This is a genomic window from Streptomyces sp. NPDC013317 (assembly GCF_055563155.1).
In genome coordinates, this window is record NZ_JBVHDX010000001.1 from 229,037 (window position 1) to 285,255 (window position 56,219).

Sequence of the window (56,219 nt, forward strand, 5' to 3'; positions counted from 1 at the left end):
GTGGTGTCCAGCGGCGCCGAGTAGACCGCCGAGCCGTCCACCGCGCCGCTGAGCGTCCCGATCGGGTTCGCTTCGAGCGTGGGGCGGTTGTTGTACGTCAGCGTGTCCTCGGCCCACGAGCCCGTGATCGGCACGACCGACTGGGAGTCGGCCGAGCCCGCGCCGGTCATCGTGGTGGTCTTCACCGCGAGCCGGGCGCTCTTCAGGACCGTGCCGGCCGGAGCGGCCGGCAGCGCGAACCGGAGGTAGGACGCGTACGGCGAGGTGCCGCGGACCGCCAGCGAGCTGGACGTGCCGTAGTTGGTGCTCGGCGCTCCCGCGTTGGCGTAGGTGTCCTCGGACGCCGTGACGGTGGTGACCGTGTCGGCCGGGGCCTTCGCCAGGTTGTAGTGCTGGGAGACCTGAGACCCGGTGAGCGCCGACGGGTAGACGGCGACCTCGTCGATCTGGCCGGCGAAGAAGGTGCTGGTCGGCCGCAGCGGCCAGCTGGACAGGTTGTCCGCGCCGACGTGCCAGTATCCGTCGTACTGCTGGTTGGTGGTGACGTTGTTGGAGCCGACCAGCTGTCCGTCGATGTACAGCCTCATCCCCTCGGGGCCCTGGGTGCCCACGGCGTGGTGCCACTGGCCGTTGTTGTACGAGCCGAGAGAGGTGAGCGTCCGGGTGGACCCGGTGTACACGCCGAACACCACGTTGCCGAAGTTCGTCATGTACAGGTGCTTGTCGTAACTGCCGCTGTTCCGCGTCGTGTTGTTGCCGAAGCCGATCAGCTTGCCGCCGCGGTTCGTGGTGGTCTTGAACCACGTCTCGACGGTGAAGGCGCCGGTGACGCTCTGCCGCCGGTCGCTGTGGATCTGCTCGTCCGTGCCGTTCAGCGCGACGGCCGTGGAGGCGCCGGAGACGGCCCCCGGAGTCTGGCGCAGCGCGGGAGCGTTGACGTACAGACCGCTGTTGTCGCCGCCGTCGGAGGAGTCGGCCGCGTACGGCGTGGTCGACTCGTCGAAGCGCCAGTAGAGTCCGGCGCCGTCGGCGATCACCTTGGAGGCGTACGGCTCCGGCGAGGTCGGCACGGTCACCGTCGAGGTGGCGGAGAGGGCGCTGGTGTTGCCGTCCGCGTCACCCGCGGTCACGCGGTAGCTGTAGGTCTGGCCCGGGGTCACGCCGGTGTCCTTGAAGGAGACCTGGGGGCGGGACCAGTGCAGCGAGTCGCCCTGGACGGTCGCGATCGGCGTCGCGGCTCCGTTGCGGTAGACCTTGTACGTCAGCTTCGAGTCGTCCAGGTCGAGGCTGGAGCGCCAGCGGATCTGGACCGCGTTCGGGCCGACGGCGGCGGCGCTGGCGACCGGTACGGTCGGCGCTCCGGTGTCGGGTCCGGACGCGAAGCGGGTCAGCCCCTGGGCCGGTGCGCCGTTGGTGGTGGTGAACTCGCCGCCCACCCACATGTACTTGGTGGTGCCGGTGCCCGAGATGGCGAAGGCGCGGGGACCGATGCCCTCGCCTATGCCGTCGTTGGTATCGGGGAACCAGCCGAGCTTGCCGGTCGACGTGGTCGGCTGGGCGAGCAGGTGGTAGCGGCGCCCGTCCGGGAACTCGCCGACGCTGGAGCAGTCGTGCGCGTGCGAGGCGCTGTAGAGCACGCCCTCGTAGGAGCGGACGGCCTGGGTGGCGCCCAGGCAGGTGTCACGCCAGCGCTGCTCGAAGTTCGAGAGGTTCAGGGCGATCCGGCCGTCGAAGACACCGCCGCCGGTGCCCTCGTTGCCGGTGTAGAAGCCCGTTGCGTCCGTCTCGATGTCCTTGACGACGGAGTTCTGCGGGATCCAGCCGTTGGGGTACGCCTTGGTGACGGCGCCGCTCGTGGCGTTCACCACGGCCAGCGCGTGCGAGTTGGCGCCGTTGACGCTGAAGAAGTCGCCGCCGAGAAGGACGCTCTGTCCGTCCGGGGTGACCTCGATGGCCCGGCCCGGTTCGTCGGCGTTCGCCGTGAACGGCAGCAGCGCACCGGCGGTGGTGATCGCGGCGAATCGCTCGCGCGTCTGCCCCTCGACGGTCCCGAAGTCACCGGCCGCGTAGATCGTGGTGTCGGTGACGGCGAGCGCCCGCACGGTGGCGGGGAAGCTCGGGGTGAAGGACGCCCTCGGTGTGCAGGTGGCGATGTCGATCGCGGCGAGGCTGGAGACCGGGGTGCCGTTGACGGCGCCGAAGTATCCACCCGCGTACAGCGTCTTCTTGTCCGGCGAGACCACGAGGGTCCGCACGGTCGCGGTGCCGCTGCCGACGGTGAAGGAGAGGGCGCAGCCGGTGGGCGCGCCCGTGGCCGCGTCCATCGCGGCGAAGTTGACGGCGTTCCTCGGAGTGCCGGTGCCGCCGTCGGGCGGACGCACCTCGGAGAAGGTGCCGCCGACGAAGACGGTGTCGTTCGCCTCGGCGAGCGCCCAGACGACACCGTTGGTCTGCCAGGTCGGCAGATCGTCCGCGGTGAAGGCCACCGGCGGCGTCAGTGCCGCGGCCGTCGGGGCCAGAGAGCCTCCGGCTCCGGCCGCGACGGTCAGGACGAGGGCAGCGGTAAGCCCCCAGGATCTACGCATGTTCCCCCCAGGCGTCATAGCCCAGTCAATGTGGCGTGAAGTGGTGCAACTGCCATCTGATGAATGCGAACTGTATGACGAAGTGGCAGTCGGATAAGCCAACTTGACCAATTCCGTAGCTTCCGGCCCCGCGGAACCCCGGGGCGCAGCCGCCCCTCGGGTACCCGGAAGGACCGGAAGCCGCAGCTCAGCGGTCGATGCGTACCGTCACGCCGGCCAACTGGTCCTCGACGAGACGGACATCGGCGTCGACCATGATCCGCGCCAGTTCGTCCACCTGTACGGAGGGCTTCCAGCCAAGGAGGTCCCGGGCCTTGCTCGCGTCGCCGATCAGCGCGTCCACCTCGCTGGGGCGCTCGTACTTGGGGTCGTAGCGGACGTGCTCGGCCCAGTCGAGCCCCACGTGGGTGAAGGCCGTCTCCACGAACTGCCGTACGGTCGCGGCGACTCCGGTGGCCACGACGTAGTCGGTCGGCTCGTCCTGCTGGAGCATCCGCCACATCGCGTCGACGTACTCGGGGGCGTACCCCCAGTCGCGTACGGCATCGAGGTTCCCGAGGTAGAGCCGGTCCTGGAGCCCGGCCTTGATCCGGGCGACGGCCCGGGTCACCTTGCGTGTCACGAACGTCTCGCCCCGGCGGGGCGACTCGTGGTTGAACAGGACGCCGTTCACGGCGAACATGCCGTACGCCTCACGGTAGTTGACCGTCGTCCAGTAGGCGAAGACCTTGGCCGCGCCGTACGGACTGCGCGGGTGGAACGGGGTCTGCTCGTTCTGGGGCGGCGGGGTGGCGCCGAACATCTCGGAGGAGGACGCCTGGTAGATCCGGGTGTCGACGCCGCTGGCCCGGATCGCCTCCAGGAGCCGAAGAGCGCCGAGCCCGGTGACGTCACCGGTGTACAGCGGGGCGTCGAAGGAGACCCGCACATGGGACTGGGCGCCGAGGTTGTAGACCTCGTCGGGGCGTATGTCGCGGAGCAGGTTCACCAGGGCGACACCGTCCGAGAGGTCCGCGTGATGCAGCACGAAGGAACGGTTCGCCTGCTGCGGATCCTGGTAGATGTGGTCGATCCGCTCGGTGTTGAAGCTGGACGAGCGGCGGACGAGGCCGTGCACGGTGTAGCCCTTGGACAGCAGCAGTTCGGCCAGGTAGGAGCCGTCCTGCCCGGTGACGCCGCTGATCAGTGCGGTCTTGCTCATGCGTCGTGCCCCTCCTTGACGGGCCGGCCCCCAGCCGGTCCGTATCTTGCGGATATGGTCTGATCCAGGCAGAAAATCCGGATCTGGTGTACTGCGGTCCCGCTCGGCCTGGCATGATCCGGGCCATGACTGAACCGACGAGCGTCTCCCCGAGCGCATCGACGTCGTACCTGCCCGAGCGAGCCCGGATATTCGTCGCGGGACACCGCGGCCTCGTCGGCTCCGCGATCACCCGCCGGCTCACGGCCGACGGCCACGAGGTGATCACCCGGACCCGTGCCGAGCTCGACCTGAGGGACTCGGCGCGGACCGCCGCCTTCCTCGCCGAGGCCCGGCCCGACGCCGTGGTGCTCGCCGCCGCCAAGGTCGGCGGGATCATGGCGAACAGCACCTATCCGGTGCAGTTCCTGGAGGAGAACCTCCAGATCCAGCTGGCCGTCGTCGCCGGTGCCCACGCCGCCGGGGTCCGGCGCCTGCTCTTCCTCGGCTCGTCCTGCATCTACCCCCGGCTCGCGCCCCAGCCCATCAGCGAGGACGCGCTCCTGACCGGGCCGCTCGAACCCACCAACGAGGCCTACGCGCTGGCCAAGATCGCCGGAATCGTGCAGATCCAGGCGTACCGGAAGCAGTACGGCGCGCAGTACATCTCGGCGATGCCGACGAACCTCTACGGCCCCGGCGACAACTTCGACCTGGAGACCTCGCACGTCCTGCCCGCGCTGATCCGCCGCTTCCACGAGGCCCGCGAGGAGGGGCGGGAGGAGATCACGCTCTGGGGCTCCGGCACCCCTCGCCGTGAGTTCCTGCACGTCGACGACCTCGCCGCCGCCTGCGCCGTCCTGCTCCGCGGCTACGACGGCGACGAGCCGGTCAACATCGGGTGCGGCGAGGACCTCACGATCCGGGAACTGGCCGAGACCGTCGCCGGGGCGACGGGCTACCGGGGCCGGATCGCCTGGGACACGAGCAGGCCCGACGGCACCCCGCGCAAGCTCCTCGACGTGTCCCGGCTGACCGGACTCGGTTGGAAGCCCGCCGTCGCCCTGCCGGACGGGATCGCCGCCACCTACGCCTGGTGGCGGGAACAGCACTGATCTCATGCGGCGGCCGGCCCGTCAGTACGCTCCGCGACCGTCGACGACGGCGCGGAACGTACGGGCCATGACATCCACGTCACTCGTGAACGACCAGTTGTCGACGTAGTGCAGATCGAGCTCGACCGTCTCGTCCCACGACAGGTCCGAGCGGCCGCTGATCTGCCACAGCCCCGTCATCCCCGGCCGCACCGCGAGGCGGCGCAGCTCCACGTCCCCGTACCGCGCGACCTCCTCCGGCAGCGGAGGGCGCGGACCGACCAGGGACATCGAACCCAGCAACACGTTGATCAGCTGCGGCAGTTCGTCGAGCGAGGTACGGCGAAGCAGCCGGCCCACGCGGGTCACGCGCGGATCGCGGCGCATCTTGAACATCAGCCCGTCGTGCTCGTTGGAGCGCTCCAGCTCCGCCTTGCGGGCGTCGGCGTCCAGGAACATCGTGCGGAACTTCCACATCACGAACGGCGCCCGGCCCTGGCCTATCCGCACCTGCCGGTAGAAGACCGGGCCGGCCGAGCCGAGCCGGACCGCGGCGCCTATCGCCAGGAACACCGGCGACAGCAGGAGCAGGCCGAGCCCGGCGCCGGCCCGGTCCATCACGGACTTCAGGACCGGCTGCACCCCGCTGCGCAGCGGCGGTGCGACCCGGAGCAGCGCCAGACCGGCGGCCGACGTGGTCTCGAGCCGCTTGACCGCGCACTCCACCAGCCCTGGGGCCAGGGCGAGTTCGGTTCCGGCGTCGTGCAGCCCCCAGGAGAGCCTGCGCAGCCGCTCGCCCGCCATCAGGGGGCCGGCCGCGACCAGGACCACATCGGCCTCCAGCTCGCGGGCGGCGGCGAGCACCTGCCGGGTGTCGCCGTCCGCGGCCTCCGGCGCCGGCACGCCGAGCCGCGCCGCGACGGGCGCGCCGGTACGGACGACGCCCTCGCCGATGGCGACGACACCGACCACCACGTACGGGTGCTCGGTCCGTCCGGCGAGATGTTCGGCGACGTCACCGGCCGCGGTGGGCTCGCCGAGGACCAGCACACGGGTGACCACCTGCGCCTCCCGGCGCGCCGCCACCAGGTGATGCCACGTCAGCTTCGAGCAGACCAGGGTGAGTACCGGCGCCGGGAGCAGCACGAGGAGACAGAGCAGTGCCGGGTGGTGCAGATCGGCGGCGGCCCGCAGCACGGCGAGGACCCCGAGCAGGATCAGCCAGTCGTGCAGGACGGGCAGACTGCCCCGTGACTCGCCGAGTTCGCGCCGCGCGTACCGCCGGCGCAGCGACCGCACCGCCGCCCACGCGAGCGCGGCCACGAGGGCGCTGGCATGGGCGTACGGCTGGCGCTCGACGTGAAGGGTCAGCGCGACCGGCAGTCCCACGCCGAGCACGTCGACGGTCAGCGCGGCGACGGGATACCAGCGCGCCTTCGCGCGAGGACGCGTCGTCGTAACGCTCGAACCAGCCGTTGTTCCGGTGGAGTTGGTCTCAGATGTGCGCGCATGCCACATGTACCCCCCAGGCACGTGTCGACGTTCGCCACCTTGTTCGTCGACCCCCTGATCGACGAACAAGCGTCGCAACGCCGGAACAGTACGACATACACGCGCACGTCCGCTGCAGTTCACGCGAACGACCTCAGAGGGTGATGGCGTATTCATCTCGTGACATGGGTGCCGGTGTGGACACGGCAGGGCGCATGATACGTCTGTTCAAAGGGAGTTGACGCACGTAGGACGTGGAGAACAGGGGTGGGGACGTGTCGGAGGGAGAAGAGATCGCGGTGGGGGAGAGAGCCGATACTGTGGCGGAAAGCACACCCTCCGTCACGCCCCGGAAGCGCCGAGTGAGCCCGAAGCGGGTCCTGTTGGCGGCACTGGCCCTGCTCGGCATCGGGGTTCTGATGGTCGGCGGCGCCGGCTGGTGGGCCGTCGAGCACTACACCGGGAAGGTCGACCGCATCGCGGGCGCGTTCCCGACCCACGTCCCGCCGGCCCAGCAGCCCGCACCGTCCAAGGGCGGGCAGACCTTCCTCCTCGTCGGGGTCGACAGCCGCTCCGACCTGCCGACCACCGGGCGGGACGCCAAGGCGCCGTCCTGGCGGTACGGAGCCCAGCGCAGCGACACGATGATGCTGGTCCACCTCCCCGCCGACCACTCCAACGCCTACGTCGTCTCGCTGCCCCGCGACTCGTGGGTCGACATCCCCGGGCACGGCACGGCCAAGCTCAACGCCGCCTTCTCGTGGGGCGGTCCGCCGCTGCTCATCGACACCGTCCAGCGTCTCACCGACGTCCGCGTCGACCACCTCGCGATCATCGACTGGGAGGGGTTCAAGGAACTCACCGACGCGGTCGGCGGGGTCGACCTCCGCGTGGACGGCACGGTCCGCCACATGAACGGCACCGAAGCGCTCGTCTACGTCCGCGAGCGCAAGAACCTTCCCCGCGGCGACTTCGACCGCACCCACCGCCAGCAGAACTTCCTGCGCGCCGTCCTCACCAGGACGATGACCACGCGCAACCTCACCAACCCCGTCCGGGCCGCGGAACTGCTCGACACCCTCACCGCGAGCGTCAGCGTCGACGACCGGCTCAGCGACGGCGACCTGCGCGAACTGCTCTGGGACAACCGGTCGGTGAGACCCGGCGACATGGTCTTCATGAACGCGCCCGTCGCCCGCACCGACACCGTCAAGGGCCAGTCCGTCGTCCTCCTCGACCGGGCGAAATCCGACGCGTTGTGGGCGGCGATGCGGAACGACACCCTGGCGGACTACGTGGCAAGTCATCGCACCGACCGCCTCGGAAGCGGTACGCGATAGCACCGGGCGACCGGCACGCCACCGGGCCGACGGTGGTTGTTCCGCCGTCCGCCATCGGCTGTACTACAGCCAGCCCGCGGCCCCGCGAAAGCCGCGACCGACCCTAAGGACGCCCATGGCGGACAGGTCCTCGGCCCGGACCCACCGGGCGCCGGGGAGGCGTCGCCTCGCCCCGGCCATCGCCCTGGGCGTACTCCTCGCCGCGACCCTCGCGGGCATCGGCGCGGCGAACTCGCTCCGCGCGAGCGCCCCCGCCGAGACGGCCGGCGCAGCGCCCGAGGCGTACAGCACCGCCCTCCCCTTCGACCTGCCGGCGACCGCCGAGCTCCGCCGCTCGGACAAGCTGGTCTTCGCCCACTACTTCACCCCGTACCCCCTCTCCCTGGACAACGAGCCGGCCGACCGCGACTACTACGCGCGCAACTACCTGACCCCGGACGGCGAGAAGGGCCGACACCAGGCGTACGGAGGGTTGCTGCGCGACCGTCCGCTCCCGGCCGCGCCCGAGACCGGGGACTGGGAACTGGCCCATCTGCGCCAGGAGGTCCGCACCGCCCGCGACGCCGGACTCGACGGCTTCACCCTCGATCTGCTCTCCGAGACCGGACGCAACCGGGACCGCGCGGAACTGCTGCTCCGCGCCGCCCACGAGGAGGACCCGGGCTTCCGGATCCAGCTCATGCCGGACATGACGTCCCTGACGTCGACCACCCCCGCCCGCCTCGCCGATTCACTCGCGCAACTGGCACTGAGTCCTTCGGCCCACCGGCTCCCCGACGGCCGGCTCGTCGTCTCCCCGTTCAAGGCCGAGGAGAAGGACCCCGACTGGTGGCGGCGGATGATGGCCGAACTGGAGACCCGGCGCGGCATTCGGACCGCCCTCGTCCCGCTCTTCCTCGACTTCGCGCAGGACCGGGACGCGTACGCGGCGATCAGCCACGGCTTCTCCGAGTGGGGCGCCCGCAGCGCCGCACGCCAGGCGGGGGCGGTCGCCGACGCCGAACGGGCCCACCGCCTCGGAAAGATCTGGATGCAGCCGGTCTCCGTCCAGGACGCCCGCCCCAACCAGGGCGTCTACGACGAGGCAGGCAACACCGAGACCCTCCGCGCGAGCTGGGCGGCGGCCATCGAATCCAAAGCCGACTGGGTCCAGCTCACCACGTGGAACGACTACTCCGAAGGCACCCACGTCGCACCCTCCCTGCACAACGGCTACGCCTATCTGGACCTCGCGTCCTACTACCTGACGCGGTTCAAGACCGGTGCCTGGCCGAGGATCCTGCGCGACACCCTCTATCTGACCTCACGCGTCCAGTTCGCCGACGACCTCCCGCCGTCCGCCCGCCAGCCGCAGGTGATACGACCGCGCGAGGGCACGGCGAACCCCCGCGACACCGTGGAGGTCCTCTCCTTCCTCACGGCTCCCGCGGACGTCCGCGCGAGGACCGGTGACACGGAGCGCGTCTACCGGGCTCCGGCCGGTGTGCACGCGCAACTCTTCGCGCTCCGTACGGGCCACAGCGCCGCGACCGTCGTACGGGCCGGCACGACCACGACGAAGGTCACGACCCGCTACCCCGTCCGGCGGCCGGTCGCCCGACAGGACCTGCAGTACTACGCCGTGACGAGCGGCCGCAGCCAGCGCTGAGCGCGGCTGTCGGAGGCGGGCCCTAGCGTGGGGGCATGACGACGAACCGGGGGACCTTCGAAGCGGCGACGGGCGACGGCCCGCCGCTGCCGGAGGGAGAGAGGGAACAGAGATCCCGCGAGGTACGGGCCGCGGTCGAAGGGCTGCTCCAGATACGGCGGCTGACCGGCGGCGGAGGAGGCGGCGATCCACGGCCGCACCCGGCCGAGTGGGAGCGCAGGCAGCCCGTCCGGGCGGTGGCGCTCGCGCTGGAGGCGGCCGGCATCGCGCCCTCGGCGGTCGACGCCTCGGGAGCACGGACGGCGACCGGCTACCGGGTCACGGCCGGGGAGCGGCCCGCCACCGCGGTCGTGGAGTGGGCGGGACCTCCCGGCGGGGGAGCGGCCCAGGAAGAGGAGTCCGCCCTGGGAGCCTGTGTACCCGTCCTGGCGCGGCTCGGCTGGGAGGCGCTGCTCTACCGGGGCCCGCGGCGCAGAAGGTTCCTCGAAGTCGAGCCGATGGGGCACTGAAGGAGCCCCTGGGCGGCCCGGTTTCGGGTGGGTCGGCGCGGTCCGGCCCGGTTCAGGCGATGGAGGCGGAGACGATCGCCGAGACCGCGATGTTGCACGAGGCCGTGACCCAGACGGCCGGGTGGGGCTGCGGGTCCACGAGGGTGGCTCCGAGCTTGCCCGGTGTCACCAGGTCCACGACCAGGAACGCCACGGCCATCATCACCAGGCCGAGGAGCCCGAAGGCGGCCGTCGAGGCGAGCCCCTTGCCGAAGTCGTCGTACGTCGTCCATATGGAGGTGAAGACGATGCCCCCGATGCCGAGGAGCGCGGAGCTCAGGAGGGTCGCGGCGTTGCGGTTGCGCTCCTCCCAGATCTGGCGGCCGAGCTTCCCCGGCGTGAGCAGGTCCACGAGGACGATGCCGAGGATCAGCAGCACCACGCCGAGGGCGCCGTAGGCGGTGGCCCGGCCGAGGCCGTTGACGATGTCGCTCATGGGTTGCCGGCTCCGAGGGGATGGATCGTGAATGATCGCGGTCAAGGACCGGCAAAATGTAGCGCATGCGCCCTGGGTCGCCTGCGGGTGGGCGTCCACCGCGCAGCGGCCCCTGTATGGAGCAACAACGCATCGGCCTCCGCCTCCGCAGAGGTGAGAGTGGAAGACGTACGGCTTCGGCTCTGCCCAGGGAGACCACAGATGACCACCCTCAACCGACGCGACCTCGGGCTCCTCGCCCTCCGGCTCGGCACCGGTGCCGTCCTCGTCGCGCACGGCACCCAGAAGCTGCTCGGCTGGTTCGGGGGAGGCGGGGTGGAGGGAACCTCGAAGGCGATGGAGGCGATGGGCTTCCACCCACCGCGCGAGAGCGCGATCGCCGCGGGACTCGGCGAGACGGGCGGCGGGGTGCTGCTGGCCCTGGGCCTGGCCACCCCCGCGGCCGGCGCCGCCGCTGCCGGAGCGATGGCGGGAGCGGTCTCCGTCCACGCCCCGGCCGGATTCTTCGCCCAGAGCGGCGGCTTCGAGTACCCGGCGTTCCTCGGCTTCACGGCTGCGGCCATCGGCGTAGCGGGCGCCGGCCGCTACTCCCTCGACCACGTAACCGGCCATGTCGTGGACCGTCCCTGGGTCGTCGCCACCGCGTTCCTCGGCAGCGCCCTGGCGGCCGCCGCCGTCGTGGGCCGCCGTGCCCAGGCCCGGGGCGAGGGGGCGCACGGGGCGGACGGGGCGGACGGCGAGGACGGCGACGACTGAGCGAGACCCTTCCTGACGCGGCGGCTCCCCGGTAGACCGGGGAGCCGCCGCGCTTCTGCGCGCCCCGAGGCGCGATCCGCGCGAATCATGGGAAACCAGCGCGTCACTCCATATCGCCTGTGAAAACGCGGCGTTCCGCCCGACCGGCGGGGCGCCGCCCGTTTCGCCGGTGCGTGGCCGGCCACGCTCACCTGCCGAACTCCGCGCCGACGACGGGCCGTCGACGCCCCCGCGCCGATGCCCGTGCGGCACCGGACCTTCCCGCCCCCGAAACCTTTCGGGGGCGCACTCGTCATGACGGTGTGTGCGCCGTGGGGCTCACGCCCCGTATCGCCACGCCCCAGCCCACCTGGAGCGGAGCCTTCCATCGAGTTGCCTCGTCTGTTGCACTACGAGTCATCTCCCGGCAACTGACTGCGCTTTGCCTTGCCTTACGTTCCTACGACGGAAGGACGCTCATGCAGCGCAAGTCCCTCTCCCTCCTGGCGGCGGCTGCGACGGTTCTGGGTACGGCTTCGGCAGTGCCCGTCGCGGAGGCGGCCCCGCCGCAGGGCTCCGCGGCAGCCAGTGCGGCGGCCGCCGTCGTCGCACATCCCTTCATCCCCAGCGCCCCTTCGACGCGCACCACCGTGGCGCCCGGTGTGACCCTGACCACCACCACGTACGGCAAGCAGGACGCCGACGACCGGTGGACCGTTCACGTCTATCTCCCGGCGACCCCCGACGGCCCGCTCGCCTCCGCCGGTACGGCCCTCGGCCCCCGGGCCACCGCCGACCGGGTGGCCACCGCGCTGCGCGAGCAGGGGTTCGAGCCCCGCGTCGAGGAGGTCGTGGCCCCGGCGTTCGCCGACCGTCGCCCCGGAACGCTCGGCTGGACCGTCCGCGTCGGCCTGCACACGAGCGAGGCCGACGCGACGGCGCAGCTGAACCGGGTCAAGTACGCCGGATTCGCGGGCGGTACGCGGTACACCGCGCAGGACGGCACCGACAAGAAGGCGCCGCAGAAGGTGCACATGCTGCGCGTGGACTTCCGTACGTTCAAGGGCAGCGTGGACACGGACTTCGGCCCCCGGCTCCACGGTACGGAGAAGCTGACCGACCTCATCGCCTCCACCGGCGCGCTCGCGGGCATCAACGGCCAGTGGTTCTACAACGAGGCACCGGGCGGCATGTACGTGAAGAACGGCAGGCTGCTCGGCACCGCGACCCAGGGCCGGGCCGGCCTCAAGGTGACCGACGCCGGCCGCTCCTTCGCCGTGGACACGTACACCGCACACGTGACGCTCAAGGCCGGGACGGAGACCGTCGAGGTCGACGGAGTGAACCGGTTGCCCGGCGACGTCTGGAACTGCGGTGGCGTCGGCGGCGACCTGCCGACGCAGAAGCCGCAGCACGATCTCAAGTGCACCGACGAGAGCGAACTGGTGCGCTTCACCCCCGAGTGGGGCGCGCCGCCGGCCGGTACGGGCGCGGAGGCCGTGCTCGACGCCGACGGCCGCGTGACCGCGGTGAACGCCTCACGCGGCGCGAGCGTGCCGGACGGCGGGTCCACCCTCCAGGCGACCGGAGCGAGCGCGCAGTGGCTCCTCGCGCACGCCGTCGTCGGCCGGACGCTGACGTTCACCGAGCGGGTCGAGGACGGCAGGGGGCGCCAGGTGCCGCTCACCTCGGACACCACGATCCTCCAGGTCGGTCCGACCCTGGTACGTGAGGGGAGGGTGTCGGTCAACGCCCAGGCGGACGGCATCATCAGGGACGGCGCCGACCAGACCTTCACGTACAACTGGACCCTGCGCGCCAACCCGCGCTCGATGGTCGGCGTGGACGAGCTGGGCAGGCTGATGCTCGTGGTCGTCGACGGCCGGCAGGCCGGTCACAGCGAGGGGCTCGGCGTCGCGCAGGCCGCTCAGCTGATGAGGCAGCTCGGGGCCCGCGAGGCGATGAACCTCGACGGCGGCGGCTCCAGCGTCCTCGCCACCGCCCGGTCGGGCATCGTCAACCGGCCCTCCGACGCGACGGGTCAGCGCTCGCTGGGCAACGTCCTGGTGATCCGTCCATGACGCCCATCCGCCCATGACGTCCGCCTGACGGCACCGTCACGACCGCCGGCCGCACGCGGGGAGGCCCCGCTCGCGGCCGGCCCGCGCGGCGACCCCAGCGCGCCGACCCTCCCCGCCTCCGTGCGCCGACCCTCCCTGCTCCCGTGCGCCGACCCTCCCCGCCTCAGCGCGCCGACCCTCCCCGGCCCCGTGCGTCGGCCCGGACCTCGGCGGGTTCCCCCGACAGACGCCTCCCGCGTGCGGCATGCGAGCGGGGTGGTGAGACTGGTGCCATGGCGCACAAGGTGTTTCTGGAGGGCGGGCCGGACGACCTCCCCGAGCGGATCGTGCAGGTCGAGACCCCCGGCGAGGACGTGAAGCTCCCGCATCTCGGCGGATACGAACACTTCAGGGAGACCCCACGCCGCGAGGACACCGCCGCGGGCACCCTGCGGGTGTACGAGTGGTGGGAGCGCACGGAGATCGCCGAGTAGGCGAGTCTCCGGACTGTCCGGATCATCCGAGTGACCTCGGCGGACCACACTCTTCCCGTGCCCCACGACACACACCGGCAGGCATACCGGCACCCGTCCCGGGCACGCGCTGAGAGGACGTGGACGCGCGCGGCAGGTGCGAGGCGAATCGAGTCATGACCGAGAAGAAGATCATCACGGTGTTCGGGGCGACCGGCAGCCAGGGCGGCGGGCTCGTGCGCGCCGTCCTGAGCGACCCGGACGAGGAGTTCGCGGTACGGGCGGTCACCCGCCACCTCGACTCGGACGGGGCGCGGGAGCTGGAGCGCCTCGGTGTCACCGACATCGTCCAGGCCGACATGGACGATCCGCCCAGTCTCGCGCCGGCCTTCGAGCACGCCTACGGAGCCTTCCTGGTCACCCCGTTCTGGGAGCACATGTCCGCGGCCCGGGAGAAGGACCAGGCCCTGGCGCTCGCCCGGGCGGCCTCGCACGCGGGCGTGCAGCACGCCGTCTGGTCCACGCTGGAGGACACGCGCGTGTGCATCCCGCTCGACGACGACCGGATGCCCACGCTCCAGGAGCACTACAAGGTGCCGCACTTCGACGCCAAGGCGGAGGCCGACCGGTACTTCACCGAGGAGGGCGTACCCACCACCTTCCTGCGCACCACGTTCTACTGGGAGAACCTCTTCGACTTCTTCCCCCCGCAGCGCGGCGAGGACGGAACCCTCCGGCTGAACCTCCCGATGGGCGACCACCGGCTCTCGGGCATGGCCGCCGCCGACATCGGCAGGACCGCCCTGGCCATCCTCAAGCGGGGTACGGATCTCATCGCCGCCACGGTCAGCATCGCCGGGGAACACCTCGGGCTCGCCGACATCGCAGCCGCGCTCGGCGAGGCGCGGGGCGAACCGGTGCTGTACCGGCCGCTGACACCGGACGCGTACCGGGCACAGGGGCATCCCGGCGCGGACGAGGCGGGGAACATGTTCCAGTTCTTCGCCGACTGCGAGGAGCCGTACACCAGGGCCCGCGACCTCACCGCCGCGCGCGACCTCAACCCCGCGCTGCAGGACTTCGCCACCTGGCTCGCCGCGCACCGCGACGAGGTGCGCGAGGCCTGGAAGGACTGACCTCGGCGGCGCGGCGACCCTGACGGACGGAGACCACATGGCGCCCCGGCACAGGACGAGCGAGCCCCGGAGGATCCGGGCGGGGCGGCGCACGGTGGAGCTCGGGCGACCGGAGAAGGTGCTCTTCCCCGACGACGGCATCACCAAGGCCGACCTCGCCGCGTACTACCGCACCGTCGCCCGCCGGATGCTTCCGCAGCTGCGCGGCCGGCCGCTGATGCTGGAGCGCCACCCGGACGGCATCGGCGACCGGGGGTTCATGCAGAAGGACATCCCGGACCACTTCCCGGACTGGGTCCACCGGGCCGAGCTGCCCAAGGAGGGCGGCGCCGTCACGTACGTCCTGTGCGAGGACACGGCCACCCTGGTCCTGCTCGCGGGCCAGGGCTGCGTCACCCCGCACCGATGGCTCTCCCGGGCCGACCTGCCGGACCGGCCCGACCGGCTCGTCTTCGACCTCGACCCGTCCGGCGACGACTTCGCGCGGGTCCGCGAGGCGGCGTGGTGGCTCCACGACCTCCTGGACGAGCTGCGGCTGCCCTCACAGCTGATGACCACGGGCTCACGCGGCCTGCACGTCAGCGTCGCGCTGGACCGCGGCGCCGGCTTCGACGAGGTACGCGGATTCGCCTCCGGCGTCGCCCGCCTCCTCACCGCCCGCCACCCCGACCGGCTCACCACCGAGGCCCGTAAGAAGGCGCGCGGAGAGCGGCTCTACCTCGACATCCAGCGCAACGCGTACGGCCAGACGGCCGTCGCACCCTACGCGGTACGCGCCCTGCCCGGCGCACCCGTCGCCGCGCCGATCGCCTGGGCCGACCTGGACGAACCGGGCCTTGACGCCCGGAGCTGGACCCTCGCCGACGCGGACCGGCTCCTCCGGAGCAACCCCTGGACCCCCGCTCCGCGCCCCCGCTCGCTCGACGCGGCGGCCAGGCGCCTGCGCCAGATCACGGTCGACTGAGGCCCGAGCCCCGTCCGCGGGGGCGGCAGGGTCGCCGGTGCCGGTGCCGGAGCGGGTCAGTCGCCGGGATCGCCCCAACGGCCCCACGGGCGGACGCGTCCGGCGACAATTGCGTACGTCGCCCCCACGGACAGCACGACAGGGGCAGCCCGACACGGGCAACGCCGCGCGGGCGACGGAACTTTCGGCGAGCAGAAGGCGAGACACCAGGCATGCACGTCAGCGCGCACATCGAGGCCGTCTACACCGAGATCTGCCGACGCAACCCCGGGGAGGCGGAGTTCCACCAGGCGGCGGCCGAAGTGCTCGACTCCCTGGCACCCGCGCTCGACCGGCACCCGGAGTACGCGGACACCGGGATCCTGGAGCGGCTCTGCGAGCCGGAGCGGCAGCTGCTCTTCCGGGTCCCCTGGGTCGACGACCAGGGCACCGTACGGGTGAACCGGGGCTTCCGCGTGGAGTTCAACAGTGCCCTCGGGCCGTACAAGGGAGGCTTGCGGTTCCACCCGAGCGTCAACCTCGGCATCGTCAAGTTCCTCGGCTTCGAGCAGATCTTCAAGAACGCGCTGACCGGGATGGCCATCGGCGGCGGCAAGGGCGGCTCCGACTTCGACCCCAAGGGCCGCTCGGACGCGGAGGTCATGCGCTTCTGCCAGTCCTTCATGACCGAGCTGTACCGCCACCTCGGCGAGCACACCGACGTACCGGCGGGCGACATCGGCGTCGGGGCACGGGAGATCGGCTACCTCTTCGGCCAGTACAAGCGGATCACCAACCGGTACGAGTCCGGCGTCCTCACCGGAAAGCCGGTCGGCTGGGGCGGCTCGCACGTCCGCACCGAGGCGACGGGCTACGGCGCGGTCTACTTCGCCGAGGAGATGCTCACCACGCGCGGCGACGGCTTCGACGGGCGCCGGGTCGTGGTCTCCGGTTCGGGGAACGTGGCCCTGTACGCCGCCGAGAAGGTGCACGCCCTGGGCGGCCGGGTGGTGGCCTGCAGCGACTCCTCCGGATACCTCGTCGACGAGGACGGCATCGACCTGGAGCTGCTGAAGGACGTCAAGGAGGTACGCAGGGCCCGGATCTCCGCCTACGCGGAGGCGAAGCCGGCCGCCCGCTTCTCGGCCCGCGGCACGGTGTACGACGTGCCGTGCGAGATCGCCCTGCCGTGCGCGACGCAGAACGAGCTGGGCCGCGACGACGCCGTCGCGCTGGTCAAGCACGGGGTCCTCGCGGTCGCCGAGGGCGCGAACATGCCCTGTACTCCGGACGCGGTGAAGGTGTTCCGGGAGGCGGGGGTCCTCTTCGGCCCGGGGAAGGCCGCCAACGCGGGCGGCGTGGCCACGTCGGCCCTGGAGATGCAGCAGAACGCGGCCCGCGACAGCTGGTCCTTCGAGGAGACCGAGGCCCGCCTCGCCACGGTCATGCGCGGCGTCCACGCGGAGTGCCGGGCCACCGCCGAGGCGTACGGCGGCAACGCGGAGGACTACGTGCTCGGCGCCAACGTGGCGGGGTTCCTGAAGGTGGCCCGGGCGATGGCGGCGCAGGGCGTCATCTGACCCTCGTCCCGAGTGGCCCCCGGTGCGTCAGGGGGCCGCCCGGGGGTGGGGCGCGCCCCCTTCGGCGTGCTCCCACCGAACGGCGGGGGTGTCGGCCGTACGCTGCGTCTGTCCGGGGCCCCTTCGAAAGCGCGGATGCTCTTGCTTGCCGTCACCGTCATCGCGGGCATTCTCTTCACCTGGTGCGTCCTGTCGCACCGGCTCGCGCGATGGAGCATCACCGCGCCGATCGCCATGATGGTCGCGGGCATCGCCCTGACCAGCGGCTCCGACCCGCCGCTCGTCTTCGACCTCGGCGACCTGGCCGGCTTCGAGCACGCCGTGGAGGTCGTCCTCGCACTCCTGCTCTTCGTCGACGCGACCGAGGTGCCCAAGGGGGTCATCCGCCGGGAGCGGAGCGTCGTCGTCCGACTCCTCGGCGGCGCGCTGCCGCTCACCCTGGCCGCCGCGTTCCTGACCGCGCTCGCCTTCTTCCCTCACCAGCCCGGGTGGGTGCTCGCGGTCCTCGCGACCGTCGTCGTCCCGCTCGACCTCGCGCCCACCGCCGCCGTGCTCCGGGACAAGCGCATCCCGGCGCGTCTGCGGGACGTGCTCAACGTCGAGGGCGGTCTGAACGACGGGATCGTCTCGCCGGTGTTCCTGCTCTGCGTCGCCGCCGCCGTCGAGTCCCACACGGCGAGCGACGACTACGCCGAGGCCGTCCTCGACGCGGTCGCGGCGGCGGCCTGGGCCGTCGGTGCCGGATCGCTCGTCGGCTATGCGGCGGGGCGGCTGCTGCGCGGGTCCTGGGCCCGGGGCTGGACCCAGCCCGCCGCGACGAGGCTCGCGGTGCTGAGCGTGCCGATCGCCGCGTACACCCTGTCCGCCGCGCTGGGCGGCAACGGCTTCGTCGCCTCCTTCGTCGCCGGTGTCTGCCTCGCCCCCTCGCTGCGGCAGCTGCCCGAGGACGCAGTGGAGATGACCGACGACCTGGTCACCCTGCTGACGCTCGCCCTGTGGTTCCTCTTCGGACAGATGGTCAACGACGAGTTCTGGGACGGCTTCCACCTCTCCGTCATCCTCTACGGACTCCTCGCCGTCACCCTGGTCCGTGTCGTACCGGTGCTGCTCGTGCTGATCGGTACGGACCTGTCCCTGACCGACCGGCTCTTCCTGGGCTGGATGGGGCCCCGGGGTGTGACCACGGTGGTCTTCGGGCTGCTCGCCACGCTGGAACTGCCCGCCGCCGGCGGCGGTGACTTCATCTCCCGCGTCATGGTGATCACCGTCATGGTCAGCGTCGTCCTGCACGGCCTGAGCACCGAACCCGTCGGCCGTCTCTACGCCCGCCGCCGACGTGTCCCGCCACCGGAACCCACGCCCCGGGGCGTGGACTGAGACCCATCCGGCCGGGGCGGCACACGGCGGAAGGGCGGGCGCCGGTCCGCGGTGGACCAGGCACATGCCTGGTCCACCGCGGACCGCCGCGCCCGTGTCAGGACGGGATCCAGGCCCGCCAGGTCGCCTCGTTCTCCTTCACCCAGCGCCCCGCCGCCTCCTGCGGCGACAGCTTCTGCTCCGCGATCATGAGGGCGACGTCGTTCTGCATCTCGGTCGTCCAGCGGAACTTCTTCAGGAAGGCGGCGGCATCGCCCCCGCCGTCCGCGAAGCGGGCGTTGAGGAACTTCTGCAGCGGCGTGTGCGGGTACGCGCAGGCCACCTTCTCCGGTTCGGCGTCGCAGCCCTCCTTGTACGCGGGCAGCTTCACCTCCGTCATCGGCACCTTCTCGAACAGCCACTGGGGCTTGTACCAGTAGCTCAGGAAGGGCTTCTTCTCCTTGGCGAACTGCTTGATCTGCGTGATCTGCGCCGCCTCCGAGCCCGCGAACACGACCTGGTAGTCGAGGTCCAGGTTCTTCACGAGGGCCTTGTCGTTCGTGACGTAGGACGGCGAGCCGTCCAGCAACTGGCCCTTGCCGCCGCTCTCCGCGGTGCGGAACTCGTCGGCGTACTTGTCCAGGTTCCTCCAGTCGGTGACGTCCGGGTGCTTCTCGGCGAAGTAGGTCGGCACGAACCAGCCGATGTGGCCGGTCACCCCGAGATCGCCACCGCGCTCGATCGTCCCCTTGTCGTCGATGTACCGCTTCTCCTGCTCCGGGTGGCCCCAGTCCTCCAGGATGGCGTCCACCCGGCCCTGGCTGAGCGCGTCCCAGGCGGGCACCTCGTCGATCTGGACGGTGTCCACCCGGTAGCCGAGCTCGTGCTCCAGCAGGTACTGGGCCACGGCGACGTTGGCCTGCGCTCCCACCCACGACTGCACGGACAGGGTCACCGTGCGGGAGCCCTTCGCGTCGGCGTACGGGGAGGCCTGGCGGGTCATGTCGGCGGCGCCGCAGCCGGTGAGCCCGGCCGCCAGGGCGGCGGCGGTCACGAGTGCGGCGATGCGGGTACGAGCCATCTCAGGCCCCCTTTCCGGCGAGTGTGCGGCGTTCCGTCGGCTGGGTGACGCGGTCGAGCATCAGGCCGAGGCAGACGATCGCCGCGCCGGCGACCAGACCGGTCGCGAGGTCGCCCTGGGCGAGACCGAAGACGGCGTCGTATCCGAGCGCGCCACCGCCCACCAGGCCGCCGACGACGACCACGGCGAGCACGAGGACCACGCCCTGGTTGACGGCCAGCAGCAACGCGGGCCGAGCCAGGGGCAGTTGGACCTGGAACAGCTGCTGACGTCCGGTCGCGCCCAGGGAGCGCGAGGACTCCATCGCGGCCGGGTCCACTCCGCGCACGCCCTGGGCGGTGATCCGTACGACGGCCGGCAGCGCGTAGACCACGGCGGCCGCGACCGCCGGGGCGCGGCCCACGCCGAACAGCGCGACCACCGGGATCAGGTACACGAACTGCGGCATCGTCTGGAAGACGTCCAGCACCGGCCGCAGCGCCCGCCCCAGGCGGGTGCTGCGCGCCGCGGCGACGCCCAGGGCGACACCGAGCAGCAGCGTCACGGCGACGGCGGCCAGCACCTGGGACAGCGTGTCGAGCGCCGGGCCCCAGACGCCGAGCACCCCGATCGCCGCCATCGCGACGACGGCCGTCGCGGCGGTACGCCACGTGCCGATGAGCAGGGCGAGCGCGCCGACCGTCAGGAGGACCGCCCACCAGGGGAGCCACTGCAGGCCGTCGCGCAGGGGGTTGAGGACCCATGTGGTGAACCGTGCCGCCCAGTCGGCGGTGCCGCCGACGACCGGCACGCCGGAGTAGAGGTGCGCGGTCATCCAGTCGACCGCGCCGTTGACGGGCTCGGCGATGCCGACCGTCCACGCGTCGGGCCAGGAGAGCCGGCCTGCCAGCCTGCCCGCGACGGCGACGACGGTGGTCGCCGCGAGAGCGACGGCCCAGCCGAGTCCGGCCCGGCGGGCGGGCGCCGCACCGATGCGGTCGCCGGCCGCGGCCGTGACCCGGTCGAGGACGACGGCGAGCATCACGATCGGCACACCGGCCGCGAGCGCGGCGCCGACGTCGACGGAGGCCAGCGCCTGGTAGACCCGGTCTCCGAGCCCGCCGGCGCCGATGACCGAGGCGATCACGGCCATGCCGAGCGCCATCATGATCGACTGGTTGACGCCGAGCATGAGCTCCTTGCGGGCCAGCGGAAGCCGGGCGGTCAGCAGACGCTGCCGACCGGTGGCGCCGAGCGACTCGGCGGCCTCCATGACCCCGGGGTCCGCTCCGCGCAGCCCCAGCGCGGTGAGACGGGCCATGGGCGGGGCCGCGTAGACGACGGTCGCGAGGACGGCCGCGGGCACGCCGATGCCGAAGACCAGGACGACCGGCAGCAGATACGCGAAGGCCGGCAGCACCTGCATGGTGTCGAGCACCGGACGCAGGATCCGGTGCATCCGGTCCGACAGGCCGGCGGCGAGGCCGAGGAGGCCTCCGAGCAGCACGGACGCGGCGACGGCGACGACCATCAGGGCGAGCGTCTGCATCGTGGGCACCCACATGCCGAGCACTCCGCACACGGCGAAGCCGGCGACGGAGGTCAGCGCGAGCCGGACACCCGCGACCCGCCACGCCACCAGACCGGCGGCGGCGGTGACGCCGGCCCAGCCGAGGGCGAGCAGCAGCAGGTACACCGCGCGGACGGACACGACCACGACGTTGCTGACGTGTCCGAGGAAGTAGAGGAACAGCGGGTGGCCGTCGCGGTTGTCGATGATCCAGTCGCTGGTGCGCTCCAGCGGCCCGGACAGGTCGACGGCGAGCGCCGCGGGCCAGCTTCCGCCGCCCAGGAGTACGGCTCCGAGGACGAGCGCGAGGGCGGTGCCGGCGCCGATCAGCCGGCCGCGGTGGCGCGTGAGCGCGCGCAGCGCACCGGACCCGGCGTCGCGGGCGGCCGTGGGGCGGGGAGGGACGGGAGTGACGGTGGTGGTCATCGGCCCCACCGCCCGGTGGTCGTGCCGTCGCGGCGTGCGGCCAGGACCGCGAAGCCGCTCGCGGAGGTCGTGGCACCGCTCGTGCCACGCGGCGCGGAGGTCGTGGCACCGCTCGTGCCACCCGGCGGCGGCCAGGTCGTATGGGCGTACATCAGGCCACCGCCTTCCCCGCCGCGGCCGGCACCCCGGCGACGACACCGAGCAGGCCCGCGTGGTCGACCACGCCCAGGCACCTGCCGTCCTCGACGATCCGTGCGTTCTCGCCCGTACGGGCGACGGCCTCGATGGCCTCGTGCACGGTGGCGGTCGGGGCGAGCGAGGGACCGGCCTCGTGCTCGCCGGCGAGCGCCGGGCGCATCGCCGAGCGGACGGTGAGGACCTGCTCGCGCGGCACGTCACGGACGAAGTCCCGGACGTAGTCGTCGGCGGGGGCGCCCACGATCTCCTCCGGCGTGCCGAGCTGGACGATTTGGCCGTCGCGCATCAGCGCGATGCGGTCGCCCAGCTTCAGCGCCTCGCTCAGATCGTGGGTGATGAAGACCATCGTGCGTCCCTCCTCCCGGTGCAGGCGGACGACCTCCTCCTGCATGTCCCGGCGGATCAGTGGGTCCAGTGCGCTGAACGGCTCGTCGAACAGCAGGACTTCGGGGTCCACGGCGAGCGCGCGGGCCAGCCCGACCCGCTGCTGCTGACCACCGGACAGCTGGCTCGGCCTGCGGTGCTCCATACCGTCCAGGCCCACCTTGGTGACGAACTCCGCTGCCCGCTCGCGCCGTTCGCCTCGCCCCACACCCTGGATCTCCAGGCCGTACGCGATGTTGTCGAGCACCGTGCGGTGCGGCAGCAGCCCGAAGTGCTGGAAGACCATCGCCGCCCGGTGCCGGCGCAGCTCGCGGAGGCGTCCGGTGTCCATGGACAGCACGTCCTCGCCGTCGATGGCGATCGTGCCCGAGGTCGGCTCGATGAGCCGGGTCAGACAGCGGACCAGCGTGGACTTGCCCGAGCCCGAGAGGCCCATGACGACGAAGACCTCGCCCTTGCGGACGTCGAACGAGACGTCGCGGACGGCCGCGGTGCAGCCGGTGCGCTCGCGCAGCTCCGCGGCGTCGAGCGACCCGAGTTCGCGGTCCGCGGGCACGCGGTCGGCCTTCGGACCGAAGACCTTCCACAGGTCGCGTACGGAGAAGACGGGGTCGGCGGGGTTCCGCGGCGGAGTGTGCGGGGTGTGCGAAGTGTGCGGAGTGCTCATCGGACCGTGCCTCCCAGCAGGTCGGCGCATTTCTCGCCGACCATGAGCACACCGATCATCGGGTTGACGGCGGTCATGGTCGGGAAGACGGACGCGTCGGCGATCCGGATGCCGTCGAGGCCCCGGATCCTCAGATCGGGCGCGACGACGGCGAGTTCGTCGTCGTCGGCCCCCATCCGGCATGTACCGGCCGGGTGGTAGACGGTGTGTGCGACCTGGCGGGCGTACGCGCTGAGCTCCTCGTCGGAGGTCACCTCGGGCCCCGGGCACACCTCGCGCTTCAGCCATCCGGCCAGCGGCTCGCTCGCCGCGATCTGCCGGGCGATGCGGATGCCGTCGACGAGGGTCCGGCCGTCGTAGTCGTCCTCGTCGGTGAAGTACCGGAAGTCCAGCGCGGGCTTGACCTCGGGGTCGGCGCTCGTGAGGTAGAGCCGCCCGCGGCTGCGCGGCTTGGGGATGTTCGGGGTCATCGACACGCCGTGCGCGGGCCGTTCGTAGCCCAGACGCTCGGGATTGTCGGTGAAGGGGATCTGGTAGAAGTGGAACATCAGGTCCGGACCCTCGGACTCAGGGTCGCGGCGGACGAACAGACCGGCGTCGGAGTCCATGGCGGAGTTCTCCGGGATCGGGCCGTGCGTCTCCCACACGATGACCGACTCGGGGTGGTCGAGCAGGTTCTCCCCGACACCCGGCAGGTCGTGCACGACGGGTATGCCGAGCTTCTCCAGGTCGGCACGGGGCCCGACCCCGGAGTGCAGCAGCAGCCGCGGGGTGTCCACGGCGCCGGCGCAGACGAGGACCTCGCGCCGGGCGCGTACGACGTGCTCCTCGCCCTCCTTGGTCCGGATGTGCACGCCGGTGGCCCGGGTGCCCTCGAACTCGAGGCGGAACGCCCAGGTCTCCAGCGCGATGTGCAGGTTCGGCCGGTCCAGGAACGGGTGCAGATAGGCCACCGAGGCGGACGACCGCTTGTTGTTCTCCGGGTGGTACGCGAGGTCGAAGAAGCCGACGCCCTCGTGGAAGGGGCGCCTGTTGAAGCCCTCGACGCGCGGCACACCCAGCGTGGTCTGCGCCGCGTCGACGAAGTCCCGCGCGATCGCGTTCCGGTCGGCCTCGTCGACGGGCACGATGTTGTTGCGCAGCCGGGCGAAGTACGGATCCATCGCCTCCGCGCCCCAGCCCTCGGCGCCGGCCTCGGCCCATTCGTCCCAGTCGGAGGGCAGGGGCTTGAAGGCGATGAGGGTGTTGTGCGAGGAACAGCCGCCGAGCACCCGCGCACGGCTGTGGCGGATGTGCGAGTTGCCACGGGGCTGTTCGGTCGTGGGGTAGTCGTAGTCCAGCTCACCGCCGAGCAGGCCCATCCAGCGGCGCAGGGTGAGGACGTCGTCACGGCCGACGTCGCTGGGGCCGCCCTCGATGACGGCGACGCTGACGTCCGGGTCCTCGGTCAGCCGGGAGGCGATGACCGAGCCCGCCGTACCGCCGCCGACGACGACGTAGTCGTACACGTGCTGGTCGTTCATGCCTGGTCCTTCTCCGCCTCGCCCGCGAACCAGCGCACGGGGCGCGGAGCGAGGTTCTGGTAGATGTGCTTGGCCTCGCGGTACTCGGCGAGACCGCTGGGGCCCAGTTCGCGGCCGATGCCGCTCTTTCCGAAGCCGCCCCACTCCGCCTGCGGCAGATAGGGGTGGAAGTCGTTGATCCAGACGGTGCCGTGGCGCAGCCGGGCCGCGACGCGCCGGGCCCGGTCCTCGTCGGCCGTCCACACCGCTCCGGCGAGGCCGTACTCGGTGTCGTTGGCGAGGGTGACGGCCTCATCCTCGGTGCGGAAGGTCTCCACGGTGAGAACGGGTCCGAAGACCTCCTCGCGGACGATCCGCATCCGGCGGTGGCACCGGTCGAGAACCGTGGGCCGGTAGAAGTAGCCGGGACCGGCCGGGCGCTCGCCGCCCGCACGGAGGACCGCGCCCTCGCCGAGGGCGGAGGCCACGTACTCCTCGGTCCTCGCGACCTGGGCCGCGGAGACCAGCGGGCCGCACTCCACGCCCGCGTCGGTGCCGCGGCCGAGCCGGATCAGTTCGGCCCGGCGGGCGAGTTCGGCGACGAAGCGCTCGCGCAGGGACTCCTCGACGATGAGGCGGGAGCCGGCGGAGCAGACCTGCCCGCTGTGGATGAAGGCGGCGTTGAGGGCCTGGTCGACGGCGGTGTCGAACCCCTCGGCCGTCGCGCACGCGTCGGCGAACACGACGTTGGGGTTCTTGCCGCCCAGTTCGAGGGCGACCTTCTTCACGCTGTCGGCGGCCGCGTGGGCCACCTTCGTACCGCTGACGAGACCACCCGTGAACGAGACGAGGTCGACGTCGGGGTGTTCGGCGAGCCGGGCGCCGACGGTGTGGCCGGGGCCGGTGACGATGTTGGCCGCGCCGAGCGGCAGACCGGCCTCCAGGAGCAGTTCGACGAGGACGACCGTGCTCAGCGGGGTGATCTCGCTGGGCTTGATCACGAAGGTGTTGCCGGCGGCGAGGGCGGGCGCGATCTTCCAGCTGGCCTGGAGGAGCGGGTAGTTCCACGGCGTGATCAGCGCGCAGACGCCGACGGGCTCGTGCACGACGACGCTGCGGATCTCGTCCGATCCGGCGTCGACGACGCGTGCGCCGCTCTCGCTCTCCACGAGGTCGGCGAAGTAGCGGAAGGCGTCGCGGACGCAGTCGACGTCGACGCGGCCCTCCTCCAGCGTCTTGCCCGCGTCCTGGCTCTCCAGGGCACCGATGCGCTCGCGGTCGCGCTCGAGCAGGGCGGCGACCCGCCGCAGCAGGTTCGCCCGCTCGGCGACCGGGGTACGCGGCCAGGCACCGTCGTCGAACGCGGCGCGTGCCGCGGCCACGGCGTCTTCGGTGTCCGCGACATCGCCCTCCGACACGACGGCGAAGGCGGTCGCGTCGACGGGGTCGATGATGTCGCGCGTGGCACCGGAGACGGCGGCTCGCCATTCTCCGCCCACATGGATGGTCTGTTGTTCTGCGGTCACGTCGCGTCTGGCCCTTCGTTCCTTGAATCCCCCTGCCGGTGCGCCGGCGGTCCGGCCGCCTGCCCCGGCCCCGGGGATCCATGCGCAATGCCTCACGGAGAGTGCGCTGTCTCACGCGTGATAACAGTGCGAAACAGGACATATGACGCGGATTGCAAGCACCTGAAGGTGCGGATGCCCGGACGGGGGTCCCGGCCGGGCATCCGCGGCGGAGGCTCGGTTACGGAGCGTCCACCAGGACCCGGCCGTCGGCGGGGAGCCGGAGGGTGGCACCGCCGGCGTAGGCGGACTCCACCCTGGCCCGCTCGGTGGCGTTCGGGACCGCGTTGGTGCAGCTCGTACCGGCGCTCGACCCGGACATCAGCTGCGAGCACGGGCCGGGCTTGGTGTCCGGCAGGCCCAGACTGTGACCGAGCTCATGGGCGGCGATGCGGGTCTTGTCGTACCCCTGCGTCACCGCCTGGCTCCCGAGCTCGACGCGGACCTGCCGTCCCGGGCGGACGGGGCCGAGGGTGGCCTGGGGCCATCCGGTCGTGGCCACGATCACGATCTCGGCCCGGGTGCCCGGTGCGGCCTCGACCAGCTTGACGTTGCCGACGCTCGCGTTCCAGGAGGCGACTCCGGCCGCTATGGCCGCCTCCCAGCCGCCGGCCCTGCTGTCGTCGTAGCGCAGTGTCACCGCCGCCGACGCGCTCGCCGTCGACGGTTCGGGTGCCGTCGCCGGCGCGGCGGTCGCCGCCGTCGCGGTGGCCAGGACGACCGCGGCGGCGGTGGTGCCTGCCTTCAGCCATGTGGAGAGGGGCATGCTTCTCCTTCACTCGTGGGGGCTCGGACCCGGCGCGGAAGACGGACGGATCCGAGAGTGCGGGAAGTTCGAAGGTATGCCCCCGCACCCCGATCCGCCATGTACCTGTCATAACCTGATTGGTCGTCAACTTCCGCGCCATGTACCGGGGTCGGCAGAAGCGCGACCCCCGCACCGGGTCGAGGTTCCGAAATCCTCGCGTGTTACTTGGCGGTAAGGAATGATGGCGGGCAACCATCCACACGGTCGGGGGCTGATGCAGCGGTGACGACTTTCGACGAACGAACCACGGTGCACGCGTTCCGGGACGACTCCCTGGGCGACCACGACGCCGTCGGACTCGCCGCGGCGATCCGGCGCGGCGAGGTCGGCGCCGCCGAGGCGGCACGGGACGCGGCCGGGCGGGTGCGGGCCGTCGAGGAACGGCTCCACGCCGTCCAGGTGCACGTCGACCTGCCGGCGCACGCCGCGGGCGGCGACGGCCCCCTCGCAGGGGTGCCGACCTTCGTCAAGGACAACACCGACCACCTGGGGCTGCCGACCGGCCACGGCAGCGCCTCCTTCACCCCGAGGGCCGCCCGCCGGCACGCGCCGTTCGCCCGGCAGTTCCTCAGCAGCGGCGTCACCGTGCTGGGCAAGACCCGGCTGCCCGAGTTCGGGTTCAGCCCGACCACCGAGTACGAGGGCGCCGAGCCCGTCCGCAACCCCTGGAACACCGCCTACTCGGCCGGTGGTTCCTCCGGGGGCAGCGCCGCGCTCGTCGCCGCCGGGGCCGTCCCGATCGCCCACGCCAACGACGGCGGCGGGTCGATCCGGATCCCCGCCGCCTGCTGCGGACTCGTCGGACTCAAGCCGACCCGCGGCCGGGTCGTGAGGAACGCCCAGAGCCGTCAACTGCCGCTCGACATCGTCTCCGACGGGATCGTCAGCCGCTCCGTCCGCGACACCGCCGCGTTCCTCGCCGCCGCCGAGACGCACTGGCGCAACCCGAAGCTGCCGCCCCTGGGCCTGGTCGAAGGCCCCTCGGAGCGGCGGCTGCGCATCGGCCTCCTCCTCGACTCGCCCGGCGGCGTCCGCACCGACGCCGCCACCCGCGCGGCGGTCACGGAGACCGCGGCCACCCTCGAACGGCTCGGCCACACCGTGGAGCCGGTGGAGGTGGCCATCGACCCCAGGTTCACCGAGGACTTCCTCACCTACTGGGGGATGCTGTCGTTCCTCCTCGGCATCACCGGCCGGACGCTCGGCACCGGCTTCGACCGGCGCCGCATGGACGGGCTCAGCCGCGGCCTGCGCGAGACGTACCTCGCCACCTGGCAGCGCACCCCGGGGATGCTGCGGAGGCTGAAGCGGACGGAACGCGCGTACGCGGCGGCCTTCCGCGGTCTCGACCTCCTCCTGTCGCCCGTGCTCGCCCACACCACACCGCGGATCGGCCACCTCAGCCCGACCGTCCCGTACGCGACACTCATCGAACGGATCCTCGCGTACGTCGCGTTCACCCCGGTCAACAACGTCGTGGGCACGCCCTCGATCTCGGTGCCCGCCGCGAGCGCCACCGAGGACGGACTCCCCATCGGCGTCATGTTCTCCGGCCGCCCGGGCGGTGAACGGACGCTTCTGGAGGTCGCGTTCGCGCTGGAGGCGGAGCAGCCCTTCCGGCGCATCCAGGACGTGTGACGCCACGTCCCCGACGGGGCCCCGCCGGTCTGGCATGCTGCCCGGGTGCGCGTGTTGATCGTGACGGCGGGAAGCTGGGGCGACGTCGCCCCCTACACCGGCCTCGGCGTGCGGCTGCGCGCGGCGGGCCACGACGTGGCGCTCGCCACCCATGAGCGCTTCGAGCAGGCGGTGACGGCGCACGGGCTCGGCTTCCGGCCGCTGCCCGTCGACCCCCGGGCAGAGCTGGCGTCGGAGCACGGACAGGGCCTGGCGCGAGCGGCCGCCGCCCCGGTGGAGCTGGCGCGGATCGTACGGATGGCGGCGGCGTTCATGCCCCGGCTGAGCGCCGGTGTCGTGGACGCGGTACGCCAGGGGGCCGACGTCCTGTTCAGCTCCACGGTCACCGAACCCGTCTGCTCCGTTCTCGGCGAAGGCCTGCGCCTGCCGACCATCGGACTTCCCCTCCAGCCGCTCCACCCCACGTCGGCGTTCCCGCCGATGATGACGGGGCTCCGGTCGTTCGGACCGTACGGGAACCGGCTGGCCACCCAGGCCCTGTGGGCCGCGACCGACCGGATCTTCGCCCCCGCAGTCACCCGGCTGCGACGCGAACTCGGCCTGCCGCCGCGACGGTGGGCAGGCCCCCTGGCCCTGCCGCGCGACCGGACGGTCCTGCACGGCTTCAGCACGCGGATCGTCCCCCGGCCTGCCGACTGGCCCGACGGCCACCGGGTCTGCGGCTACTGGTGGCCCCCGACACTCCCCGGCTGGCGGCCCGACCCACGGCTCGCGGACTTCCTCGACTCCGGCCCGCCGCCCGTCTTCGTCGGCTTCGGCAGCTGTGTCACCGCCGAGGCCGACCGGCTGAGCGAGCTGCTCGCCGAGGCCCTGCGCCGGGCCAACGTACGCGGGATCGTCCAGGCGGGCTGGAGCGGGCTGCACGCCGAAGGAGACGACCTGCTCACCGTCCAGGAGGTCCCGCACGCCTGGCTCTTCCCGCGGACCGCCGCCGTCGTCCACCACGCCGGCGCCGGTACGACAGCGGCCGGCCTGCGCGCCGGGGTCCCGGCCGTACCGGTCCCGGTCCAGCTGGACCAGCACTTCTGGGCGGCCCGCCTCGCCCGCCTCGGGGTCGCCCCGGCACCCCTGCGGCACCAGCGGATCACGGCCGGGCGCCTGGCGGCCGCGATCACCACCGCGACCCGCGACCCCGTACTGCGCGCACGCTCCCGCCGCCTCGCCGCAGACCTGACCGGCGAGGACGGCGCACAGCCCGTACTGGACACCCTGGCGCGCCTCGCCTGACATCCTCGTCGTACGCCGCCGAACGGACGCCGGGGGCCGTATATCGCGGGCGTATCGAAAAGCGCATACGCCACCACAACGGCGCCTGGCGTCCAATGAGGGCATGAACCACGACGCATCCCTGTCGGCACCGCCGCGCCGCACGCGCAGGACCGTGCTCCTCGGCCTGGCGGTCACCGGACTGGCCGGCGTCCTGTACGTCATCAGAGGGCCGCTCCTGATGTCCGCACCGAGGTGCGTGGCCGGGCGGTGGCACGGCTGTCTCGACACCTTCAACGGCGTGGTGCTCATGACGCTGGTCACCGTGCCCCTGGCCGTCCTCGTGGCCTGGGCCCTGGCGCGCCGACGCCGGGCCGCGGGTACCGCCGGGGCCTGGCGGACGTCGCTGGCCGAGGTGGGCATGGTCCACGGCACGGTGCCCTTCGTGTGGCTGATCCTGATGCCGGGCGCCGCGCCCGGCGTCGCTCCCGCACGGGTGAGCCTGGTGCCGCTGCGGGACCTGGTCACGATGGGCCCGCTCGGGATCACCGGCAATCTGCTCGTCTTCGCGTCGCTGGGCTTCTTCGCCCCGATGCGGTACGCGGCGGTGGCGTCCGTGCCGCGGATCCTGGCGCTCGGGGCGGGCTGCTCGGTCCTGGTCGAGACCGCCCAGTACGTTCTGCGGCTCGACCGGGTCTCCTCGGTGGACGACGTCCTGGTCAACGCGACCGGCGCCGTACTGGCGGGGCTGGCGTCGCGCCGCTGGTGGCGCACGAAGGCGCAGACGCCGTCGGACCGGCCCCGGCCCCTGCCGGCACCGGCCGGCCGAACCGGGCGTCCGACCTAGGCTTCTCCCATGCGTGTACTGATCGTGGAGGACGAGCCCTACCTGGCCGAGGCCGTCCGTGACGGCCTGCGGCTCGAGGCGATCGCCGCCGACATCGCAGGCGACGGCGACTCCGCCCTGCGACTGCTCAGCGTCCACTCCTACGACCTCGCGGTCCTCGACCGCGACATCCCCGGGCCCTCCGGCGACGAGGTCGCCCGGCGCATCGTGGCCTCCGGCAGCGGCATCCCGATCCTCATGCTCACGGCGGCCGACCGGATCGACGACAAGGCCTCCGGGTTCGAGCTCGGCGCCGACGACTACCTCACGAAGCCGTTCGAGCTGCGGGAACTCGTCCTGCGGCTGAGGGCCCTCGACCGACGGCGCGCGTACGCCCGGCCCCCGGTCCGCGAGATCGCGGGCCTGCGACTCGACCCCTTCCGCCGGGAGGTCTTCCGCGACGGGCGCTACGTCGCGCTCACCCGTAAGCAGTTCGCGGTGCTGGAAGTCCTCGTCGCCGCGGAGGGCGGGGTCGTCAGCGCCGAAGAGCTGCTGGAGAGGGCCTGGGACGAGAACGCCGACCCCCTCACCAACGCCGTACGCATCACGGTCTCCGCCCTGCGCAAACGGCTCGGCGAACCGTGGCTCATCGCCACCGTGCCGGGTGTCGGCTACCGCATCGAGACCGGCTCCACCCCCACCTGCCCCGGCGGCACGCGTGCCTAGACGCTCCGGGCTCAGCGTCCGGCTGAAACTCACCCTCAGCTACGCCGGGTTCCTCGCCGTCGCCGGTGCGCTGCTTCTGGCCGTCGTGTGGGGGTACCTGTTGCGCTACGTACCCGACAACCCGCAAGGCCTGCTCGGGATCTCGCCGAACCGCTACCTCCTCGTGCGCACCTTCTTCCCGGCCGCGGCCGTGGCGATGGCCTTCCTGCTGCTCTTCGGCCTCGTCGGCGGATGGATGCTCGCGGGCCGGATGCTCGCGCCCCTCACGCAGATCACGGACGCGGCACGGATGGCCGGGAACGGGTCGCTGTCCCACCGCATCCGTATGAAGGGCCGCCAGGACGAGTTCCGTGAACTCTCCGACGCGTTCGACTCGATGCTCCGGCGTCTGGAGTCCCACGTCGCCGAGCAGCAGCGGTTCGCCGCGAACGCCTCCCACGAACTGCGCACCCCGCTGGCGATCTCACGGACGCTCCTCGACGTCGCCCGCAAGGATCCGACGCGGGACCGGGACGAGGTGATCGAACGCCTGCACGCGGTCAACGCGCGGGCGATCGACCTCACCGAGGCCCTGCTGCTGCTCAGCCGCGGCGACCGAGGAACCTTCACCCGCGCGCCCGTCGACCTCTCCCTCCTCGCCGAGGAGGCCGCCGAGACGCTGCTGCCCCTCGCCGAACAGCGCGGGATCACGCTCGACGTCACCGGCGGGGAGGCGCGGGCCGACGGCTCCGAGGAGCTCCTGCTGCGGATGGTGACCAACCTCGTCCAGAACGCCGTCGTCCACAACCTCCCCATCGGCGGCACGGTGACGGTCCACACCGAGTCGCGGGGCGACACCAGCGTGCTCAGGGTCGAGAACACGGGCCACCGGCTCCCGCCGGACCTGGTGCCGACCCTCACCGAGCCCTTTCAGCGCGGAACGGAACGCGTCCGCACCGACGAGCACGCCGGCGTGGGCCTCGGCCTGGCCATCGTGCAGAGCGTCGTCCGCGCCCACGACGGAACCCTCGACCTCACCTCACGCCCCGCCGGCGGCCTGCTCGTCACGGTCCGGCTGCCCCTCACGCCACGTCGGTGATCTCGATCGGCGTGGCCGCGGCGGCGGCCACCGGGGCCGGCTCGGGGTGGGTCTTCTTCTGGGTGAGCTGCTGGAGGAGTGACGAGAGGTCGACCCCGGTGGCGGAGGTGAGCAGCTCCATGCCCTGGGTGACGTTGTCGGTGACGGTACGGGTCAGCCGGCTCGCCCCGTCCGTCGAGATGACGGTCATCTTGTCGACGGCGGCGAGCGGTTCGGCCGCCTTGGCGACGACCTGCGGCAGGACCTCGACCAGCATCTGCAGGACGGCCGCGTCGCCGTACCGGTCGAACGCGTCGGCCTTCTTCTGCATGGCGTCCGCCTCCGCGGTGCCCTTGGCGGCGATGGCGGCGGCCTCGGCCTCGCCCTCGATGCGTACGGCGTCGGCGAGGGCGGCGCGCTGCGCCTTCTCGCCCTCACCGGTCAGGCGGGCACGCTCGGAGGCCGCTTCGGCCTCCTTGACGAGCGCGATGCGACGGGCCTCGGCCTCCTGCTCGGCCTGGTAACGGGCGGCGTCGGCGGGCTTGCGGACCTGGGTGTCGAGCTGACGGTCGGTGAGCGCGGCCTGCCGGGCGGCGACCTTCTCCTGCTCGGAGAGCACGTCCTGCTGCCGTGCGGCCTCGGCGAGCGGACCGGCGGCGTTCGCCTGGGCGGCCGCCTCGTCCGTCTGCGCCTTGATCTCCGCCTGCTTCAGGTAGAGGGTCCGCTGCGCGATCGCGATCTCCTCCTCCGCCTTCAGACGGGCCTGTTCGGCGGCGCGGCGGGCCACGGCCTCGGCGATGTCCGCCTCCTGCTTGGCGCGGGCGGCCTCGGGCCGGCCGAGGTCCTCCAGGTAGGAGCCCTCGGTGGTGATGTCCTGGATCTGGAAGGCGTCCAGCACGAGGCCCTGGCCCGAGAGGCTCGCCTCCGCCTCCTCCGCCACCTGGCCGGCGAACGCGGCCCGGTCGCGGATGATGTCCTCCACCGACATCCGGCCCACAATGGACCGCAGCGCGCCGGAGAGCACCTCCTGCGTGAATCCGACGATGCCGTCCTGCTGCATCAGGAAGCGCTGGGCGGCGGCCCGGATCGAGTCCTCGTTCCCGCCCACCTTGACGATGGCGACGCCCTCCAGGTTCGCCTTCACGCCGCGCAGGGTGACCGCGCCGCGGACGGCGACGGGGATGTGGCGGCTGGACAGGTCGAGGCTGAACTTCTGCTGCACGAACGGCACGACGAAGACACCGCCGCCGACCACGACCTTCTGGCCGCTGTTGTCGGTGTAGACCCGTCCCGTGTCGGGATCCGTGGACTTCTTGCCGCGCCGGCCGGTGATGATGAACGCCTCGCTGGGCCCGGCGACCTTGTAGCGGGTGATGACGACGAGGCCGAGCAGGACGACGAGTACGACGATGCCTACGACGGCCATGAGGACAGGGCTCATGGAGCGACCCCCTTCGATCGGAACTGGCTGGAACGATGAGCGGAACGGGCCGGACGGTCAGGGCCGGACCGGCCGGACGGCCACGGAGGTGGGGGAGAGGACGGCCTCGACCCAGACCTCCGTGCCGCGGGCGACCGGGACCGCGGCCCGCGCCGCGTACTTGACGGGCTGGCCGCCCAGGGAGAGCAGGACCTCGCCGTAACCCGTCGTCGGAATCGCGGTGACGACCGATCCGCTGCTGCCGGTCAGGTCCTCGCCCCGCGGTACGGACGCGGTGCCGTCGCCCCGTACGAGCGCCCGGCTGAACCACCAGGCCGCCCACCCCGTGACGCCCCCCGCGACCACGCCCGCACCGGTGGCGACCCCCGCCCCCGTACCGGTGGTCCCGAGGACGACGGCCCCCGTGAACCCCAGGGCCGAGACGAACCCGGCGACCACCGGCAACGACAGAAGGCCGTCCAGGCCCGCGCCGAGACCGTCGAGGACACCCTCCATCACCCCGTCGACGACCAGGGCCAGGACCAGGAGCACCAGACCGGCGATGCCGAGACCGAGAAACCAGCCCATGTGTGTCGTGCCTCCCCCGTGCGGCTCCGTCTGCCGTCACGCGGATGGTGCCACGCACCCGGACGCGTGTTCACTGCCGGATGTCGGCAATCTTTACGCGTTCTTGATGCCGGAGAGCGCGCGGCGGGATGAAGAGCGTCGGCGGACCGAGGGTCAGAGCGGCTGGTCCGGCCAGCCGAGGAGGCGGGCGCCGATAACGGCCGTCTGCAGCGTGTAGCGCTGAACGGGATCGGTCGGGTCCGCCCCGGTGAGCTGGTGGATGCGGGCGAGGCGGTAGGTCATCGCCCGTACGCTGAGCCGCAGCCGGCGGGCCGCCTGGGCGCTGACGCATCCGTTGTCGAAGTACGCGGTGAGGGTGTCGAGGAGCGGCTCGGGGCCGCCACGCGCGTCCTTCAGCGGGCCGAGCACCGTGCGCACGAGGTCGACCATGGCCTGGCGGTCACGGGTGAGGACGGGGTAGACGAGGAGGTCGGCGGCGTACAGGACCGGCTCGTCCAGGTTCATCCGGGCGGCGAGATCGAGTGCGTTGACGGCCTCCTCGTAGGAGTGGACGACGCCGCCGGCGCCGGGGTGGGCCCGGCCGACGGCGACCTGGCCGCCGTCGGTCGCCGCGTGCGCCTGCTTCGCGAAGTGGGCGAGTACATCGGGCTCGTCGGCGGGTGCGACGCAGATCAGCCGGCCGTCCTTGGTGGTGAGCAGGATGCGGCGGTCGCCGAACCGGGCGACGAGCGCGGACTCGACGCTGCGCGCGACCGCGTAACCGTCCCCGTACGGCTCGGAACCCTGGGCGACGGCCACGGCATGGGCATGGGACAGCAGCAGCCCGAAGCGTTCGGCGCGCTCGGCGAGGCGCCCGAGGTCACTGCGCCCGTAGAGCAGGTCGTCGATGAACTCCCGTCTGGCCGCCTCCTCCTGGCGTACCGCCAGACGCTGCGCCCGTTCGTGCCCCTCGGCGAAGGCGTCGACGGCCTGCTCGACGGCGGCGAGGAGGTTGTCCTGACTCGGCCGCGGCAGCCCGGCGTGGGTCCTCCTCGCGGCGGTGAGGTGGGCGCGGACCAGTGCCCGCAGCCCGATCCCGTCCTCCGCCGCCCGTTCTCCCCGGGACCGGAAGGCCTCCAGCTCCTCGCGTGTGAGCCTGCGACCGGTCGCGCAGACCACCGTGAGCACCTCGGCGTACCCGTCCAGATAGCCCTCGGGCGTCTTCCGTTCCCCCATGTCCCCTCCCGGATCGCCGACGCGGGGAGACAAGGTTGTCATGCCCTCGAAGTGGCCCGGGGACGCGGGCGGGCCCGGCGCAGCCAAACGGGGGAGTTGGCGGCACCGGGCCCTACCCACCACGGTACTAGGCGCGGAGCGGTATGGGGGCCTGATTCGGCCAGGACATGCACGTGATGCGGAGCTCAGGCCGCGTGAGGTGCCCGGTGCTCCTCCTCCAGGCGTTCCTGCTCCGTGCCCTCCCGCTCCATGCGTTCCTGCATGTGTCCGAAGAACTCCTCCGGCCGTGTCACACCGGCCGTCACCCGGACGAACTCGTCCTGGGCCGAGCGGCTCCGGGTCACGGCCTGGAGCATCTCCTGCATCTCGGGCGGCGGCGGTTCCATCGTCGCGAAGTCGGCCGTGAACTCGTACATGCTCATGGCCGCGGAGTCCCTCTCCTCCTGGCAGGAGCGCATGGCCTCCTCGAAGTCCCGGCGGCCGGCGAACACGTCGTCGAGCGCTCCGGCGCACCGCTCCGCGTCCCGGAAGGCGTCCTGGATGCCCTGGGCGGTGATGGGATCCTTCAGGTACCCCGCGTCCCCGACGAGGATCCAGCCGGGCCCGTAGGGCCTGCGGAAGTAGTTGGGTATGGCCGTGCCGACGAACCGCTCGGCCCGTGTGGCCTTCGAGATCCGCTCGGCGAAGGCCGGCGCGCGGGCCAGCGTGTCGTGGTAGTTGCCTTCGATGTCACCGCGGTTGGCCTCGAAGTCGCGCATCGGCCAGGCACAGATGACCATCGTCAGATCGTCGTTGGTGGGCCAGGCCGCGAAGGCGCGGTCCTCGCGGTCGTACGCCTCGAACGTCCCCTCCATCGGCAGCCCGGACCAGTACGTGTAGTAGTAGGCGTTGATCTTCGGCTTCTCCGCGTAGCCCGTGGTGTCCGTCGCCTTCGCGACGGACGAGTGGAGTCCGTCGGCGCCGACGACGATCCGGGCACGGTCGACGCAGGTCGTGCCGTCCTTGCCGTGCCCCTTGACTCCGGTGACCGTCCCGCCGTCGAACAGGATCTCCTCGACGGTGAAACCCTCCCGGACCTCGGCACCCGAGGCGGCGGCCGCGTCGACCAGGATCTTGTCCAGCACCGTGCGGCGCGGGGCGTACGAGACCTCGAAGCCCTCACCGGCGGGGGACCCGGCGATGACGAAGGGCCCCAGATCGAACGCGTAGGTGTCGATGGCGGGGCAGCCCGTCCCGATCATGCGGTCCAGCAGCCCCCAGCGTTCGAGTGCGGCCAGCCCGGGCGGATGGATCATGTGGGTGGAGATCGTGTCGCTCGGGAACGTCGCCCGGTCGACGAGCAGGACCCGGTGACCGAGACGGGCCAGGAGCATGGCGGTCGGCGCGCCCGCACACCGTGCGCCGACGACGATCACGTCGTGATCGTGGGTGGTGGCACCGGACGTGCTGGTCATGGACCTCACCTGCCGATCGAGCACACCGCAGGGCGGGACCGGCCATGGGCAGACGCGGGTGCCTGCCGCTGCCGCGGCGCCTCACTTCCACGCTAGACCAGGCCGGCGCCCCGTTCCAGCAGTGTCAGGACGGCGCTGAGACGGGGCGGCCGACCGCCCCGTCGGCGAGCGCGTGTACCGGACGTCGCGGGGCGGGCAGGATCTTCAAAGACAGGCCCTAGCTCCCGCCGGACTCCGCTTCGTGGAGCGTGATCGCGCCGGAGGGGCAGACGCCGGCGGCCATCCGAGCGGCCGCCCGGTCGGCGGCGCGCGGTTCGGTGTCCAGCAGGAGCACGAGGCCGTCGTCGTCCTGGTCGAAGACCTCGGGCGCGGTCATGGCGCACATCCCGGCGCCGATGCAGCGCCCACGGTCCACGTGCAGCTGCGCGGTGCTCACTTCTTGTCCCAGGTGACCGGGAGGCTCTTCACACCGAAGATGTCCGCGGTCTCCGGGCGCAGACCGACCTCCTCGGCCGGCACGGCGAGACGCAGCGTGGGGAAGCGGTCCACCAGCGCGCGGAACGCGACCCGCATCTCGACACGGGCCAGCTGCTGCCCCAGACACTGGTGGATGCCGTGGCTGAAGGCCAGATGCCCGGCGGCCTGCCTCCCGAGGTCGAGCACGTGGGGGTCGGCGAAGCGCTCGGGGTCGCGGTTGGCGGTGTGGTACGACAGGACGACCGTCGTGCCGGCCTCGACGGTCTGCCCGCCGACCTCCACGTCCTCCAGCGCCGTCCGCATGAACGTCTTGGCGACACTGAGATACCGCAGCAGCTCCTCCACGGCCCCGTCGGTGAGCGCGGGGTCGGCACGCAGCGCGGCGAGCTGCCCCGGGTTCCGCAGCAGCGCGAAGGTGCCGAGCGACAGCATGTTCGCGGTGGTGTCGAACCCGGCCGCCAGGAGGATCAGGCTGATCCCCTTCAGCTCCTCGTCGGTCAGGTCGCTGTCGGTGAGTTCGCTGAGCACGTCGTCGGTGGGGGCGGCCCGCTTGGCGGCCACCAGCCGCGCGAGGTACTCCTGGGTCGCGGTGTACGCCGCGATCAGCTCCTCGTCGCTCACCTCTCCGCCCATGAACGTGTCGATCTGCTCCTGGAAGGACGCCCGGTCCTCGTAAGGCACGCCCAGGATCTCGCAGATCACCATGGTGGGGATGGGCTTGGCGAACGCGGTCACCAGGTCGGCCGGCGGCCCGGTCTTCTCCATGGCGTCCAGGCAGTCGGCGGTGATCTGCTCGATGCGCTCGGTCAGCATCCGCATGCGCCGAACGGTGAACTTGCCCACCAGCGGCTTCCGGTAGCGGCTGTGCTGCGGCTCGTCCATGAGGAGGAACTCGCCGGGCGGCGCCGGAGGCAGCTGGAAGTCGACGACGTTCAGCAGCTCCTTGCGCGAGCTGAACCGGGGGTCGGCGAGGACCGACCTGACCAGGTCGTACCCGGTGATCAGCCAGCCGGGTTTCCCGCCGGGGTGGGTGTAGCGGCTGATGGGACCGTGTCCGCGGGCCTCGATCAGCTCTGCGGGCGGGTCGAAGGGGCAGCCGGCCGGACGCTCCGTCGGCAGCGTCGCAACGGTGTGGAGGGACTCGCCCATGACCATTCCTCGTCTCGCGATATGACGTGCTTGCCTGTGCCGGAAAGCTACGTTGCATTCATGGATTGGTCAATCACGAGATCGCGTAACTGCAGCTGAAGTCAGATGAATCGATGCAATGGCCTGCAGTCGAATGCAATGCGCCATTGCAATGGCTGCAAGCGAAGGCAATGCGGGGGAGTGTGGGCGTATGACGTACGACGAAGGTCTGGCCCAGCGGATCAGGGAGCAGCTCGGGGATCGGCCGGGCATCACCGAGAAGCGAATGTTCGGCGGGCTGTCCTTCCTGCTGGACGGCAACATGAGCGTGGGTGTGGTCGGCGACGAGCTCATCGCCCGGGTGGGCACCGACACCGCCGAGGCGCTCACCCGGCCCGAGGCCCGGCCGATGGACTTCACCGGCCGCCCGATGCGCGGCTGGGTGACGGTCTCGGGCCCCCTGCTCGCCGAGGACGCGGTCCTGCGGCACTGGGTGACGGCGTCGGTCGCCTTCGCCGGCACCCTTCCGCCGAAGTAGCCCGTATGTAGAGCACGCCGCCGGGGTGCGGCCGGGCCAGGACACTCTCCGCCTGTTCGGGTGGACGGCGCAGCCGAGCCCGCCAGGCCGATCCGCGCTCATTCCGACGGGCTGTCACCCATCCGCCCGACGAGTGCCCGTCATTCGGTGACGCGGACCGCGAGGGCCGGGCGGATGGCGGCGGCGCGGCGGGCCGGCCCGATCGTGGCCAGGAGCGACGCGGCGAAGGTGGCCGCCGCCAGGCCGCCGATGCTGGTCCATTCGACGGGGAAGCCGCCATCGAGGCCCGCGAACGCCGCGCTGTTGCTGTACATCAACCAGGTCGTCAGCACACCCAGCAGGGAGCCGAGCACGATGCCCTCCACCGCGACGAAGGTGCTCTCCCACAGGAAGGACCGCTGGACGGTCCGGGCCCGGAAGCCGAGGGCCCGCAGGATGCCGATGGTGCGGCGGCGTTCGCGTACGGCCCGGACCATGACGACGCCGAGGCCGGTGATGCCCACGCCGAGGCCCAGGGCGAGGAAGCCCTGCATGAGGCGGAAGAACGCGGTGCTGGAGTCGAACTGCTGGCGGATGTCCGACTCGATGGGTGTGGCGACCAGGCTGGACGAGAGCTGCTCACCCTGCAGTTGGGTCGCCAGGGCGTCGGGGGAGGTTCCGGGGCTCGTTCGTACGAGTGCGGAGGCGTTCTGCGCGTGGGCGCCGAAAAGTGCGCGCATGCCCTGCTCGCCCATCACGACGGGGTACGTGGTCGAACTGGCGCCGGTGCCCGGGTAGAAGACCAGCCCGTTGCTCAGCACGCCGGCGATGACCGTCTCTTCGCTGCGGCCCGTCCGGGGATCCGTCAGGGTGAGGGTGTCGCCGGGGTCGTAGTAGTCGCCGGCCGGGCCGCCGGTGCTGCCGAAGAAGCCGTCGATCACGACATAGCGGGGGTCGGTCGCCAGCGCCTGCCAGACTGCGGGATCGTCGGCCAGGCCGGGCAGGCGCTCCCGGAAGGTGATGCCGGTGATGGCGCCGTCGGGCACACCGACGACCGCGGCGTCCAGCGGCTGAGGGCTGCGGTGTCCCGGATCGGTGGCCCGTCCCATGGCGTTGAGCAGCGGTGTGACGACGGCGATCTCCGGGGCTGAGGGACCCTCACGGAGGGCGGGAATCAGCTTGTCTCCGGCGACCTGGTGGTTGTAGTCCAGTCGCAGCGAGTATCCGGCGGTGGCGTCGGCGACGACTCCGTCCACGCCCGCACGGAGGATGCCCGAGATCTCGGTCAGAAGCACGAGGACGAACACGATGAGGGTGTACATCACCAGGGTCGCGCCGGTCCTGAATCGCTTGGCCAAGGGGTACGCGACCGCCAGGCGTGCCGCCAGGCCGCCCTCCGTCGGGCGTTGGAGGAGTCGCCGTATCGGGCGAAGCAGTGTCTTCTGGTTGTCGCTGACGAGCACCACCGCGGAGAAGGCGGCGAGGGCGCCCTGGACGACGTACACGGACATCGAGGGAGTGTCGAAGATCCGGGGGCGTATGACGGGTGCCAGGAGAGTCCATGCCAGAACGGCTCCCGCAACCACGGTGGTGACCGTGTGAACGGGAAGGACACGCAGCAGCGCCGGAGTGGCGAAGGCGAGGGCGAGCGCCGGCATGAGGTACGTGGCGTCGGGCTGGCTGCGCGCCACGGCCGGGACGGCCGCGAGCGCGCACAGTACGGCCAGGGCGGAGGAGACCGCGAGCAGACGGCGGCGCGGTCGCTGCCCGGGTGTCGTGGGGAGGTCGCGGATGGCGGCGATGATGTTGAACCTGCTGATGCGCACACTGGTGGCGAGGATCGCGGTGAAAGCGATGAGGAGCCCCATGGCCAGACCGTTGAGGACGCTGGTCGGGGTGACGGCGAACGCGATGCGGATACTGCTGCCGCCGACCGACCAGCCCTGGAAGATCCGCGCCGCCACCACGGCGACGCCATAGCCCACCGCGACCCCGATGGCCGCCCCCGGCACGGAGGACAGCAACGCGTAGGTCGACCCTTCGAGGGTGAAGGACCCGACCAGCCGGGAACGCTTCATCCCCACCGCCCGCACCATGCCCATCTGCGACTTCCGCTCCTCGCCGAGCATCACGAAGATGTTCACCAGCAGCAGCGCGCCCGCGATGATGCTGAAACTGCCGATCATCAGGAACAGCGCGCCGAGGGAGTCACCGGCCTGCTTGGCGTCCCGCAGGACCGTGTGTTTCGGTGTCTCGATCGCCGTCTGGCCGGCGAGCGGGCCCAGAGCCTTCCGGATGTCGGCGGTCACCCGGTCGGTCAGGGCTTCGCCGCTCTCGACGCCGCCTCGATTGGACACGAAGGTGACCGAGCGCGGCTCGGCGCCGGTGGCCCGGGCGGCGGAGTCCAGCGCCTCAGGCGGCAGGAACACGTCGCGGTTCAGCCTGCCGCCCAGGCCCACACCGGCCAGACCCTGCTCCGGGACGACGCGCTCGACCCGGTACGTCTGCGGTGCTCCGAAGAGGTACAGCGTGATCGGATCACCGGCTCCCACGCTCAGGGACCGGGCCAGCGGCTCGTTGACCACGGCCTGGCCGGGCTTCGGGTTCGGTCCGTCCAGACCGGAGTCTCCGCCCGGGGAGCCGAAGCGGGACGCGTCGCCGAAGTCCATCTGCCAGGCCAGGACGCGCGGTTCGGCGACCGTGCGGCCGTCGTCGGTGCTGACGGCAGATGCCTGGGTCGCCCGGGCGCCGAGGACCCCGTCGACGTCGGGGCTTCCGCTCAGGCCGGCCAGTCGTTCGGTGACGGCGCGGCCTGTCGGTCCCGGAGGCGCGACCACGCGTTCGTCCACGGGCCCCAGCGTGCGGTACGCCTCCTGACGTACGGAGAAGTTCAGGGTGTCGCCGACGACCAAGGCCCCGATGACGATGGCGGTTCCGAGCATCGATCCGCCGATCACCAGTGCCGCCTCGGTGCGCCGACGGGCGACCTGCCGGAAGGCCAGCCGCCGTGACACCGGCTGCCGGACCGCGACCAGCACCAGGGTCGCCAGGGCGAGGGCCAGAACCGTCAGCAGTGGGACGAGGAGGTTCGGGTACATGGTCAGCCCATGGGGTTGTCGCGGATCGACGCCTGGGCGGTGACGGCTTGGCGGACGTCGTCGACCAGTTGCCCGTCGCGCATCCGGATCAGCCGGGGGACGCGTGCGCCGATGGCACTGTCGTGAGTGACCAGGACGATCGTCTGGCCCTCGTCCCGGTTCAGTTCGCACAGCAGGTCCATGACCTGGTCGGCCATCGCACTGTCGAGGTTGCCGGTGGGTTCGTCCGCCCACACGATGGCCGGACGCCCGGCCAGGGCGCGGGCGATGGTCACCCGTTGCTGCTCGCCACCGGACATCTCGCTCGGCCGGTGCTCGACCCGGTGCGCGAGGCCGACCCGGTCGAGCATGGCCAGCGCCCTGCGTCGTGCCTCACGCGGCTGGGTGCCCACCAGGAGGAGCGGCAGTTCGACGTTCTCCACGGCGGAGAAGACGGGGATGAGGTTGAACGCCTGGAAGACGAAACCCATGGTGCGGGCCCGGTGTTCCGTGCGTGCCGCGTCCGACATCGCGAACAGGTCGTGACCGTCGACCTCCACGCGGCCACCGTCGATGTCGTCGAGCCCCGACAGACAGTTCAGCAGCGTGGTCTTCCCGGAACCCGACGGTCCCATGACCCCCACCATCTCCCCGTGCCGCACGACCAGATCCAGGTCGAGCAGGGCGGTGACCTCCACCGAGCCCGTCCGGTAGGTCTTGCGTACCCCGGTGGCGACAAGGAGTGCCCGGTCGGTGTTCATGTTCTCCATACCAGCCCTCGGACGGAGAACGGGCTACGGCCACCCAGGCCCTGCCTGGGGGCCGAAAGGCCCAATCGCCGGCTCACCGCAGCGACCACCCGCTGGGCTTCGTACCGGAACGCTCAGACGTCCGTGGTCGCCCGCGCGCGCCGCCGGACGGCGGTGGCCAGGGTTCCGGCACCCGTCACGGTGACGGCGGGGAGGACGACCCCCCATGTGTGGTCGTGCGCGACGCTGTCCACCGCTCCCATCACGAGGGGCGGGAAGAAGCCTCCGAGACCGCCCGCCGCCCCGACCACTCCCGTCACCGAACCGACGCGCTCTGCCGGAACCAGTCGCGCCACGAGTGCGAAGACGGCCCCGGACCCGGCGCCGAGGCCGGCGGCCATGCCGAGGAAGGCCGCCGTTCCCACGGGGACCAGTTCTGTCTCGAACGCCGCGACCAGGGCGCACAGCGAAACGAGACCGTACGACGCCGTCAGCACGGGCACGGGATGGATCCGGTCCGACAACCAGCCGCCCACGGGCCGCATGGCCACGGCCAGGACGACGAATCCTGCGGTTCTCAGTGCCGCGTCGGAGCGGTCGAGCTCGTAGGCCCGGGTGAGGTAGGTCGGCAGGTAGACGCTGAACGCGACGAAGCCGCCGAAGGACACGGCGTACAGGAAGGCCAGCTGCCAGGTGGCAGGCGTACGTACCGCCGAGGCGGTGCGCGAGAGTAACGACCCCGTCGCCGTCGCACGCCCCGGACGGTCGCGGAGCACGAACCACGCCACCACGGCGCACACGGCGAGGCAGGCGGCCACGAGATCGAAGGGGAAGGACGCTCGGCGCAAGGCCGTCAGGCGGCGGCAATACTTCTCCTCGTCGATCTCGCTGCGGGCCGGACGCTCGCCGAGGATCTGCTCGACCGGCGCGGCAGGGGCCGAGACCCCGAGGGCGTTCCGCGGCACGGTCCGGTGCGCAGCAGAGCGATCGGGGCCGACTGATCCCCGGTGGGGGGCCGGACGGCCGTGGAGAGGAACGGGTGGGCCCTGGAGCCGGGAACCGGACTCGCGGAGCCGTGAGTCCGACGACCGGCCGGGATGCGGGCGGGGGTCCGGCCGGTCACCCTGGGGGCATGACCCGTCGGATGTCCGCGGAGCCGGGCCGACGCCCGGACGCGCTCCGTGAGCTGACCGCACGGCGCGCAGGGCGCGAGGGGCGGATGCCGGCCGCGCTGGAACGCGCCAGGGCCCGCACCGCCGAAGGGCCCGAGACATGGGCGCCCCAGGTGGCGGAGGCAGGCGGACTGCCGGCCGCAGCGGGCCTCGGCCCCGCCACATTCTTCGCCGATCTCGCCGCCCCGCGCGGCGAGCGCCACGTGCGGGTGTGCACCGCGACGGCATGCTTCGCCGCTCGGGGCGGACGGCATCTGGCCGAGGTCGAAAACTCCCTCGGAGTGGTGGCGGGCACGGTCGACGAGGCGGGCGCGACCTCGCTGCAGACCGTGCACTGCCTCGGCTACTGCTACGCGGGCCCTGCCGCCCTCGACGGCACCCTGCCCCGCACGGGCCCTGACCTTGCCGACCAACTCGGCGGGCGTACGGAACCGCGCGCGCCGGGCATTCCCGCGGCCGACACCACTGGGGCGCCCGTCCTGCTCGCCGGCATCGTGGGAGGGCAGGACGCCTGGAACGTGTGGCGCGAGGCGGTGGCCGGGCTGAGGCCCGAGGACGTACGGGAGGAGACCGCCGTCTCGGGGCTGCGCGGGCGCGGCGGCGCAGGATTCCCGGTGGCCGACAAGTGGGCCGCGGTGGCGGGGAAGCCGGACACCGTCGTCGTGGCCAACGGGGACGAGGGCGACCCGGGCTCGTACGCCGACCGGCTGCTCATGGAGGAGGACCCGGAGCGGGTCCTGACGGGACTCGCGCTGGCCTGCTTCGCCTGCGGTGCAGGGCGCGGGATCGTCCTGGTGCGCTCCGAGTATCCGAGGGCCATGGCTCGGCTGCGCCGGGCGGTGGAACGCGCGGCGGAGGAGGGCGATCTGGCTCCCTCGGTCGGGGCAGCCGGTCCGCGGCCGTTCGTAGAGATCGTCGAAGGAGCCGGTTCCTACGTCTCCGGCGAGGAGACCGCCCTCATCGCCCGCCTCGAAGGCGCTCGCGGCTGTGCGCGCCCCCGACCCCCGTACCCCACGGACCACGGCCTGTGGGATACGCCGACAGTGGTCAACAACGTGGAGACGCTGGCGGCCGTGCCCTGGATCGTCGCCCACGGCAGAGCGTCCTACGCCCGTCGTGGCGTACCGGACGAGACCGGCACCAAACTGGTGTGCCTGTCCGAACGCTTCGCCCGGCCCGGAGCCTACGAGGTCGAACTCGGCACCCCCGTAGGCGAGATCGTCACACGGTACGGCGGGGGCCTCAAGGACGGCCGTGAACTGGTCGCCCTCCAGATCGGCGGCCCCCTCGGCGGCTTCCTCGCCGGGACCGCCCTCGATGTCCCCCTCACCACGGCAGCACTCGCCGCGCACGGCGCCGCTCTCGGTCACGCCGGCATGGTCGCCTTCGACAGCGACACCGATCCGCACGAACTGCTGCGACACATCTGGGAGTTCGCTGCGGATGAGAGCTGCGGAGCATGCTCGCCCTGCCGGGTCGGCACTCGGCGAGGATTCGACCTCGCCCAGCGCCGGGGCGGGCCGGGCGAGTCCTACGAACCACTGGCGCGGCTGATGGGCGAGGCGAGCCTCTGCGCCTTCGGCCGCCGCGTCCCCGCCGCCGTCCGCAGCCTTGCTCGCGCCTACGGGCCGACCCTCGAAGGATGGGACCGATGACGCGGCTCCGGGTCGACGGCGTCGCGGTCGAACTGCCCGCCGGGGCCTCACTGCTCGACGCGGTACGCGCCACCGGAGCCGACCTGCCCACCCTCTGCCACGACGACCGCCTCCGGCCGGCCGGCTCCTGCCGGACCTGTCTGGTCCGCGTCGACGGCCGGACCGTCGCCGCCTGCGTCACGCCCGCCAAGCCGGACATCGCAGTCGACACACTCGGCGACGAGCTGCGGAATCTGCGCCGCGAAGCGGTCGCCCTCATCGCCTCGGCACTCCCGCCGCACGCGCTGGCCGACAGCGCTCGCAGTGAACTGGCCGAGGCGTGCCGCGCCTTGGGGATCCCCGCGGAGACGGCGACCACCGACGGAACGCGAGGGCTGGATGAGAGCCATCCGTACGTTCATCTCGACCGAGACCTGTGCATCGCATGCGGGCGTTGCGTCCGGATGTGCTCCGACGTCCAGGGCACCTTCGCGCTCACCCTCACCGGACGCGGAGCCGACACGGTCGTCGCACCGGGAACTGGCGGCCTCTGGGCCGACTCCGACTGCGTGTCCTGCGGCGGCTGTGTCGACACCTGCCCGACAGGGGCGATCACCCAGCCCGGACCCGGTCAGGGCCTCACCTCGCGGCAGACCCCCCATGACCGCGTGCGCACAACCTGCGGCTACTGCGGAGTCGGCTGCACCCTCGACGTCGTCGTCCGCGAGGACCGTGTCGCTGCTGTGCTCCCCGCCCGGGACGGGCCTGTCAACCGGGGCCACGCCTGCGTCAAGGGCCGTTTCGCGTACGGATATCTCAGCTCCGCCGAACGTCTCACCGAGCCCCTGATCCGGGAGAACGGCGAACTGCGACCGGCGACCTGGGACGAGGCGGTGACCCGGATCGCCGACGGCCTGCGCGCGGCCGTCCTTGACGGCGGCCCCGACTCGGTGGCCGCGATCTCCTCCGCCCGTGCCACCAACGAGGAGAACTACCTCGTCCAGAAGTTCCTGCGGACCGTCATCGGCACCAACAACGTCGACAACTGCTCCCGTCTCTGTCACGCCCCTTCCGCTGCGGGACTCACCGCCTCACTAGGGCGCGCCGGCGGCACCGACCCCTTCGACGACGTCGAGACCGCCGACTGTCTCCTGGTCGTCGGCGCCAACCCCGTCGAAGCCCACCCCGTCGTCGGTGCCCGCCTCCTCCAGCGGGCCCTCGCGGGGGCCTCCCTGATCGTGGCCGACCCCCGTGCCGTGGGCCTCGCCATTCACGCCGACGTGCACCTGCGTCCGCGACCCGGTACGAACGTCGCCCTCTTCCACGGCCTGGCCCACGTCCTCGTCGACGAAGGCATGGCCGACCCGGACTTCCTCAGCGACCGGGCCACCGGACTGGGCGAACTCACCGCCCTGCTGGCCGACTACCCGCCCGAGCGGGTCGCCGGGATCACCGGTGTCCCCGCCGACGACATCAGGAAGGCCGCCCGGCTGTACGGCCGTGCCGAGCGGCCGGCCGTCCTGTACGGACTCGGCGTCACCGAGCACCTGCACGGCACCGACGGCGTACGCACCCTGGCGAACCTCCCGATCCTGCGCGGCGCCGTCGGCGGCACAGGCCGCGGGTTCGGCATCAGCCCTCTGCGCGGCCAGAACAACGTGCAAGGCGCCTCCGACATGGGCGCCCTGCCCGATCTGCTCCCGGGCTACGGCCGGGTCACCGACCCGGAGGCCCGCGCCCGCGCCGAGGCGGTGTGGGGCCGGGGAGTCCCCGAGCGGCCGGGTATGCGCATCCCCGAGATGTTCGCCGCGGCACGGCAGGACCGCCTGCGGGCTCTGTGGATCATCGGTGAGGACGTGTGCGCGACCGATCCCGACAGCCGGCGGGTCGCGGAGGCCCTCGACGCCTGCCCGCTCGTCGTGGTCAACGAGCTCTTTCTCGGCGAGACCGCCCACCACGCTGATGTCGTCCTGCCCGTGGCCTCCTGGCTGGAGAAGGATGGGACCTTCGTCAACTTCGACCGCCGCTTCCAGCGCGTACGGCCGGCGGTGCCTCCGCCCGGTGCGGCGCGCTCCGACTTCGAGGTCGTGCACGCCGTCGCCGATGCGCTCGGTGCCGACCTGGGCTGTCCCACCCCGGCGGCGGCACTCGCCGAATGCGGACGCGTGACACCCCTCTTCGCCGGACTGTCACACGAGCGGATCGACCAGGAGGGGGCTGTGCCCTGGCCCTGCCCCGCGCCAGACCTGCCTGGCGAACGCACTTTGTACGCCGAAGAGTTCGCCACGCCCGACGGCGCGCCCACCTGTCGGCTGCTCCCTATCTGGCGCCCGGCGAGGAACCGGACCGGGACTATCCGCTGGTGCTCGTCACGGGGCGCCGATGGGCCCACTACAACTCCGGGAGCATGACCCGGCGAGGTGGCAACCTGCTCCTCGACGCCTCCGACCACCTGGATCTGACCGCCGAGGACGCCGTTCGGTTCGGTGTGCGGGACGGCACTCCGGTCACCGTCGAGAGCCGCCACGGCCAGGCGCGCCTCGTCGCCCGCGTCGCCACGGAACTCGCCCCCGGGCAGGTCTTCTGCGCGTTCCACTTCCCGGCCAGCGGCGTAAACTCCCTCACCTCTGAGCACGCCGACACCGTGACCTCGTGTCCGGAGTACAAGGTCACGGCGGTACGGCTGCGGCCGACGGTGTCCGACGACTGAGCGGTACCGATCAGTCGTGCGGAACGAGGGCCACGGGCACCGGGCTGTGATGCAGGACCGCGTGGGCCACGCTGCCGATGTGCGCGCCGAGCTTCGAACGGCGGGTACGCCGCCCCACCACCATGAGGGAGGCTTCCCGGGCGACCGCCACCAGTTCGAGTCCGGCCGACCCGACCGCCACGCGGGCGACCGCCTCGACGTCGGGATACTTCGCCCGCCAGGGTTCCAGCATCACCTCCACCGAACGCTTGATCTCCGGCACCATGGAAAGCCTGAAATCCGGGACCATCGCGGGCCCCATTCCCGCGTGCAGCGGGAGCTGCTGGACGTACACGACGAGGACCTGGGTGTGCCGTCGCGCGGCTTCCTCGAAGGCGAAGCCCAGCACGGAGTCCACGGGCTGCCGCACGTCGGCCCCGACCACGACGGGGCCCCGTGGAGTGCTCGCCGCGCCGACGGCCCGCACCAGTACGACGGGTCGCTCGACGGCACCGGCGACCGTCAGGCCCACTGAGCCGATGAGGTAGCCGGCCACGCTGCCGAGCGCCCGGGAGCCGAGGACCAGCAGCTCGCCCTCCTCGGCCGCGGCGACGAGACCCGGCACGGGGCTGGAGGGCAGCACCTGGGAGGTCACGGACAGGCCGCGATGGCGCTCGCGCAGTTCACCGGCGGTGCGGGCCATCATCTCCCTGACCCACGGCTCCTCGGACTCCCACTCCACGAGAGACAGAGCGGACCCCGGTACCGGTTCCTTCGCATACACCAGATGCACGTCTGTGCCGCGCAGCAGCGCCTCCTCGGCCGCCCACTCCGCAGCTGCCTCGGCCTGCGCCGTGCCGTCCACGCCGACCACGATGCTCCGTGTCATGATCGTCCACCTCCTCGTTCGGTGTCATCGACGTCGTACGTGAGACGGGTGCAGGAGACCGAGACCACGCCGTCCACGGTCGCGCACATGCGCTCGACCGCCGGGATCATGCCGCGGAAAGGCAGCCTGCCGCTGAGCTCCACCCGCCCGTCGCGCACCTCAACGGCGAGGGAGGTAGGTCCGAGGCGCAGCGTGTCACCGAGAACGTCCTCGACGATCTCCCGGCGGATGTCGTCGTCCTCGCGGAGGTAGATGCCCAAGAGGTCGCGTCGGCTCACGATGCCCAGCAGCAGGTCGTCGCCGTCGACGACAACGAGCCGCTTGACCCCTTGGACCTCCATCAGCCGGGCCGCCTCCGCCACCGTCCAGTCGGGCCGGGCGCACACGGCTGGTGCGGACATCAGTTCCTCGGCGCGCGTGCCCTCGGACTTCGCCCGCTCCCACGCCTCCAAGTCCGGAACGGCCGGCAGGTCGCCAGGCGTGGCGGCCTGGTCGGCGGTCTTGCGCAGCAGGTCCCCTTCCGACACCACCCCGAGGACCCGGCCACCTCCGTCCACCAAGGGAACAGCGGTCACCTGGTGCTGTGAGAGCGTGCGGGCGATCTCCTTGAAGGGGGTGTCGCCGTGGAGACTCACCACCTCCCGGGTCATCAGCTCGCCGATCGTGCGATGACGCATCGCCCTCTCCTTCCCCGCGCGGACGCATGTGCCCCGCCCACCAGGCGGGCGGCGCAGCTGCCCCAACGGTCGAGGGAGAACGTGGCCCGAGCACCGTCGTAGTCAGGGATGACGGGTTCCCCACACAGGGCGTTCATCGCTGTGCCTCCCCGTCGAGCGCGAGGTTGTCGTAGGCGTACTCGATCGATTCGTGCAGGGCGACGACTCCGTCGACCGAGCGGCAGAGCCGCACGATCACGCGGATGTCGGCGCGTTCGTCGACCCAGCCGGTCAGCTTGACGACGCCGTCGTCGACGGTCACCCGGACCGTGTCAGGGGCGAGGCGAAGCGTGTCGTACAGGACGTCGTGCTCGATCTCGTCGCGGATCGCATCGTCACTGCGCAGGAACGGCCGGAGCAGGTCGCTGCGGCTGACGATCCCGACCAGCCGACCGGTCTCATCGGCCACGGGAAGCCGTTTCACTTCCTTCTGCTGCATCGTCCGAGCCGTCTCGACGATGTTCCAGTTCGCCTGCGCCGCGACGGCCGGCGAGGACATCAGCTCGGCAGCCGTCTCCGCATCGGGGAGCCCTCGCTCCTGAGACAGCAGTCGGACACCCGCCCAGCGGCCCTCGAGGTCGGGAAGTTCGGCGGTGGCCCGCAGCAGGTCGGCCTCCGAGACCACACCGAGCAGGCGTCGGTCGGCGTCGACGACGGGGACCGCCGAGACGTCGTTCTCGGCGAAGAGACGGGCGATCTCCTTGAACGGGGTCTCTGGGGCGGCGGTGACCACGTCGTGGGTCATCACCTCGAAAACCGTGCGGTGCTGCATGACGGTCCTCCTTCACGGGGCGAGGCGGCCCCGGTAGATCTCACCCTGCTGCGTGGAACACCGGCGTGGCAGTGCCGAATGGTCCCCTTCCGGGCCTGTTGGCCCCTATGCGGTCCGCCGGTCGGGACGCACGGTGGAAGGACGAAGGCCCGGTCTCGGGAGGACGGGGGCCGGGCGCGGGCCGGGAGGCGAGAACCATGACCGCGACCGAAGCACGACAAGGTCAGGAGACGCTTCGCGCCGGGCTCTGGGCCCGCGTCGGGGACCGGCTCATCGTGGGTGGTTCCACGGTCGGGGACGAGGGGCGCGACGGTGAGATCGTCGGGCTGCACCACGAGGACGGCACTCCGCCCTTCGACGTCCGATGGTCGGACACGGGCCGGGTCACTCTGGTGTTCCCGGGCCCGGACGCGCGGATCCAGCACTTTCCTTCGCATATCAGGAAGGGCAAAGGTCGCTAAGCGGCCCTGATCCCACTGCACGGTCGTGAACGCAGCCGCGCCGTCCACCACGCGGGGCGCGGCCCTGCTCAGGCGCAGAGCCAGTTCGCTGCCCGCCGGGGACGACAAGGGCCGAACGGGGCACGTCTGAGCCCTGACAGCCCTGGCGGGGACCATCGACCGGTGCTTTCCTGAAGGTGAGGAGGGGGCCCACCGGTAAGGACGCGGGGAAGCGGCTTCGAGCCGCGCACCGCGCGATCAGGATCCGCGAGAAGCGGATGGGCCCCTCCTCCTGTCGTGTCTCCCTGCGGTGACCACGCGTGGTCCGGGCGGGCCGGGCTCGGGACCGACCGGCCCTACCCGCCGCCTCGGCGCGGTGCGACCGTGGCAGCAGGCCACCACACCTCCCGGAAGGCGGTGGGCACCATGGAATCGCCCCTGGTGGTAGGAGTCGACGGGTCCGAGGCCAGTCTCACGGCCTTGGACTGGGCAGTCGACGAAGCGGTACGCCACGCGCTTCCGCTGCGGATCGTCCACGCATCGATGTGGGAACGGTACGAAGGCGTCGTGCCGGCCTGGACCACGGACCGCCCCTCGGGCCAGATCCTCGCCGAGAACATCGTGGGCGTGGCCGCCGAACGGGCCCGCCTCCGCGCCCCCGGCCTCCACCTCACCACGGACGTCCTGGCCGAGGACGCGGCCACCGCGCTGCTCCGAGAGGGGCAGGGGGGCACGCTGCTCGCCGTCGGATCCCGCGGGCGGGGCGAGTTCGCCGACCTTCTGCTCGGATCCGTCGGCCTGATCGTGGCCGCCAGGGCCCATTGCCCGGTCGTCGTCGTCCGTGGGGACCGCCATGCCCTGGAGGCACGCCATGGGCGCGTCCTGCTGGGCGTCGGGGACCAGGACGTGGACTCGCGGGCCGTGCGCTTCGCCTTCCGGGAGGCGGCGGTCCGGGACGCGGAACTGGACGCCGTCCACGCCTGGCGACGGCCGGCCCGCGAACCGGTCGACCACCCGCTGCCGGCCGGCGACGTCGGAGCCCACTTCGCGGAACGGTCCGCCGGACTCCTCGACAAGGTTCTCGCGGTAGCGGCCTCCGAGAATCCCCGGGTCCGTCTGCGCAGGACCACGTTCGAAGGACCGGCCCACAAAGTCTTGACCGAGCGGTCCGCCGCCGCCGACCTGCTGGTCGTCGGGGCCCGCCGCCGCGACGGGCTCGTCGGCCTGGAGCTCGGCAGGATCGCCCACCGCGCCCTGCATCACGCCTCGTGCCCGGTCGCCGTCGTTCCTCAGCGGGGTCCGGAGGCAACGGAAGGAGACCGGTGATGAACACGGCTGGCGACCCGCGTGCCCCGCACGCCGCGAGTGACCTCGGCCGCCGCGCCGCATCCAGGCGTGCCCGACTCGGCCTTTCCCGCGAGGACGTGGCCGAACGGGCAGGCTCCACACCCGGGTACATCGCCTACGTGGAGGAGCAGGTGGCCGCCCCGGGGGTCGAGTTCCTGGTCCGGCTCGCGAACGCCCTGGAGACCACGGTCCAGGATCTGACCGGGTATGCGACCGACGTCGCTCCGGGTGGAGCCCGTGCCGGTTACCGGGCGCGCATGGAGGAGATCGATGAGGCCGAATGCTGGGAGCTCCTCGATGGTCACGGCGTCGGACGCATCGCCGCCGAAGGGCGGGACGGGACCATGGTGTTTCCCGTCAACTACCAGGTCGTCGACAGGGGCATCGTCTTCATGACGGCTCCGGACTCATCCCTCGCGCGCGCCTCGGCGTCCGGCGTCGAGGTCGCCTTCGAGCAGGACCGCATGGACGAAGCCTTCAGCCAGGGCTGGAGCGTGCTCCTGGTGGGTCCGGTGCGCACGGTGTCCGAGGAGAGCGAGAGGCGGAGGATCAAGGACGGTGTCCACTCGGCACCGTGGGCGGGAGACAGACGGGACACCGTGGTGGTGCTCTCACCGCGGAGGGTGACCGGACGTCGCATCGTCGTACCGGGAGCGCCGGGCACGCCGTCCGGGCCTGTGGACTTCGGCCCGTCCCGTGAGTGATCTCCGAGTACCAGGCGGTGCTTGCCTCCGCTGCGGGCCCCGGCCGTGTCCGTGAGCGCCGTGTCCCGAACCGGGCCTCAGCAGGGGACGACGGCGACCGGTGCGGGGCTGTGGTGGATGACCGCGTGCGCGACATGGCCCAGATATGGGCCGAGAGGTACTTTCCGGTCCCGGCGTCCCACGATGACGAGTTGAGCGGTCCGAGCCGCCTCGACCAGCTGGTACGCGGGCGAGCCCACCATAGCCCTGGCCTCCACCTCCACGCCCGCGTACCGCTTCCGCCATGGTTCCAGGAGGTCGTCCAGCTCCTTGAGGAGGTGGCCGCCCAGTTCCTCGCCGATCCCCGGGTCCACGACGGCCGCATAGCCGTACGAGACGGGAAGCGGCCAGCTGTGCAGGAACCGCAACGGCGTGCTCCTGCGGGCGGCTTCGGCGAACGAGAACGCGAGCAGGGCTTCGCACGGGTGGTGGACGTCGACGCCCACCACGATCCCGCCTTCGGGAGCTGTTCGGCTGTCCTCGCCCCGTACGAGGACGACCGGCTGTCGGGCCGCGCCGACGACGGCGAGGGAGACTGACCCGACGAGGAAGCCGCGGACGCCGCCGAGTCCGCGCGAACCAAGGACCATCAGATCCGCCTCGTTCGCGGCGGCCGTCAGTTCTTCGGCTGCCCGGCCCTGCGCATGCTCCGTGATGACCTCGAGGCCGGGATGATCCTTCCGCGCTCGATCCGTCGCCTCGCGCATCAACCTCTCGGTCTGCTCGTCGTGGGCGAGCGTGCGGGCGTACGCCATGGGTACTTCCGGCATGCTCGGCCATTCCTCCACGTGCATCAACCTGAGGGGCACTTCGCGCAGCACCGCTTGCGTCGCGGCCCAACGAGCGGCGGCGAGGCTTTCGTCAGAGCCGTCCAGACCGACGGTGACCTGGGCTGTCATGGCGTGCCTCCCTCATCGGATCCATTCCGCCCCGCTTAGTCCCGGGTCCGGATCGGACGGGACATCTCACCTTTCAGGTTGGCGCCACGTCCCTCCCGGCATCAGGGCCGGGCAGGTCTCGATGGGGGCCGAACGGCCCATCCCGAGGAGCCCGCCACGATGTCAGCGTGGGAGGTGTCGTCCTTCGGGACGTGTTCCCGGGCTTCGGGCGTACCCCGAGGAGGAACCATGAGCAGCGAGACCCCCACCCGACCGGAGTTCGGCAACGTCGTCGTGGGAGTCGACGGGTCGCCCTCCGGCCGTGCGGCCGCGCTGTGGGCCGCGGCGGAGGCGGACCGCAGAGAGCGGCACCTGCACCTCGTGCATGCCGCCGACACGGACCGCCGGGCCCTCTACGCGAACGCCGAAACGCTCCAGGCGGTGCGAGAGGCCGGCCGCGACCTTCTGACGGAGACCGTGAACGCGGTCCAGGAGGACTTTCCGGACCTCAAGATCACCAAGGAACTGAGCCGTCAGGAGCCGGTCGCGGGCCTTCGAGCGGCCGCCGGTGACCGGGGAACGATCGTGGTGGGCAGCCGCGGGCTGGGAGGATTCTCGGCCCTCATGCTCGGATCGGTCGGTCTGGGTGTCGCGGCCCGCTCCGACGTGCCCGTGATCGTGGTGCGCGGTGACGGCGACCGTCCCGCGTCCGGTTCGGTGACGGCGGCCGTGCACGGCGCCTCGGACCTTGGCTGGCTGCTCGTCGCGGCTGCCGAGGCGAATGCCCGCAAGGCGGCACTGCGGCTGGTGAGCGTCTGGAACGTGCTCACCCACATCGGCAGCGTCGCGACCATGCTGGACGACCTCGACGAGATCGCACGGCAGCGTGTACGTGAGACCAAGGCGCTCGCCGACCTCGCGCGCGGGTTCTATCCACAGCTGATCGTGAGCCATCACGTCGAGACGGGCACGAGCACGCCCGGGATCCTGGTGGAGGCGACCGCCCACACCGATCTGCTCGTGATGGGCCGCGAACGCCGCGCTCTCGGCGCGGTCCCCTCCCTGGGGCGAGTCGCCCACGTCCTGCTCCACCACGCCCACTGCCCGGTGATGATCGTCCCACCCGCCTTCGCCAGCCGGTTCGAGGAGACGTGAACGAGATCCTGCTCGGGGTTGACCCTCGGGAACCGTCTGTACCCGCTCTCGTCTGGGCCGCCGACGAGGCCGTACGAGGAGGACGGGTCCTCCGGCTGGTCGTCGCCGTACCCCCGGTCCACGACGGGCTCCGGTACGACGCGCTCGCGCATCAGAGCGCCCTGCGCATGCACGCGGAGTCGGCGATCGCCAACGCGGAGGACCTCGTCCGGGAGCTCCACGGAGGTCTGCGAACCGCGACGGAACGCGTGAACGGTTCTCCGGCGACCGTGCTGCGCGACATGTCGGAGCACGCCGCGCTCGTCGTCGTGGGCTCGCGCCGCCTGCGCATGGCGGCCGAGCTGTTCAGCGAGAATTCCGTGGTCGTCCCGCTCACGGCACGATCCCACTGTCCCGTCGTCGTCGTCCGCGCGCCGGAGCACACCACCCTGCACCCGCCGACCATCGTCGTCGGCACGGACGGAAGCGAGTCCTCACGGGCCGCCATCGCCTTCGCCGTCGAGGAGGCGAGTCTGCGAGCGGCACGGCTGAGGGCCGTGTGGGTCTGGCCCCGTTCGGTCCTCGACCGCGACGAAGGTGAGGTCGGCATGGCCGAGCGGCGCCGGTTGCTCGCCGAATCGGTGGCGGGCTGGGCGGAGAGGTATCCGGACGTCGCCATCTCCGAGGAGGTGCTGCGGGGGCACCCGGTCGAGCAACTGGCCCTGACGTCCCAAAAATCCCTCTCTCTCGTGGTCGGTCGCAGGGGCCGCGGCGGCTACTCCGGCCTGCGGTTGGGCTCGACGGTTCACGGCCTGCTCCACCGCGCCGCGTGCCCCGTGATCACCGTCCCACTCTCACCGCCCGAGGAGCGGACCGGCGACC

At 71.9% G+C, this 56,219-nt stretch carries 47 protein-coding genes and 1 pseudogene (2 of these 48 running past the window's edge); 25 read left to right on the forward strand and 23 right to left on the reverse strand.

Going from position 1 to position 56,219, the window contains the following annotated elements:
• Together ACZ3IJ_RS00975 and gmd are read right to left on the reverse strand one after the other, a co-directional pair.
• Nucleotides 1–2,585 carry the 5' portion of a LamG-like jellyroll fold domain-containing protein gene (locus ACZ3IJ_RS00975; RefSeq protein WP_467465499.1) on the reverse strand. 139 nt of this gene lie to the left of the window's left edge, so the window shows 2,585 of its 2,724 coding nt (coding positions 1–2,585); its start codon is at nucleotides 2,583–2,585; the stop codon falls past the left edge of the window.
• A gap of 187 nt (nucleotides 2,586–2,772) precedes the next feature.
• Nucleotides 2,773–3,786: a GDP-mannose 4,6-dehydratase gene (gene gmd, locus ACZ3IJ_RS00980; RefSeq protein WP_467465500.1), complete on the reverse strand. Its 1,014-nt coding sequence runs from the start codon at nucleotides 3,784–3,786 to the stop codon at nucleotides 2,773–2,775.
• A gap of 125 nt (nucleotides 3,787–3,911) precedes the next feature.
• On the opposite strand from gmd, the gene ACZ3IJ_RS00985 reads away from it, so the two are divergent.
• A complete protein-coding gene (locus ACZ3IJ_RS00985) occupies nucleotides 3,912–4,880 on the forward strand; it encodes a GDP-L-fucose synthase family protein (RefSeq protein ID WP_467465501.1) in 969 nt (322 codons plus the stop codon).
• Nucleotides 4,881–4,901: 21 nt separating this feature from the next.
• On the opposite strand, the gene ACZ3IJ_RS00990 is transcribed toward ACZ3IJ_RS00985, so the two are convergent.
• A complete protein-coding gene (locus ACZ3IJ_RS00990; protein WP_467465502.1) occupies nucleotides 4,902–6,377 on the reverse strand; it encodes a sugar transferase in 1,476 nt (491 codons plus the stop codon).
• Nucleotides 6,378–6,712: 335 nt separating this feature from the next.
• Between ACZ3IJ_RS00990 and ACZ3IJ_RS00995 the strand changes: the two genes are divergently transcribed.
• From ACZ3IJ_RS00995 to ACZ3IJ_RS01005, 3 genes are all read left to right on the forward strand, one after another.
• Entirely contained in the window at nucleotides 6,713–7,690 is a 978-nt protein-coding gene (locus ACZ3IJ_RS00995; RefSeq protein WP_467465503.1) for an LCP family protein, read from the forward strand.
• A gap of 115 nt (nucleotides 7,691–7,805) precedes the next feature.
• Nucleotides 7,806–9,338: a glycoside hydrolase family 71 protein gene (locus ACZ3IJ_RS01000; protein ID WP_467465504.1), complete on the forward strand. Its 1,533-nt coding sequence runs from the start codon at nucleotides 7,806–7,808 to the stop codon at nucleotides 9,336–9,338.
• A 35-nt stretch (nucleotides 9,339–9,373) separates the two neighbouring features.
• Nucleotides 9,374–9,847 carry a hypothetical protein gene (locus ACZ3IJ_RS01005; RefSeq protein WP_467465505.1) on the forward strand — a complete coding sequence of 158 codons (474 nt, stop codon included), beginning with the start codon at nucleotides 9,374–9,376 and terminating at the stop codon, nucleotides 9,845–9,847.
• 52 nt (nucleotides 9,848–9,899) lie between these two features.
• Here the strand turns inward: ACZ3IJ_RS01005 and ACZ3IJ_RS01010 are convergent, their stop codons facing one another.
• Nucleotides 9,900–10,322, reverse strand: a complete 423-nt coding sequence (locus tag ACZ3IJ_RS01010; protein WP_352189376.1) for a DUF350 domain-containing protein — start codon at nucleotides 10,320–10,322, stop codon at nucleotides 9,900–9,902.
• A 201-nt stretch (nucleotides 10,323–10,523) separates the two neighbouring features.
• Here ACZ3IJ_RS01010 and ACZ3IJ_RS01015 point away from each other — a divergent pair, with 201 nt between their 5' ends.
• From ACZ3IJ_RS01015 to ACZ3IJ_RS01045, 7 genes are all read left to right on the forward strand, one after another.
• The gene (locus ACZ3IJ_RS01015) at nucleotides 10,524–11,078 is read left to right on the forward strand and encodes a DoxX family protein (protein ID WP_467465506.1); all 555 of its coding nucleotides are present in this window, start codon (nucleotides 10,524–10,526) and stop codon (nucleotides 11,076–11,078) included.
• Between the two features lie 458 nt (nucleotides 11,079–11,536).
• The gene (locus ACZ3IJ_RS01020; RefSeq protein ID WP_467465507.1) at nucleotides 11,537–13,138 is read left to right on the forward strand and encodes a phosphodiester glycosidase family protein; all 1,602 of its coding nucleotides are present in this window, start codon (nucleotides 11,537–11,539) and stop codon (nucleotides 13,136–13,138) included.
• Between the two features lie 272 nt (nucleotides 13,139–13,410).
• The gene (locus tag ACZ3IJ_RS01025) at nucleotides 13,411–13,611 is read left to right on the forward strand and encodes a DUF5988 family protein (RefSeq protein ID WP_352189379.1); all 201 of its coding nucleotides are present in this window, start codon (nucleotides 13,411–13,413) and stop codon (nucleotides 13,609–13,611) included.
• A gap of 155 nt (nucleotides 13,612–13,766) precedes the next feature.
• Nucleotides 13,767–14,726, forward strand: coding sequence for an NmrA/HSCARG family protein (locus tag ACZ3IJ_RS01030; protein ID WP_467465508.1), 960 nt, complete (start codon nucleotides 13,767–13,769; stop codon nucleotides 14,724–14,726).
• Between the two features lie 37 nt (nucleotides 14,727–14,763).
• Complete coding sequence (ligD, locus tag ACZ3IJ_RS01035) at nucleotides 14,764–15,690, forward strand: non-homologous end-joining DNA ligase (protein WP_467465509.1); 927 nt, start codon at nucleotides 14,764–14,766, stop codon at nucleotides 15,688–15,690.
• Between the two features lie 212 nt (nucleotides 15,691–15,902).
• Nucleotides 15,903–17,249 carry an NADP-specific glutamate dehydrogenase gene (gene gdhA, locus ACZ3IJ_RS01040; RefSeq protein WP_467465510.1) on the forward strand — a complete coding sequence of 449 codons (1,347 nt, stop codon included), beginning with the start codon at nucleotides 15,903–15,905 and terminating at the stop codon, nucleotides 17,247–17,249.
• Nucleotides 17,250–17,384: 135 nt separating this feature from the next.
• Nucleotides 17,385–18,626, forward strand: coding sequence for a cation:proton antiporter domain-containing protein (locus tag ACZ3IJ_RS01045; protein ID WP_467465511.1), 1,242 nt, complete (start codon nucleotides 17,385–17,387; stop codon nucleotides 18,624–18,626).
• A gap of 97 nt (nucleotides 18,627–18,723) precedes the next feature.
• On the opposite strand, the gene ACZ3IJ_RS01050 is transcribed toward ACZ3IJ_RS01045, so the two are convergent.
• From ACZ3IJ_RS01050 to ACZ3IJ_RS01075, 6 genes are all read right to left on the reverse strand, one after another.
• A complete protein-coding gene (locus ACZ3IJ_RS01050) occupies nucleotides 18,724–19,686 on the reverse strand; it encodes an ABC transporter substrate-binding protein (RefSeq protein WP_467465512.1) in 963 nt (320 codons plus the stop codon).
• A 1-nt stretch (nucleotide 19,687) separates the two neighbouring features.
• The gene (locus ACZ3IJ_RS01055; protein ID WP_467465513.1) at nucleotides 19,688–21,661 is read right to left on the reverse strand and encodes an ABC transporter permease; all 1,974 of its coding nucleotides are present in this window, start codon (nucleotides 21,659–21,661) and stop codon (nucleotides 19,688–19,690) included.
• A gap of 151 nt (nucleotides 21,662–21,812) precedes the next feature.
• Complete coding sequence (locus tag ACZ3IJ_RS01060) at nucleotides 21,813–22,910, reverse strand: quaternary amine ABC transporter ATP-binding protein (protein WP_467465514.1); 1,098 nt, start codon at nucleotides 22,908–22,910, stop codon at nucleotides 21,813–21,815.
• Complete coding sequence (locus ACZ3IJ_RS01065; RefSeq protein WP_467465515.1) at nucleotides 22,907–24,433, reverse strand: GMC family oxidoreductase; 1,527 nt, start codon at nucleotides 24,431–24,433, stop codon at nucleotides 22,907–22,909. The genes ACZ3IJ_RS01060 and ACZ3IJ_RS01065 overlap by 4 nt, the downstream gene beginning before the upstream one ends.
• Entirely contained in the window at nucleotides 24,430–25,938 is a 1,509-nt protein-coding gene (locus tag ACZ3IJ_RS01070; protein ID WP_467465517.1) for an aldehyde dehydrogenase family protein, read from the reverse strand. The genes ACZ3IJ_RS01065 and ACZ3IJ_RS01070 overlap by 4 nt, the downstream gene beginning before the upstream one ends.
• A gap of 220 nt (nucleotides 25,939–26,158) precedes the next feature.
• On the reverse strand, nucleotides 26,159–26,743 hold the full coding sequence (locus tag ACZ3IJ_RS01075; protein WP_467465518.1) for a snapalysin family zinc-dependent metalloprotease: 585 nt from the start codon (nucleotides 26,741–26,743) through the stop codon (nucleotides 26,159–26,161).
• Between the two features lie 264 nt (nucleotides 26,744–27,007).
• Between ACZ3IJ_RS01075 and ACZ3IJ_RS01080 the strand changes: the two genes are divergently transcribed.
• The 5 genes from ACZ3IJ_RS01080 to ACZ3IJ_RS01100 all read left to right on the forward strand — a co-directional run bounded on the left by ACZ3IJ_RS01080 (nucleotide 27,008) and on the right by ACZ3IJ_RS01100 (nucleotide 32,319).
• Nucleotides 27,008–28,423 carry an amidase gene (locus ACZ3IJ_RS01080; RefSeq protein WP_467465519.1) on the forward strand — a complete coding sequence of 472 codons (1,416 nt, stop codon included), beginning with the start codon at nucleotides 27,008–27,010 and terminating at the stop codon, nucleotides 28,421–28,423.
• A 45-nt stretch (nucleotides 28,424–28,468) separates the two neighbouring features.
• Nucleotides 28,469–29,710, forward strand: coding sequence for a glycosyltransferase (locus ACZ3IJ_RS01085; RefSeq protein WP_467465520.1), 1,242 nt, complete (start codon nucleotides 28,469–28,471; stop codon nucleotides 29,708–29,710).
• A gap of 103 nt (nucleotides 29,711–29,813) precedes the next feature.
• Nucleotides 29,814–30,536 (forward strand): VanZ family protein, encoded by a 723-nt coding sequence (locus ACZ3IJ_RS01090; RefSeq protein WP_467465521.1) that lies wholly within the window; start codon nucleotides 29,814–29,816, stop codon nucleotides 30,534–30,536.
• A gap of 9 nt (nucleotides 30,537–30,545) precedes the next feature.
• Entirely contained in the window at nucleotides 30,546–31,241 is a 696-nt protein-coding gene (locus ACZ3IJ_RS01095) for a response regulator transcription factor (protein WP_467465522.1), read from the forward strand.
• Nucleotides 31,234–32,319, forward strand: a complete 1,086-nt coding sequence (locus ACZ3IJ_RS01100; protein ID WP_467465523.1) for a sensor histidine kinase — start codon at nucleotides 31,234–31,236, stop codon at nucleotides 32,317–32,319. Before ACZ3IJ_RS01095 ends, ACZ3IJ_RS01100 begins: the two co-directional genes overlap by 8 nt.
• Here the strand turns inward: ACZ3IJ_RS01100 and ACZ3IJ_RS01105 are convergent.
• The 6 genes from ACZ3IJ_RS01105 to ACZ3IJ_RS01130 form a co-directional block, all read right to left on the reverse strand.
• Nucleotides 32,303–33,739, reverse strand: coding sequence for a flotillin family protein (locus ACZ3IJ_RS01105; protein ID WP_467465524.1), 1,437 nt, complete (start codon nucleotides 33,737–33,739; stop codon nucleotides 32,303–32,305). The genes ACZ3IJ_RS01100 and ACZ3IJ_RS01105 overlap by 17 nt on opposite strands.
• A 57-nt stretch (nucleotides 33,740–33,796) precedes the next feature.
• On the reverse strand, nucleotides 33,797–34,306 hold the full coding sequence (locus ACZ3IJ_RS01110; protein WP_467465525.1) for a hypothetical protein: 510 nt from the start codon (nucleotides 34,304–34,306) through the stop codon (nucleotides 33,797–33,799).
• 153 nt (nucleotides 34,307–34,459) lie between these two features.
• On the reverse strand, nucleotides 34,460–35,521 hold the full coding sequence (locus ACZ3IJ_RS01115; RefSeq protein WP_467465526.1) for a PucR family transcriptional regulator: 1,062 nt from the start codon (nucleotides 35,519–35,521) through the stop codon (nucleotides 34,460–34,462).
• Between the two features lie 185 nt (nucleotides 35,522–35,706).
• Nucleotides 35,707–36,975, reverse strand: a complete 1,269-nt coding sequence (locus ACZ3IJ_RS01120; RefSeq protein ID WP_467465528.1) for an NAD(P)/FAD-dependent oxidoreductase — start codon at nucleotides 36,973–36,975, stop codon at nucleotides 35,707–35,709.
• A gap of 217 nt (nucleotides 36,976–37,192) precedes the next feature.
• On the reverse strand, nucleotides 37,193–37,411 hold the full coding sequence (locus tag ACZ3IJ_RS01125) for a ferredoxin (protein WP_467465529.1): 219 nt from the start codon (nucleotides 37,409–37,411) through the stop codon (nucleotides 37,193–37,195).
• Complete coding sequence (locus ACZ3IJ_RS01130) at nucleotides 37,408–38,601, reverse strand: cytochrome P450 (RefSeq protein WP_467465530.1); 1,194 nt, start codon at nucleotides 38,599–38,601, stop codon at nucleotides 37,408–37,410. The genes ACZ3IJ_RS01125 and ACZ3IJ_RS01130 overlap by 4 nt, the downstream gene beginning before the upstream one ends.
• Before the next feature lie 190 nt (nucleotides 38,602–38,791).
• Between ACZ3IJ_RS01130 and ACZ3IJ_RS01135 the strand changes: the two genes are divergently transcribed.
• The gene (locus tag ACZ3IJ_RS01135) at nucleotides 38,792–39,118 is read left to right on the forward strand and encodes a TfoX/Sxy family protein (RefSeq protein WP_467465531.1); all 327 of its coding nucleotides are present in this window, start codon (nucleotides 38,792–38,794) and stop codon (nucleotides 39,116–39,118) included.
• A gap of 140 nt (nucleotides 39,119–39,258) precedes the next feature.
• Here the strand turns inward: ACZ3IJ_RS01135 and ACZ3IJ_RS01140 are convergent, their stop codons facing one another.
• From ACZ3IJ_RS01140 to ACZ3IJ_RS01150, 3 genes are all read right to left on the reverse strand, one after another.
• A complete protein-coding gene (locus tag ACZ3IJ_RS01140) occupies nucleotides 39,259–42,195 on the reverse strand; it encodes an FtsX-like permease family protein (RefSeq protein ID WP_467465532.1) in 2,937 nt (978 codons plus the stop codon).
• A gap of 2 nt (nucleotides 42,196–42,197) precedes the next feature.
• The gene (locus tag ACZ3IJ_RS01145; protein ID WP_467465533.1) at nucleotides 42,198–42,935 is read right to left on the reverse strand and encodes an ABC transporter ATP-binding protein; all 738 of its coding nucleotides are present in this window, start codon (nucleotides 42,933–42,935) and stop codon (nucleotides 42,198–42,200) included.
• A 122-nt stretch (nucleotides 42,936–43,057) separates the two neighbouring features.
• Complete coding sequence (locus ACZ3IJ_RS01150) at nucleotides 43,058–43,888, reverse strand: MFS transporter (protein WP_467465534.1); 831 nt, start codon at nucleotides 43,886–43,888, stop codon at nucleotides 43,058–43,060.
• 167 nt (nucleotides 43,889–44,055) lie between these two features.
• Between ACZ3IJ_RS01150 and ACZ3IJ_RS01155 the strand changes: the two genes are divergently transcribed.
• Genes ACZ3IJ_RS01155 through ACZ3IJ_RS01165 form a run of 3 tightly spaced genes read left to right on the forward strand, consistent with a single transcriptional unit; the run spans nucleotide 44,056 to nucleotide 48,439 of the window.
• Nucleotides 44,056–45,750 carry an NAD(P)H-dependent oxidoreductase subunit E gene (locus tag ACZ3IJ_RS01155; protein ID WP_467465535.1) on the forward strand — a complete coding sequence of 565 codons (1,695 nt, stop codon included), beginning with the start codon at nucleotides 44,056–44,058 and terminating at the stop codon, nucleotides 45,748–45,750.
• Nucleotides 45,747–48,140, forward strand: a complete 2,394-nt coding sequence (locus tag ACZ3IJ_RS01160; protein WP_467465536.1) for a molybdopterin-dependent oxidoreductase — start codon at nucleotides 45,747–45,749, stop codon at nucleotides 48,138–48,140. The genes ACZ3IJ_RS01155 and ACZ3IJ_RS01160 overlap by 4 nt, the downstream gene beginning before the upstream one ends.
• Nucleotides 48,137–48,439, forward strand: a complete 303-nt coding sequence (locus ACZ3IJ_RS01165; RefSeq protein WP_467465537.1) for a molybdopterin dinucleotide binding domain-containing protein — start codon at nucleotides 48,137–48,139, stop codon at nucleotides 48,437–48,439. The genes ACZ3IJ_RS01160 and ACZ3IJ_RS01165 overlap by 4 nt, the downstream gene beginning before the upstream one ends.
• Before the next feature lie 10 nt (nucleotides 48,440–48,449).
• Here ACZ3IJ_RS01165 and ACZ3IJ_RS01170 read toward each other — a convergent pair whose 3' ends face one another.
• From ACZ3IJ_RS01170 to ACZ3IJ_RS01180, 3 genes are all read right to left on the reverse strand, one after another.
• Entirely contained in the window at nucleotides 48,450–49,307 is an 858-nt protein-coding gene (locus tag ACZ3IJ_RS01170) for a universal stress protein (RefSeq protein WP_467465538.1), read from the reverse strand.
• Nucleotides 49,304–49,984 (reverse strand): CBS domain-containing protein, encoded by a 681-nt coding sequence (locus ACZ3IJ_RS01175; RefSeq protein WP_467465539.1) that lies wholly within the window; start codon nucleotides 49,982–49,984, stop codon nucleotides 49,304–49,306. Before ACZ3IJ_RS01175 ends, ACZ3IJ_RS01170 begins: the two co-directional genes overlap by 4 nt.
• Nucleotides 49,985–50,117: 133 nt before the next feature.
• Nucleotides 50,118–50,795 carry a CBS domain-containing protein gene (locus ACZ3IJ_RS01180; protein WP_467465540.1) on the reverse strand — a complete coding sequence of 226 codons (678 nt, stop codon included), beginning with the start codon at nucleotides 50,793–50,795 and terminating at the stop codon, nucleotides 50,118–50,120.
• Nucleotides 50,796–50,992: 197 nt separating this feature from the next.
• On the opposite strand from ACZ3IJ_RS01180, the pseudogene ACZ3IJ_RS01185 reads away from it, so the two are divergent.
• The 3 genes and pseudogenes from ACZ3IJ_RS01185 to ACZ3IJ_RS01195 all read left to right on the forward strand — a co-directional run.
• Nucleotides 50,993–51,220: pseudogene (locus tag ACZ3IJ_RS01185) on the forward strand (DUF1918 domain-containing protein); the annotation flags it as partial.
• Between the two features lie 441 nt (nucleotides 51,221–51,661).
• The gene (locus ACZ3IJ_RS01190; RefSeq protein WP_467465541.1) at nucleotides 51,662–52,561 is read left to right on the forward strand and encodes a universal stress protein; all 900 of its coding nucleotides are present in this window, start codon (nucleotides 51,662–51,664) and stop codon (nucleotides 52,559–52,561) included.
• A complete protein-coding gene (locus ACZ3IJ_RS01195; protein ID WP_467465542.1) occupies nucleotides 52,561–53,286 on the forward strand; it encodes a helix-turn-helix domain-containing protein in 726 nt (241 codons plus the stop codon). Before ACZ3IJ_RS01190 ends, ACZ3IJ_RS01195 begins: the two co-directional genes overlap by 1 nt.
• 77 nt (nucleotides 53,287–53,363) lie before the next feature.
• On the opposite strand, the gene ACZ3IJ_RS01200 is transcribed toward ACZ3IJ_RS01195, so the two are convergent.
• Complete coding sequence (locus tag ACZ3IJ_RS01200; protein WP_467465543.1) at nucleotides 53,364–54,224, reverse strand: universal stress protein; 861 nt, start codon at nucleotides 54,222–54,224, stop codon at nucleotides 53,364–53,366.
• Nucleotides 54,225–54,452: 228 nt separating this feature from the next.
• On the opposite strand from ACZ3IJ_RS01200, the gene ACZ3IJ_RS01205 reads away from it, so the two are divergent.
• On the forward strand, nucleotides 54,453–55,358 hold the full coding sequence (locus ACZ3IJ_RS01205) for a universal stress protein (RefSeq protein ID WP_467465544.1): 906 nt from the start codon (nucleotides 54,453–54,455) through the stop codon (nucleotides 55,356–55,358).
• On the forward strand, nucleotides 55,355–56,219 hold the 5' portion of the coding sequence (locus tag ACZ3IJ_RS01210) for a universal stress protein (protein WP_467465545.1). 146 nt of this gene lie beyond the right edge of the window; only the first 865 of its 1,011 coding nucleotides appear in the window; its start codon is at nucleotides 55,355–55,357; its stop codon lies off the right edge, out of view. Before ACZ3IJ_RS01205 ends, ACZ3IJ_RS01210 begins: the two co-directional genes overlap by 4 nt.

What these genes read in the sequence shown, in the direction of transcription:
- gmd (WP_467465500.1), bottom strand. Translation starts at nt 3,786, where the DNA reads ATGAGCAAGACCGCACTGATCAGCGGCGTCACCGGGCAGGACGGCTCC.
- ACZ3IJ_RS00985 (WP_467465501.1), top strand. Translation starts at nt 3,912, where the DNA reads ATGACTGAACCGACGAGCGTCTCCCCGAGCGCATCGACGTCGTACCTG.
- ACZ3IJ_RS00990 (WP_467465502.1), bottom strand. Translation starts at nt 6,377, where the DNA reads ATGTGGCATGCGCGCACATCTGAGACCAACTCCACCGGAACAACGGCT.
- ACZ3IJ_RS01000 (WP_467465504.1), top strand. Translation starts at nt 7,806, where the DNA reads ATGGCGGACAGGTCCTCGGCCCGGACCCACCGGGCGCCGGGGAGGCGT.
- ACZ3IJ_RS01005 (WP_467465505.1), top strand. Translation starts at nt 9,374, where the DNA reads ATGACGACGAACCGGGGGACCTTCGAAGCGGCGACGGGCGACGGCCCG.
- ACZ3IJ_RS01010 (WP_352189376.1), bottom strand. Translation starts at nt 10,322, where the DNA reads ATGAGCGACATCGTCAACGGCCTCGGCCGGGCCACCGCCTACGGCGCC.
- ACZ3IJ_RS01015 (WP_467465506.1), top strand. Translation starts at nt 10,524, where the DNA reads ATGACCACCCTCAACCGACGCGACCTCGGGCTCCTCGCCCTCCGGCTC.
- ACZ3IJ_RS01020 (WP_467465507.1), top strand. Translation starts at nt 11,537, where the DNA reads ATGCAGCGCAAGTCCCTCTCCCTCCTGGCGGCGGCTGCGACGGTTCTG.
- ACZ3IJ_RS01025 (WP_352189379.1), top strand. Translation starts at nt 13,411, where the DNA reads ATGGCGCACAAGGTGTTTCTGGAGGGCGGGCCGGACGACCTCCCCGAG.
- ACZ3IJ_RS01030 (WP_467465508.1), top strand. Translation starts at nt 13,767, where the DNA reads ATGACCGAGAAGAAGATCATCACGGTGTTCGGGGCGACCGGCAGCCAG.
- ligD (WP_467465509.1), top strand. Translation starts at nt 14,764, where the DNA reads ATGGCGCCCCGGCACAGGACGAGCGAGCCCCGGAGGATCCGGGCGGGG.
- gdhA (WP_467465510.1), top strand. Translation starts at nt 15,903, where the DNA reads ATGCACGTCAGCGCGCACATCGAGGCCGTCTACACCGAGATCTGCCGA.
- ACZ3IJ_RS01045 (WP_467465511.1), top strand. Translation starts at nt 17,385, where the DNA reads ATGCTCTTGCTTGCCGTCACCGTCATCGCGGGCATTCTCTTCACCTGG.
- ACZ3IJ_RS01050 (WP_467465512.1), bottom strand. Translation starts at nt 19,686, where the DNA reads ATGGCTCGTACCCGCATCGCCGCACTCGTGACCGCCGCCGCCCTGGCG.
- ACZ3IJ_RS01055 (WP_467465513.1), bottom strand. Translation starts at nt 21,661, where the DNA reads ATGACCACCACCGTCACTCCCGTCCCTCCCCGCCCCACGGCCGCCCGC.
- ACZ3IJ_RS01060 (WP_467465514.1), bottom strand. Translation starts at nt 22,910, where the DNA reads ATGAGCACTCCGCACACTTCGCACACCCCGCACACTCCGCCGCGGAAC.
- ACZ3IJ_RS01065 (WP_467465515.1), bottom strand. Translation starts at nt 24,433, where the DNA reads ATGAACGACCAGCACGTGTACGACTACGTCGTCGTCGGCGGCGGTACG.
- ACZ3IJ_RS01075 (WP_467465518.1), bottom strand. Translation starts at nt 26,743, where the DNA reads ATGCCCCTCTCCACATGGCTGAAGGCAGGCACCACCGCCGCCGCGGTC.
- ACZ3IJ_RS01090 (WP_467465521.1), top strand. Translation starts at nt 29,814, where the DNA reads ATGAACCACGACGCATCCCTGTCGGCACCGCCGCGCCGCACGCGCAGG.
- ACZ3IJ_RS01095 (WP_467465522.1), top strand. Translation starts at nt 30,546, where the DNA reads ATGCGTGTACTGATCGTGGAGGACGAGCCCTACCTGGCCGAGGCCGTC.
- ACZ3IJ_RS01105 (WP_467465524.1), bottom strand. Translation starts at nt 33,739, where the DNA reads ATGAGCCCTGTCCTCATGGCCGTCGTAGGCATCGTCGTACTCGTCGTC.
- ACZ3IJ_RS01110 (WP_467465525.1), bottom strand. Translation starts at nt 34,306, where the DNA reads ATGGGCTGGTTTCTCGGTCTCGGCATCGCCGGTCTGGTGCTCCTGGTC.
- ACZ3IJ_RS01115 (WP_467465526.1), bottom strand. Translation starts at nt 35,521, where the DNA reads ATGGGGGAACGGAAGACGCCCGAGGGCTATCTGGACGGGTACGCCGAG.
- ACZ3IJ_RS01120 (WP_467465528.1), bottom strand. Translation starts at nt 36,975, where the DNA reads ATGACCAGCACGTCCGGTGCCACCACCCACGATCACGACGTGATCGTC.
- ACZ3IJ_RS01130 (WP_467465530.1), bottom strand. Translation starts at nt 38,601, where the DNA reads ATGGGCGAGTCCCTCCACACCGTTGCGACGCTGCCGACGGAGCGTCCG.
- ACZ3IJ_RS01135 (WP_467465531.1), top strand. Translation starts at nt 38,792, where the DNA reads ATGACGTACGACGAAGGTCTGGCCCAGCGGATCAGGGAGCAGCTCGGG.
- ACZ3IJ_RS01140 (WP_467465532.1), bottom strand. Translation starts at nt 42,195, where the DNA reads ATGTACCCGAACCTCCTCGTCCCACTGCTGACGGTTCTGGCCCTCGCC.
- ACZ3IJ_RS01145 (WP_467465533.1), bottom strand. Translation starts at nt 42,935, where the DNA reads ATGAACACCGACCGGGCACTCCTTGTCGCCACCGGGGTACGCAAGACC.
- ACZ3IJ_RS01155 (WP_467465535.1), top strand. Translation starts at nt 44,056, where the DNA reads ATGACCCGTCGGATGTCCGCGGAGCCGGGCCGACGCCCGGACGCGCTC.
- ACZ3IJ_RS01160 (WP_467465536.1), top strand. Translation starts at nt 45,747, where the DNA reads ATGACGCGGCTCCGGGTCGACGGCGTCGCGGTCGAACTGCCCGCCGGG.
- ACZ3IJ_RS01165 (WP_467465537.1), top strand. Translation starts at nt 48,137, where the DNA reads ATGACCCGGCGAGGTGGCAACCTGCTCCTCGACGCCTCCGACCACCTG.
- ACZ3IJ_RS01170 (WP_467465538.1), bottom strand. Translation starts at nt 49,307, where the DNA reads ATGACACGGAGCATCGTGGTCGGCGTGGACGGCACGGCGCAGGCCGAG.
- ACZ3IJ_RS01175 (WP_467465539.1), bottom strand. Translation starts at nt 49,984, where the DNA reads ATGCGTCATCGCACGATCGGCGAGCTGATGACCCGGGAGGTGGTGAGT.
- ACZ3IJ_RS01180 (WP_467465540.1), bottom strand. Translation starts at nt 50,795, where the DNA reads ATGCAGCACCGCACGGTTTTCGAGGTGATGACCCACGACGTGGTCACC.
- ACZ3IJ_RS01190 (WP_467465541.1), top strand. Translation starts at nt 51,662, where the DNA reads ATGGAATCGCCCCTGGTGGTAGGAGTCGACGGGTCCGAGGCCAGTCTC.
- ACZ3IJ_RS01195 (WP_467465542.1), top strand. Translation starts at nt 52,561, where the DNA reads ATGAACACGGCTGGCGACCCGCGTGCCCCGCACGCCGCGAGTGACCTC.
- ACZ3IJ_RS01200 (WP_467465543.1), bottom strand. Translation starts at nt 54,224, where the DNA reads ATGACAGCCCAGGTCACCGTCGGTCTGGACGGCTCTGACGAAAGCCTC.
- ACZ3IJ_RS01205 (WP_467465544.1), top strand. Translation starts at nt 54,453, where the DNA reads ATGAGCAGCGAGACCCCCACCCGACCGGAGTTCGGCAACGTCGTCGTG.